This window comes from uncultured Arthrobacter sp., assembly GCF_947495145.1.
Taxonomy (GTDB): Bacteria; Actinomycetota; Actinomycetes; order Actinomycetales; family Micrococcaceae; genus Arthrobacter_D.
In genome coordinates this window covers 113483-170308 of record NZ_CANLXP010000003.1, presented here as the reverse complement: position 1 = coordinate 170308, position 56826 = coordinate 113483, and the positions used below count along the sequence as shown (strand labels likewise).

The 56826-nt window shown below is 63.1% G+C and carries 53 protein-coding genes, 7 tRNA genes and 1 riboswitch (2 of these 61 only partly in view); of the genes, 24 read left to right on the top strand and 36 right to left on the bottom strand.

The window, feature by feature from the left end; translation table 11 throughout:
* The 8 genes from Q0877_RS03595 to Q0877_RS03560 all read right to left on the bottom strand — a co-directional run.
* Positions 1-643 carry the 5' portion of a shikimate dehydrogenase gene (locus Q0877_RS03595; protein WP_299165756.1) on the bottom strand. Its footprint begins 254 nt before the window's first position, so the window shows 643 of its 897 coding nt (coding positions 1-643); it begins with the start codon at positions 641-643; its stop codon lies beyond the left edge, outside the window.
* Complete coding sequence (mltG, locus tag Q0877_RS03590; RefSeq protein ID WP_299165755.1) at positions 644-1867, bottom strand: endolytic transglycosylase MltG; 1224 nt, start codon at positions 1865-1867, stop codon at positions 644-646.
* Positions 1864-2442: a Holliday junction resolvase RuvX gene (gene ruvX / locus Q0877_RS03585; RefSeq protein ID WP_299165754.1), complete on the bottom strand. Its 579-nt coding sequence runs from the start codon at positions 2440-2442 to the stop codon at positions 1864-1866. The genes mltG and ruvX overlap by 4 nt, the downstream gene beginning before the upstream one ends.
* Positions 2443-2459: 17 nt before the next feature.
* Complete coding sequence (gene alaS, locus Q0877_RS03580; protein WP_299165753.1) at positions 2460-5138, bottom strand: alanine--tRNA ligase; 2679 nt, start codon at positions 5136-5138, stop codon at positions 2460-2462.
* A gap of 68 nt (positions 5139-5206) precedes the next feature.
* On the bottom strand, positions 5207-5434 hold the full coding sequence (locus tag Q0877_RS03575) for a hypothetical protein (protein ID WP_299165752.1): 228 nt from the start codon (positions 5432-5434) through the stop codon (positions 5207-5209).
* Between the two features lie 48 nt (positions 5435-5482).
* Positions 5483-5857, bottom strand: a complete 375-nt coding sequence (locus Q0877_RS03570; protein WP_299165751.1) for a DUF948 domain-containing protein — start codon at positions 5855-5857, stop codon at positions 5483-5485.
* 152 nt (positions 5858-6009) lie between these two features.
* Positions 6010-6636 carry a 30S ribosomal protein S4 gene (gene rpsD / locus Q0877_RS03565; RefSeq protein ID WP_299165750.1) on the bottom strand — a complete coding sequence of 209 codons (627 nt, stop codon included), beginning with the start codon at positions 6634-6636 and terminating at the stop codon, positions 6010-6012.
* 231 nt (positions 6637-6867) lie between these two features.
* Entirely contained in the window at positions 6868-8334 is a 1467-nt protein-coding gene (locus tag Q0877_RS03560) for a replication-associated recombination protein A (protein ID WP_299165749.1), read from the bottom strand.
* Positions 8335-8393: 59 nt separating this feature from the next.
* On the opposite strand from Q0877_RS03560, the gene Q0877_RS03555 reads away from it, so the two are divergent.
* Complete coding sequence (locus Q0877_RS03555; RefSeq protein ID WP_299165748.1) at positions 8394-9071, top strand: acVLRF1 family peptidyl-tRNA hydrolase; 678 nt, start codon at positions 8394-8396, stop codon at positions 9069-9071.
* Between the two features lie 25 nt (positions 9072-9096).
* On the opposite strand, the gene rpe is transcribed toward Q0877_RS03555, so the two are convergent.
* From rpe to Q0877_RS03530, 5 genes are all read right to left on the bottom strand, one after another.
* Positions 9097-9750, bottom strand: a complete 654-nt coding sequence (gene rpe, locus Q0877_RS03550) for a ribulose-phosphate 3-epimerase (RefSeq protein WP_299165747.1) — start codon at positions 9748-9750, stop codon at positions 9097-9099.
* A 36-nt stretch (positions 9751-9786) separates the two neighbouring features.
* Positions 9787-11286: an RsmB/NOP family class I SAM-dependent RNA methyltransferase gene (locus Q0877_RS03545; protein WP_299165746.1), complete on the bottom strand. Its 1500-nt coding sequence runs from the start codon at positions 11284-11286 to the stop codon at positions 9787-9789.
* Positions 11283-12200 (bottom strand): methionyl-tRNA formyltransferase, encoded by a 918-nt coding sequence (fmt, locus tag Q0877_RS03540; protein WP_299165745.1) that lies wholly within the window; start codon positions 12198-12200, stop codon positions 11283-11285. Before fmt ends, Q0877_RS03545 begins: the two co-directional genes overlap by 4 nt.
* The gene (gene def / locus Q0877_RS03535) at positions 12197-12805 is read right to left on the bottom strand and encodes a peptide deformylase (protein WP_299165744.1); all 609 of its coding nucleotides are present in this window, start codon (positions 12803-12805) and stop codon (positions 12197-12199) included. The genes fmt and def overlap by 4 nt, the downstream gene beginning before the upstream one ends.
* Before the next feature lie 179 nt (positions 12806-12984).
* Complete coding sequence (locus Q0877_RS03530; protein ID WP_299165743.1) at positions 12985-13920, bottom strand: cytochrome; 936 nt, start codon at positions 13918-13920, stop codon at positions 12985-12987.
* Between the two features lie 202 nt (positions 13921-14122).
* Between Q0877_RS03530 and Q0877_RS03525 the strand changes: the two genes are divergently transcribed.
* The 4 genes from Q0877_RS03525 (at position 14123) to Q0877_RS03510 (ending at position 14522) form a co-directional block, all read left to right on the top strand.
* Positions 14123-14196: transfer RNA gene (locus tag Q0877_RS03525), tRNA-Gly, on the top strand.
* A gap of 54 nt (positions 14197-14250) precedes the next feature.
* Positions 14251-14324 (top strand) — tRNA-Cys (locus tag Q0877_RS03520).
* A gap of 21 nt (positions 14325-14345) precedes the next feature.
* A tRNA-Val gene (locus tag Q0877_RS03515) sits at positions 14346-14417 on the top strand.
* Between the two features lie 31 nt (positions 14418-14448).
* Positions 14449-14522, top strand: a tRNA-Gly gene (locus Q0877_RS03510).
* A gap of 82 nt (positions 14523-14604) precedes the next feature.
* Here the strand turns inward: Q0877_RS03510 and Q0877_RS03505 are convergent.
* Together Q0877_RS03505 and zapE are read right to left on the bottom strand one after the other, a co-directional pair.
* The gene (locus Q0877_RS03505; protein ID WP_299165741.1) at positions 14605-14919 is read right to left on the bottom strand and encodes a multidrug efflux SMR transporter; all 315 of its coding nucleotides are present in this window, start codon (positions 14917-14919) and stop codon (positions 14605-14607) included.
* Positions 14920-14933: 14 nt separating this feature from the next.
* Positions 14934-14996, bottom strand: a riboswitch (guanidine-III (ykkC-III) riboswitch).
* A gap of 402 nt (positions 14997-15398) precedes the next feature.
* The gene (zapE, locus tag Q0877_RS03500; protein ID WP_299165740.1) at positions 15399-16433 is read right to left on the bottom strand and encodes a cell division protein ZapE; all 1035 of its coding nucleotides are present in this window, start codon (positions 16431-16433) and stop codon (positions 15399-15401) included.
* Positions 16434-16657: 224 nt separating this feature from the next.
* On the opposite strand from zapE, the gene Q0877_RS03495 reads away from it, so the two are divergent.
* Positions 16658-17569 carry a sulfurtransferase gene (locus Q0877_RS03495; protein ID WP_299165738.1) on the top strand — a complete coding sequence of 304 codons (912 nt, stop codon included), beginning with the start codon at positions 16658-16660 and terminating at the stop codon, positions 17567-17569.
* A gap of 61 nt (positions 17570-17630) precedes the next feature.
* Complete coding sequence (locus Q0877_RS03490) at positions 17631-18077, top strand: SufE family protein (protein WP_299165737.1); 447 nt, start codon at positions 17631-17633, stop codon at positions 18075-18077.
* On the opposite strand, the gene Q0877_RS03485 is transcribed toward Q0877_RS03490, so the two are convergent.
* Positions 18063-19304 (bottom strand): S9 family peptidase, encoded by a 1242-nt coding sequence (locus Q0877_RS03485; RefSeq protein WP_299165736.1) that lies wholly within the window; start codon positions 19302-19304, stop codon positions 18063-18065. The two genes, Q0877_RS03490 and Q0877_RS03485, sit on opposite strands and share 15 nt — an antisense overlap.
* A 115-nt stretch (positions 19305-19419) precedes the next feature.
* Between Q0877_RS03485 and Q0877_RS03480 the strand changes: the two genes are divergently transcribed.
* The 9 genes from Q0877_RS03480 (at position 19420) to Q0877_RS03440 (ending at position 29289) form a co-directional block, all read left to right on the top strand.
* Positions 19420-19908, top strand: coding sequence for a hypothetical protein (locus tag Q0877_RS03480; protein ID WP_299165735.1), 489 nt, complete (start codon positions 19420-19422; stop codon positions 19906-19908).
* 14 nt (positions 19909-19922) lie between these two features.
* The gene (gene msrB / locus Q0877_RS03475) at positions 19923-20357 is read left to right on the top strand and encodes a peptide-methionine (R)-S-oxide reductase MsrB (protein WP_299165734.1); all 435 of its coding nucleotides are present in this window, start codon (positions 19923-19925) and stop codon (positions 20355-20357) included.
* A gap of 194 nt (positions 20358-20551) precedes the next feature.
* Entirely contained in the window at positions 20552-21916 is a 1365-nt protein-coding gene (locus Q0877_RS03470; protein WP_299165892.1) for a DUF6421 family protein, read from the top strand.
* Positions 21913-22635: an SDR family oxidoreductase gene (locus Q0877_RS03465; RefSeq protein ID WP_299165732.1), complete on the top strand. Its 723-nt coding sequence runs from the start codon at positions 21913-21915 to the stop codon at positions 22633-22635. The genes Q0877_RS03470 and Q0877_RS03465 overlap by 4 nt, the downstream gene beginning before the upstream one ends.
* A 37-nt stretch (positions 22636-22672) precedes the next feature.
* Positions 22673-23746 (top strand): low specificity L-threonine aldolase, encoded by a 1074-nt coding sequence (locus tag Q0877_RS03460; protein WP_299165731.1) that lies wholly within the window; start codon positions 22673-22675, stop codon positions 23744-23746.
* Positions 23747-23833: 87 nt separating this feature from the next.
* The gene (locus tag Q0877_RS03455; RefSeq protein ID WP_299165730.1) at positions 23834-24475 is read left to right on the top strand and encodes a DUF3000 domain-containing protein; all 642 of its coding nucleotides are present in this window, start codon (positions 23834-23836) and stop codon (positions 24473-24475) included.
* An 84-nt stretch (positions 24476-24559) separates the two neighbouring features.
* Positions 24560-25855 (top strand): ribonuclease D, encoded by a 1296-nt coding sequence (locus Q0877_RS03450; RefSeq protein WP_299165729.1) that lies wholly within the window; start codon positions 24560-24562, stop codon positions 25853-25855.
* Positions 25856-25933: 78 nt separating this feature from the next.
* Positions 25934-27181 (top strand): acetyl-CoA C-acyltransferase, encoded by a 1248-nt coding sequence (locus Q0877_RS03445; RefSeq protein WP_299165728.1) that lies wholly within the window; start codon positions 25934-25936, stop codon positions 27179-27181.
* Positions 27178-29289: a 3-hydroxyacyl-CoA dehydrogenase NAD-binding domain-containing protein gene (locus tag Q0877_RS03440; protein ID WP_299165727.1), complete on the top strand. Its 2112-nt coding sequence runs from the start codon at positions 27178-27180 to the stop codon at positions 29287-29289. The genes Q0877_RS03445 and Q0877_RS03440 overlap by 4 nt, the downstream gene beginning before the upstream one ends.
* Before the next feature lie 27 nt (positions 29290-29316).
* On the opposite strand, the gene Q0877_RS03435 is transcribed toward Q0877_RS03440, so the two are convergent.
* The 6 genes from Q0877_RS03435 to Q0877_RS03410 all read right to left on the bottom strand — a co-directional run bounded on the left by Q0877_RS03435 (position 29317) and on the right by Q0877_RS03410 (position 37061).
* A complete protein-coding gene (locus tag Q0877_RS03435; RefSeq protein ID WP_299165726.1) occupies positions 29317-30279 on the bottom strand; it encodes an aldo/keto reductase in 963 nt (320 codons plus the stop codon).
* Between the two features lie 44 nt (positions 30280-30323).
* Positions 30324-30740 carry a nucleoside-diphosphate kinase gene (gene ndk / locus Q0877_RS03430; RefSeq protein ID WP_299165725.1) on the bottom strand — a complete coding sequence of 139 codons (417 nt, stop codon included), beginning with the start codon at positions 30738-30740 and terminating at the stop codon, positions 30324-30326.
* A 61-nt stretch (positions 30741-30801) separates the two neighbouring features.
* Positions 30802-31260 (bottom strand): DUF4233 domain-containing protein, encoded by a 459-nt coding sequence (locus Q0877_RS03425; protein WP_299165724.1) that lies wholly within the window; start codon positions 31258-31260, stop codon positions 30802-30804.
* 10 nt (positions 31261-31270) lie between these two features.
* On the bottom strand, positions 31271-32671 hold the full coding sequence (locus Q0877_RS03420; RefSeq protein WP_299165723.1) for a folylpolyglutamate synthase/dihydrofolate synthase family protein: 1401 nt from the start codon (positions 32669-32671) through the stop codon (positions 31271-31273).
* Entirely contained in the window at positions 32668-35976 is a 3309-nt protein-coding gene (ileS, locus tag Q0877_RS03415; RefSeq protein WP_299165722.1) for an isoleucine--tRNA ligase, read from the bottom strand. The genes Q0877_RS03420 and ileS overlap by 4 nt, the downstream gene beginning before the upstream one ends.
* A gap of 329 nt (positions 35977-36305) precedes the next feature.
* Positions 36306-37061, bottom strand: coding sequence for an SDR family oxidoreductase (locus Q0877_RS03410; protein ID WP_299165721.1), 756 nt, complete (start codon positions 37059-37061; stop codon positions 36306-36308).
* Between the two features lie 66 nt (positions 37062-37127).
* On the opposite strand from Q0877_RS03410, the gene valS reads away from it, so the two are divergent.
* On the top strand, positions 37128-39764 hold the full coding sequence (valS, locus tag Q0877_RS03405) for a valine--tRNA ligase (RefSeq protein WP_299165720.1): 2637 nt from the start codon (positions 37128-37130) through the stop codon (positions 39762-39764).
* Positions 39765-39836: 72 nt separating this feature from the next.
* Here valS and Q0877_RS03400 read toward each other — a convergent pair whose 3' ends face one another.
* The 6 genes from Q0877_RS03400 to Q0877_RS03375 form a co-directional block, all read right to left on the bottom strand.
* Entirely contained in the window at positions 39837-40457 is a 621-nt protein-coding gene (locus Q0877_RS03400) for a DsbA family protein (RefSeq protein ID WP_299165719.1), read from the bottom strand.
* Positions 40458-40479: 22 nt separating this feature from the next.
* Positions 40480-41772 (bottom strand): ATP-dependent Clp protease ATP-binding subunit ClpX, encoded by a 1293-nt coding sequence (gene clpX, locus Q0877_RS03395; protein ID WP_299165717.1) that lies wholly within the window; start codon positions 41770-41772, stop codon positions 40480-40482.
* Positions 41773-41958: 186 nt separating this feature from the next.
* On the bottom strand, positions 41959-42633 hold the full coding sequence (locus tag Q0877_RS03390; protein WP_299165716.1) for an ATP-dependent Clp protease proteolytic subunit: 675 nt from the start codon (positions 42631-42633) through the stop codon (positions 41959-41961).
* A 45-nt stretch (positions 42634-42678) separates the two neighbouring features.
* Positions 42679-43275 (bottom strand): ATP-dependent Clp protease proteolytic subunit, encoded by a 597-nt coding sequence (locus tag Q0877_RS03385; RefSeq protein WP_299165890.1) that lies wholly within the window; start codon positions 43273-43275, stop codon positions 42679-42681.
* 196 nt (positions 43276-43471) lie between these two features.
* Positions 43472-44899 (bottom strand): trigger factor, encoded by a 1428-nt coding sequence (gene tig, locus Q0877_RS03380; RefSeq protein WP_299165714.1) that lies wholly within the window; start codon positions 44897-44899, stop codon positions 43472-43474.
* Positions 44900-45009: 110 nt separating this feature from the next.
* Positions 45010-45083, bottom strand: a tRNA-Pro gene (locus tag Q0877_RS03375).
* A 144-nt stretch (positions 45084-45227) separates the two neighbouring features.
* Between Q0877_RS03375 and Q0877_RS03370 the strand changes: the two genes are divergently transcribed.
* A tRNA-Gly gene (locus Q0877_RS03370) sits at positions 45228-45301 on the top strand.
* A gap of 46 nt (positions 45302-45347) precedes the next feature.
* On the opposite strand, the gene Q0877_RS03365 is transcribed toward Q0877_RS03370, so the two are convergent.
* Both Q0877_RS03365 and Q0877_RS03360 read right to left on the bottom strand, forming a co-directional pair.
* Positions 45348-46247, bottom strand: a complete 900-nt coding sequence (locus Q0877_RS03365; protein WP_299165713.1) for an Fpg/Nei family DNA glycosylase — start codon at positions 46245-46247, stop codon at positions 45348-45350.
* Positions 46247-46720, bottom strand: coding sequence for a ribose-5-phosphate isomerase (locus Q0877_RS03360; protein WP_299165712.1), 474 nt, complete (start codon positions 46718-46720; stop codon positions 46247-46249). Before Q0877_RS03360 ends, Q0877_RS03365 begins: the two co-directional genes overlap by 1 nt.
* A 169-nt stretch (positions 46721-46889) precedes the next feature.
* Between Q0877_RS03360 and pepN the strand changes: the two genes are divergently transcribed.
* The 4 genes from pepN (at position 46890) to Q0877_RS03340 (ending at position 51271) form a co-directional block, all read left to right on the top strand.
* Positions 46890-49442 carry an aminopeptidase N gene (gene pepN / locus Q0877_RS03355; RefSeq protein ID WP_299165711.1) on the top strand — a complete coding sequence of 851 codons (2553 nt, stop codon included), beginning with the start codon at positions 46890-46892 and terminating at the stop codon, positions 49440-49442.
* 78 nt (positions 49443-49520) lie between these two features.
* A complete protein-coding gene (locus Q0877_RS03350) occupies positions 49521-50042 on the top strand; it encodes an OsmC family protein (RefSeq protein WP_299165710.1) in 522 nt (173 codons plus the stop codon).
* Between the two features lie 142 nt (positions 50043-50184).
* Positions 50185-50808 (top strand): mechanosensitive ion channel family protein, encoded by a 624-nt coding sequence (locus Q0877_RS03345; RefSeq protein ID WP_299165709.1) that lies wholly within the window; start codon positions 50185-50187, stop codon positions 50806-50808.
* Positions 50798-51271, top strand: coding sequence for a globin (locus Q0877_RS03340; protein ID WP_299165708.1), 474 nt, complete (start codon positions 50798-50800; stop codon positions 51269-51271). Before Q0877_RS03345 ends, Q0877_RS03340 begins: the two co-directional genes overlap by 11 nt.
* On the opposite strand, the gene Q0877_RS03335 is transcribed toward Q0877_RS03340, so the two are convergent.
* Positions 51268-51939, bottom strand: coding sequence for a hypothetical protein (locus Q0877_RS03335; RefSeq protein ID WP_299165707.1), 672 nt, complete (start codon positions 51937-51939; stop codon positions 51268-51270). The two genes, Q0877_RS03340 and Q0877_RS03335, sit on opposite strands and share 4 nt — an antisense overlap.
* 215 nt (positions 51940-52154) lie before the next feature.
* Here Q0877_RS03335 and Q0877_RS03330 point away from each other — a divergent pair, with 215 nt between their 5' ends.
* Positions 52155-53111: an acyl-CoA thioesterase II gene (locus Q0877_RS03330; RefSeq protein WP_299165706.1), complete on the top strand. Its 957-nt coding sequence runs from the start codon at positions 52155-52157 to the stop codon at positions 53109-53111.
* Between the two features lie 79 nt (positions 53112-53190).
* On the opposite strand, the gene ettA is transcribed toward Q0877_RS03330, so the two are convergent.
* From ettA to Q0877_RS03315, 3 genes are all read right to left on the bottom strand, one after another.
* Positions 53191-54873, bottom strand: a complete 1683-nt coding sequence (ettA, locus tag Q0877_RS03325; protein ID WP_299165705.1) for an energy-dependent translational throttle protein EttA — start codon at positions 54871-54873, stop codon at positions 53191-53193.
* A gap of 70 nt (positions 54874-54943) precedes the next feature.
* Positions 54944-55477 (bottom strand): DUF6993 domain-containing protein, encoded by a 534-nt coding sequence (locus tag Q0877_RS03320; RefSeq protein ID WP_299165704.1) that lies wholly within the window; start codon positions 55475-55477, stop codon positions 54944-54946.
* 35 nt (positions 55478-55512) lie between these two features.
* A complete protein-coding gene (locus Q0877_RS03315) occupies positions 55513-56082 on the bottom strand; it encodes a single-stranded DNA-binding protein (protein WP_299165703.1) in 570 nt (189 codons plus the stop codon).
* A 184-nt stretch (positions 56083-56266) separates the two neighbouring features.
* On the opposite strand from Q0877_RS03315, the gene Q0877_RS03310 reads away from it, so the two are divergent.
* Positions 56267-56342: transfer RNA gene (locus Q0877_RS03310), tRNA-Arg, on the top strand.
* A gap of 5 nt (positions 56343-56347) precedes the next feature.
* On the opposite strand, the gene Q0877_RS03305 is transcribed toward Q0877_RS03310, so the two are convergent.
* Both Q0877_RS03305 and mptB read right to left on the bottom strand, forming a co-directional pair.
* Positions 56348-56755, bottom strand: coding sequence for a DUF3224 domain-containing protein (locus Q0877_RS03305; RefSeq protein ID WP_299165702.1), 408 nt, complete (start codon positions 56753-56755; stop codon positions 56348-56350).
* A gap of 52 nt (positions 56756-56807) precedes the next feature.
* Positions 56808-56826 carry the end of a polyprenol phosphomannose-dependent alpha 1,6 mannosyltransferase MptB gene (gene mptB, locus Q0877_RS03300; protein ID WP_299165701.1) on the bottom strand. 1496 nt of this gene lie beyond the right edge of the window, so the window shows 19 of its 1515 coding nt (coding positions 1497-1515); its start codon lies off the right edge, out of view; the stop codon is at positions 56808-56810.

Here is a 56826-nt window from a genome sequence, read left to right as displayed (position 1 = left end):
GTGCAGCGGCCAACTCATCCGCTCCATGGGGCGGCAGCGTGGAGATGACCAGCTCAGATGTGCTGCAGAGTTCTGCAGCAGCAGTGAACCCGCTGAGGTGCACTGCCATGCCGAACCGGCTGCCCAGTGCAGCCAGCGGCTCAGCCTTGAGTGGTGACCTGACGCAAATGTCTACCTGCTCGACTCCCATTCGAGCCAACGCGGCAACTGCCGCTGCGGCCGTTCCGCCGCCGCCGAGCACTAGGGCCCGCTCCGGAGAACCTGCACCTGCGTGCTCGACGGCACGGATGATCCCCTCGACGTCGGTGTTGTAGCCGATCAAACGTCGTCGCGAGCCTGCGCCGGCAGCAAGTACGGTGTTGATCACGCCCAGTTCAGCGACGTCGGGACCGACCTCATCCATGTACGTCAACACGGCAGCCTTATGCGGCATGGTGACTGAGAGGCCGCGCCACTCAGGCACAGTACGAAGCTCAGCCAGCAGATCATCCAGGGCGCCGGGCGCGGCGTCGATGGCCGTGTAACTGCAGTCAAACCCCAGGTAGGCGTACGCCGCGCCATGCAGCGCGGGTGATTTGGAATGCGCTATGGGATGACCAATGACGCCGGCCCTGAACGGGGCCGGCGTCCGGTCGGGGACCACCTATTCACACCTTCCGGCGTTGTCTGCGCACCATTCCTGATATTCCTGGACGTACCGGGCGTGTTCGGCGAGGGTTTCGGAGAACTTGGTCTCGCCGGTATCGAGGTTGACGGTCACCCAGTAGAAGTAGGGAACATCGGCCGGGTTGACTGCCGCCTCGATTGCCTCGGCGCTCGGGGAGCCGATGGGGCCGACAGGCAAACCAGGATTCGCGTAGGTGTTGTACGGGTTCGAAGTATCAGCCTTTTCCTCTGGCGTCAGGTTGTAGCTCTTGCGGTCGAGCCCGTAGGTCACAGTTGCATCGGACTGGATCAGGCCGTTTGTCTCGGTGTTGTCCGGACCGAGCCTGTTCAAGATCGCTCCGGCAACCTGCGCGTAATCCGCCTGACCTGCTTCGGCCTGCACGATGCTCGCAATGGTGAGGATGCGGTACTGCTCAGCCGGATCGGTCACACCAGCGTCTTCGAGAGCCGCCTTGGTGTTGTCGACCATCTGCTGAATCACCTCAGTGGCCGTGACATCAAGATCGAAGCGGTACTCACCCGGATAGAGATAACCCTCCAGGCTGGGTGACTGTTCAGGAATGCCGAACTGCGTTGGATCCTCGGCTAATGCCTCAAATTCTTCGCGCGGAATTCCTGTCGATTCGGCCAGGACGTCGAACACTTCGTTCTGTCTCAGGTCACGGGCGACGGCGGCGTAATACACCTTGGAATCCGCGTCAGCCAGCAGCGCTTTGGCTGCTTCCTCCGAGCTCATCTGGTACTTCATCTCGTAGTCACCGGGCTGGATTACTCTTCCGTCCGCGACGGCTGCGAACGCATTGAGGAATTCGTCCGAACTGGCAACGATGTCCTGCTGTTCGAGGCCGTTGCCTACGACCAGTGCCCCCGCACCGGCTTCAACCGTAAACGTAACCGATCCGGTTCCCGGCCCTGCGTAATCCGTGACTTCACCAACGCCAATGAGGTTCCGAAGGAACATGGCGGCAGCAACCACTACACCGACGAAACCGAGCACAACGATCAACATGATGATCGTCCTGCGTCTGCGCTGCCGCTGCCGCGCTTTCGAGGGCCGCCGGTTGCGGCGGGATGGAAGGTCCGCCTCGAAAAACTGCTCCACTGGTTCAGGATGTCCGGGGTGGTGTTCCTCGAAGTAGTCGTCCGGGTGCTGCTCAGCTCCGTGATCGGCTGCCGGGAAAGGAGGATGGCGATGACTCATTGCTCCTCTTTCCTCCCACTGTAAGTTTGCGAAATGTCTAACTCCTCGGATGAGGCCGACGGCGGTTGGTCGAAACTTTGCCGCCGATGCTGAACGACCGGCTCCCCCACATCCCGCTCGAGCTTGCGTTGCATATCGATGGCATGTTGGAGGATCTCCACGGCTGCCACCTGATCTACCACCTTACGGTGTTCCCGACTGTTCAAGCCAGCCTGCCGCAGCGACCTATGGGCTGAAACAGACGTAAGTCGCTCGTCAATCAGCCGCACGGGCACATCCAGTCCTGCAACTGACAACTCGTCCGCAAGTAGCGCGGCGTAGTCCCGTGCCATGGCCGTGGACGCCGATTCAGTTCCGCTCAGGTTACGGGGCAAGCCAACAAATACTTCAACGGCTGCCAGCTCCTCAATGTTCCGGAGCAGCAGGCGCAGGTCCCGATTCTTCCGGGTGTCACGGTTCAGTGTGCGGACCGGGGTCGCGATCAACCCGTCCCTGTCACTGGCCGCAACCCCCACGCGCACCATGCCGACGTCGACGCCGATCTTGACGCCGCGAGGGTATTCTCCGGATGCCACGGTGGGAGAAGCTCCTGCTACCGGCCCGCTACGGCGGCGCGGATGGACTCCAGCGCCGTCGGAACCTTCGCCGGATCGGATCCGCCGCCCTGAGCCATGTCGTCCTTGCCGCCGCCACCGCCGCCGAGAATGCCTGCCGCGGTGCGCACCAGCGCACCCGCCTTGACCCCTGCTGCGCGGGCTTCGTCGTTGGTAACGACGAGAACTACCGGGCGGTCCTTGCTCACTCCCGCCACAGCAACCACCGAGGCGCCCGAAGCGAGCCGCCCCCGCAGGTCAAGGGCCAGATTGCGGAGGTCATCAGCGCTGCCGACAGTGCCGGCGTCGTGAGTGATCAACCGGATGCCATCAATGTCCACGGCCGTATTGAGGAGGGCAGCAGCAGCGTTCGACAGCTGTTCCTTCCGCAAACGCTCGAGTTCCTTCTCGGCCGTCTTGAGCCGGTTCAGGGTTGCGCCGAGGCGTTCGGGCAACTGCGGGGACGGCACCTTCAGCATCTCCGACAACTCGGTGACGAGCGCGCGCTCAGCAGCAGCGTGCCGGAACGCGTCCATGCCGACAAGGGCTTCGACGCGGCGGTTGCCGGATCCCACGGACTGATCGCCGAGAAGCGTGAGGGTACCGATCAGCGACGTCGACTCGACGTGGGTGCCGCCGCACAGCTCCCGGGACCACTCACCATCAATTTCCACGACGCGCACCCGGTCCCCGTAAGCCTCTCCGAAGAGCGCCGTGGCACCGAGGGCCTTGGCTTCATCGAGGCCCATGACCTTCGTTTCGACGGTGTGGTTGCTGCGGATGGCGAGATTCGAGACTTCCTCGATTTCCGACCTGGCCGCTGAACTGATGCCCTCGCCCCAGGAGAAATCGAACCGCAGGTAGCCCGCCTTGTTGAACGAACCGCGCTGGAGAGCTTCAGGGCCGAGGACCTGATGAAGGGCGGCATGGACAATGTGCGTTCCCGAGTGCGCCTGCTCCCCGGCGGAACGGCGCTGCCGGTCGACGGCAGCGGTCACCGGGGAATCCTGGGTTATTTCCCCCTCGCGCACCAGAGCGCGGTGGACGCTGAGTCCCTTGATCGGCCTCTGGACATCGGTCACCTCGACAGTGAACCCGTTCCCGGTGATCAATCCGACGTCGGCCGCTTGTCCGCCTGCTTCCGCGTAGAAGGGAGTGCGGTCAAGGATCAGCTCGATCTCCTCGCCCTGGCGGGCTGCGGGAACGGCTGCACCGTTGCTGATGATGCCGCGCACCACAGCCTCGCTGGTCAACTCGTCATAACCGGTGAAGAGGGTTTCGCCCGTCGCCAGGAGCTCGTTGAACACCGTCATGTCGGCGTGCCCGGCCTTCTTGCCGCGCGCGTCCGCCTGGGCCCGCTGGCGCTGCTCGAGCATCAACGCCCGGAACCCCTCTGCGTCTACTTTCACGCCGGCTTCCTCAGCCATCTCGAGCGTGAGGTCGATGGGGAATCCGTAAGTATCGTGCAGGCTGAACGCGTCTTCGCCGGACAGGTTCCGGCCCGCGCTCTTCGACTCGCGGACGGCTTCCCCGAGGCGGGCAGTTCCGGATGCGATGGTGCGCAGGAACGCCTTCTCTTCCGCGTAAGCAATGCGGCTGATGCGCTCGAAATCCTGCTCCACCTCGGGGTAGACGCCCTTCATGGCGTCCCGCGAAACCGGGAGGAGATCGGGAAGGCACGCCCTTTCAACCCCCAGCAGGCGCATGGCGCGCACGGCGCGGCGGATCAGCCGACGCAGGACATAGCCCCGGCCTTCGTTGGACGGCGTCACGCCGTCAGTGATGAGCATCAGCGCCGAGCGGACGTGGTCGGCGACGACGCGCATGCGCACGTCGTCCTGGTGGTGCGGATCCTCATCGGACTCCGCGCTGGTGTATTCGCGGCCTGACAGCTCAGCGGCCTTGTCCAGGACGGGGCGGACCTGGTCGGTCTCATACATGTTCTCGACGCCCTGCAGCACCATCGCCAGGCGCTCCAGGCCGAGTCCGGTGTCGATGTTCTTCTTCGGAAGCTCACCGGCGATGTCGAAATCTTCCTTGCTGCGCACGGCCGAAAGCCGGTACTGCATGAACACGAGGTTCCAGATCTCGATGTAGCGGTCTTCGTCAGCCTCCGGTCCGCCGTCCTTACCGTATTCGGGCCCACGGTCGTAGAAGATCTCGGAGCAGGGACCGCCGGGTCCCGGCTGGCCGGTATTCCAGTAGTTGTCATTCTTGCCCATCTTCTGAATGCGTTCGGCCGGGAAGCCAACCTCGTCGCGCCAGATAGCCAAAGCTTCGTCGTCGTCCTGGTACACCGTGACCCACAGCCGTTCCGCGGCCAGCCCGAACCCGCCGTCCTCCAGGCTGGAGGTCAGGAGCTCCCAGGCCATGCGGATGGCGTTCTGCTTGAAGTAGTCGCCGAAGGAAAAGTTTCCGCACATCTGGAAAAAGGTGCCGTGCCGCGCGGTTTTGCCCACTTCTTCGATATCGGCCGTCCGGATGCACTTCTGGATGCTCGTGGCCCGGCTGTACGGCGGCACCTCGCGTGCAGTCAGGTACGGAATGAACGGAACCATGCCGGCGACGGTGAACAGCAGCGACGGGTCGCTGGACACCAGGGAGGCCGACGGCACTCGGGTGTGCCCCTGGCCTTCGAAGTAGTCAAGCCAGCGACGGGCGATCTCTTGGGACTTCATGGGGTTCCTTCGGTGTTGCGCGCGGACAGTGCGCAGCGGCGATGTTGGGTGGAATACGCGATCGGGGCTTAGGAGCGGCGCTCGGAATCGATACCGAGGGCGGTGCGCAAATCTGTCTCGCGCTCCTGCATCCCCTGACGGAACACGTCGGCGAAGTCCGCGACGCTGTCCGTCAGCTGCGCGACCGCCCGGCTCAGTCCCTCAGGACCGACCGCCGACTTCATCGCAGATACTTTACGTACCGCTACGACACCGATGGCGGCTCCTGCCGCAAGCCAGAAAACCCTCTTGATCATCAAGAATTCCTCGTCTGTTGTGCGTCCGTCTTGTGGATCGGCAATGAATCAGCGACTACGACGGCGGGAAGCCGGCTTACGCCTTGAGGCGAGTGCGTTGCGCACGCCGTAGGAGAAGGCTGCCACCTTAATCAGCGGGGATCCGACCGTCGCGGCGAACAGCGAAGACAGCGCGGAAATGTTTGCGGAAGCATCAGAGACGTTGGAGGTGATTCCGTCAACGTTCTTCAACTGTTGGTGGGTTGTGGACACGGTGCTCGTGACCTCGTCGATGAGCGGCGTAGTGCCCTCACTGACCGAGCGGATGGCCTGGCGGAGTTCATCGAAGACCTTGCCCAGCTTCCACACCGGAATAGCCAGTAAAGCGACCAGGACTGCAAAGACTCCGGCGGCAATCAGCCCGGCGATATCTCCACCTGACATTCGTGAACAACTCCTTAGCCTTGGCGCATGGCGGACGAGTGCCCGCGATTCCCCTATGTACCTTACCTACTCAAGAGCCCGCGGCGTGCGCCGCGGGCTCTTGAGTAGGTGATGTTCAGTTGTGCTGCTGAAACGCCGAAATCGGCGCTGGATCAGCGGGCGTAGTATTCCACCACAAGCTGCTCTTCGCAGGTCACGGGGACCTCTGAGCGCTTGGGGCGGCGCACCAGGCGTGCCTGGAGCTTCTCAAGCTGTACGTCGAGGTACCCGGGAACAGCCGGGAGCACGTCGCGGTGTGCGCCTGCAGCGGCAACCTGCAGCGGAACCATGGTTTCGCTGCGGTTGTGCACGTGGATGAGCTGGCCTTCGCTGACGCGGAAGGACGGGCGGTCAACGCGGGCGCCGTCAACCATGATGTGGCGGTGAACCACGAGCTGGCGGGCCTGGGCGATGGTGCGCGCGAATCCGGCACGAAGCACGAGTGCGTCGAGACGCATTTCGAGCAGCTCAATCAGGTTTTCACCGGTCAGGCCGGCGGTACGGCGGGCTTCTTCGAAGACGCGGGTCATCTGGGCTTCGCGGATACCGTACTGGGCGCGCAGACGCTGCTTCTCGCGCAGGCGTACGGCGTAGTCGCTGTCCTGCTTGCGGCGGGAACGGCCGTGCTGACCGGGTGCGTACGGGCGACGCTCGAGGTACTTCTCAGCCTTGGGAGTAAGAGCAATGCCGAGGGCACGCGAAATGCGAACCTTGCGGCGGGCACGTGTGTTGTTAGCCACGTTTACCTTTCACTGTTTTGCGGCGAAGCAGTTCACAGCGGCGATCAGCCTGTGAACTCTTTCTAGTGTCGCTGGCCTCCACGTTCGGAGAGCCGGAAGGGGCCGCTTTCCGGTACTACAGTCCGCGGGTCCTCACTGTGCCACTGCCTTCCCTTGGCCGAATACATCGGACATGGGCGGCGGGCATGAATGAGCCGCGACTTGCCAGTCAACGCACTATCCTAGCAGTGCTTAGCTCTTCCGGATAATGGCGCGAAGCTTTTCGAGCCGCGCGGCGACTGTCCGTTCGGCCCCCCGGTCGGTGGGACGGTAGTAGTCGGTGCCCACAAGGTCATCCGGTGCGTACTGTTGGCCGGCGATTCCGTGCGGTTCATCGTGCGAATAGACGTACCCTTTTCCGTGCCCCAGTTGCCGGGCGCCGGGATAGTGCGCATCACGGAGATGCGCGGGTATGCCCTGCCCCTTGCCTGCCCGCACATCGGCAATGGCGCGATTGATTCCGTTGTAGGCCGCATTGGACTTCGGCGACGTGGCAATGTGCACCACTGCCTCCGCGAGGATGATGCGGCCCTCCGGCATGCCGATCAGTTGGACCGCCTGTGCCGCTGCAACTGCCGTCTGCAGCGCAGTGGGGTCTGCCATGCCAACATCTTCCGCGGCCGAGATCATCAGTCTGCGCGCCACAAAGCGGGGATCTTCACCGGATTCGAGCATCCGGGCCAGATAATGCAGTGCCGCATCGACATCGGAGCCGCGTAGTGACTTGATGAACGCGCTGACCACGTCATAGTGCTGGTCTCCAGCGCGGTCGTAGCGCAAGGCAGCGACGTCAACGGCTTTCTCTGCGTGCTGCAGGGTGATGCGTACTGGTCCAGGCTGGGCTCCGTCGCTGCCCGGCGCTATACCCTCTTCCTCGTCCCCATCCTCGACCGCTGCCGGTTCCGACAGTGCAGAGTGTGCAACGCCGGCAGCGGCCTCTAGCGCAGTCAGTCCCCGGCGGGCGTCCCCGGCGGCGAGCCGAACCAGGTGCGCCAGCGCATCCTCGTCGAGCACGACCTCTCCCCCCAGGCCGCGCGGGTCCGCCACCGCGCGCGCCAGCAGCGAAGCGATGTCCTGTTCGGTGAGCGGCTGCAATGTCTGCAGGAGAGAACGCGACAGCAGCGGGGACACCACCGAAAAGGACGGGTTCTCCGTGGTGGCAGCAATGAGCACCACCCAACCGTTCTCAACGCCCGGCAAGAGTGCATCCTGCTGCGCCTTATTGAACCGGTGGATCTCATCAAGGAACAACACCGTGGTAATGCGGTGAAGGTCGCGGTTGGACAGCGCTTCGTCCATCACCCGGCGGACGTCCTTGACGCCTGCGGTTATTGCGGACAGTTCCACAAACTTGCGGCCCGGGCCCCGTGCGATGACGTGGGCCAGGGTTGTTTTTCCTGTTCCCGGTGGGCCCCAGAGGATGACGGACGTCGGAGCACCTGTCCGAACGGCAGGCTCACCCCCGGCCAGGGTCCGCAGCGGCGAACCCACTCCCAGGAGGTGCTGCTGCCCGACCACTTCGTCAACCGTCCGCGGACGCATGCGCACCGGCAGTGGGCTGCGGGGCCGGTTCCGCTCCGTTCCCGGGGCAGTAGCCGGATCGTCATGCCCATCGGAGTCGTCATGCCCATCGGAGTCAAGGCTGAATAGGTCGTTCACAGTGCCAAGGCTACTGTGAACCTCTGACACTCAATGCCCAGGGCCGGGAGGAAAGCACAGTGCAGGACAACCGGTCGGTACTTGTCCCGCCAGAGCGCCTTGCGGGCTGGGTGCAGCGCTTCGGCGACCGCAACGGAGCCTTTTCCGCAGAGCAGCCGGCCGGCGCACCCGGCGTCCTCATCCTGCGGGCAGCAAATGGCTGCACGGCCGAGATCACAACTCCCCTCGCTGCTTTCGGCCAGCATCAAACTGCCGGCGAATCGGTGTCCTGCGAGCCCCGACGCGCGGTGAAGGAGTTGATTCGGCAGGCCTCCGTTCCCGTAACCGTGGGGCTGCTCCTGATCCGGCGCGGCGGATATGGCGTCGGCCTTGCCAGGAAAGGCACGCTCATCGCCTCGAAGAACGGCACGCGCTATGTCCAGTCCCGAACGGCAGCAGGTGGCTGGTCGCAGCAGCGGTTCGCCCGGCGAAGGGCGAATCAGGCGGACGCGCTGGTCGAAACGGCGGCCGAGAGGGCGGCGGCTCTGTTTGCCGAGCGGGCCCCGGACTGCCTGCAGCCCGGCGGGGACGCCAAGCTGTTCTCGGAATGCGTGGCGCACGTCAAACTGGCGCCCTATCGCGTGCTCCCCCGTCTGCCGCTCCTGCCGGTCCCTGACCCGCGCCAGAACGTGCTGCGCCAGGCGGCGGCCGACGCTCGCGCTCTGCGAATCAGCCTCACCGGTATACCCGCAGGGTAGCTGCAGCCCACCTCGTGGGCCTGATTCAGGACGCTGCCCGCCGGAGGGCGGTAATGGCCGCAGTGGGATCGTCGGCGCCGTAGACGGAAGACCCTGCAACGAACACAGTTGCGCCGGCCTCGGCTGCACGGACAATAGTTTCCTCGGTGATACCGCCGTCAACCTGGATGGCGACGGGAAGATCAGCGCCGCGGACAGCTTCTGCTGCCCGCCGAATCTTCGGGAGCATCACGTCAAGGAAGGACTGCCCGCCGAACCCCGGCTCTACGGTCATGATCAGCAGCATGTCCAGCTCGCCGAGCATGTCCAGATAAGGCTCGACGGCGGTGACAGGACGAAGAGCCATGCCCGCCCGCGCGCCACCTGAGCGCAGTTCGCGGGCCAAACGGATGGGGGCCTGAGCCGCTTCTGCATGGAACGTCACGGAGGCGACGCCCACAGCTGCGTACTCGGGCGCCCAGCGGTCGGCGTCGTCAATCATCAGGTGCACGTCCAGCGGTACGGGGCTCACCGCCTGAATGCGCTTCACCACAGGCAGCCCCAGCGTCAGGTTGGGAACGAAGCTGTTGTCCATCACGTCCACATGCACCGAGTCCGCCGAGGAGATGCGGTCCAGTTCGGACTGCAGGTTGACGAAGTCGGCGGACAGGATGCTCGGGTGGATACAGCAGGATCTCATGGACAACCTTTCATTGGGATGGCATTTTGGAAAACGCTAATCCGCCGCCCGGCGGATCAAAGCGAGGAACATTGCATCGGTGCCGTGAACGTGCGGCCACAGCTGTGCCGTCAGATCATGGCCGGCATTAAGGGAACCTGTCTTGCTCACCGAGTCGAGAACAGGGCCGGCGTCGATCAGCGAGAACCCTTCCCTGCCTCGCAGTGCATCCTGTACGACGGCGGTCGTTTCGGCGGGGTGCGGGGAACAGGTCACATACGCCACCACGCCTCCCGGGCGCAACGTGTCGAGCGCCTCCGAAAGCAGGGCGCGCTGGAGCGGCCCCAATTCTGCAAGGTCCGAGGGCTTGCGGCGCCATCTGGCCTCGGGGCGACGGCGAAGTGCACCGAGACCTGTGCACGGTGCGTCGACGAGGATGCGGTCAAACCCGTTCGGGTAGGCGCTCCCGATGGTGCGGCCGTCGCCCACCCGCACGCCCCAGACTGCCGGGTCCACCGCAGCAAGCGCCTGCCGGACCAGCGCTGCCCGATGTTCTGCTGGTTCGTTCGCCACGAGGCTGTGTCCACGCTGTGCTGCGATCGCGGCCAGCAGCGCCGCTTTGCCGCCGGGGCCCGCACATAGATCGAGCCATTGCTCACCGCCTTGTGCCGGACCGTCGAGCTCAACGGCCGCCAGCGCCCGTGCAACCAGCTGAGACCCGGCATCCTGCACCCTGACCCTGCCGGACCGGACGGATTCAAGCCGGCCGACGTCTCCAGCAGCGAACAATGCCGACCCCTCCACCAGCTCTCCTGGACGGGCTCCGGCCTCGATGGCTTCGTCCAGGGTCCCGAGACCCGGCAGCGCTACCAGATTGACGGTCGGCGCAGCATTGTCCGCCTCAAGCAGGTCATCAATCTCGGTTACCGGCCGCCCATGACCCACCAGACTCTGCCGCATGGTGCGCACAATCCATTCCGGGTGACTGTGCCGCAGCGAACTGACACGAATCGGATCCTCGACGCCCGCTGTCAACACCTCCAGCCACTCGACGAAGGAGCGGCGCGAAGCTTTCCTGAGCACCGCGTTGATGAGTGCGGAAGGTCCGGCGCCGATTACGGCTCGAGCAAGACCGACTGTTTGATCGAGCGCGGCGTGAGGCGGCACCCGCATTGCCATCAACTGGTGAACGCCGAGGCGCAGCGCGTCGAGGATAGCCGGATCAAGCTGCTCGAGCGGGCGGTCGACGCACCGCGCGAGGATGGCATCGTAGGTGCCTTGTCCGCGGAGCGCGCCGTAAGCCAGTTCGGTTGCAAAACCCGCGTCCTGACGGCCGAGTCGGTGCTTGCGGATACTGGTCGGCAGGACCAGGTTTGCGTAGGCGTCGTCGGCAGCAACCGCCCGAAGGACTTCGAAGGCGACCAGGCGGGCAGGATCCGCTCGCCGCGTCCGCTCTCCCGGCGCCGTAGCGGAGAATTTGCGGGTACCGGATCTGTTGCGCTCACGCCCCCGCTCGTTGCGCCGGCTTGATTCTCCCGGGCGATGTTCAGGCGTCATTCGAACACCAAATCCTCTCGGCGTGCGCCCCGGAACCACTCCGGGGCCGCGAGCATAGTGCGGCCGGCGGGCTGAACTTCAGTCAGTTGCACGGCATGTGAACCTGTCCCGACGAGCACCGCTCCCTCTCTTCCGACAAGTGCGCCCGGGGGTATCTCCAGAAGCTCGGGGCGAAGCTTTACGGTCCCGAGCTTCATGCGCTGCCCTCCAAGGATGGTCCATGCCCCGGGTTCCGGTGTTACGCCGCTGATCCGACGCTTGATGGCCAATGCCGGGTCAGTCCAACGAATTCTTCCGTCCGTGCTGGAAAGTTTCGGAGCCAGGGACACCTCACCCCGCTGCGGAACAGGGACAGCGCGCCCCTGCTCGAGCGCGGAGAAGGTTTGGGAAAGGAGGGCCGCACCGCTTTCAGAGAGGCGTTCGAGGAGCGCACCGCTTGTGTCCTCCTGGCGGACGGTCTCTGTCAGGGTTCCGAAAACCGGGCCGGTGTCCAGCCCTTCCTCGAGGAGGAAGGTCGATGCGCCAGTGATGTCGTCGCCGTTGATCAGCGCGTGCTGGACCGGCGCAGCTCCCCGCCATGCCGGCAGAAGCGAAAAATGCAGGTTGATCCAGCCGAACCGGGGCAGCTGGAGGGCAGCGGGCGGGACAAGACCGCCGTAGGCGACGATCGCAGCCGCGTCGAGGTCCAGCGCCGCCAGGCGAGCGATCACCGGCTGATCGATACGGTTTGCCTTGATGACTTGCAGTCCGGCATCGGCTGCTGCCTGTGCAACCGGGCTCGGTGTAAGCACTTTCTTCCGCCCGACAGGAGCATCTTCGCGGGTAAGGACGGCGACTACGCTATGTCCGGCGCGGCGAAGCTCGCTCAGCGACGGCACTGCTACCTGCGGCGTACCGGCAAACAACAGCCTCATGCGCCCGTTTCCCCGTGTTTCCCGTGCTCCCGGACGTGCTTTGTCAAGGAAGCGCCGATGCCGAATGCCGATCCAACCTTCGTCGAGCGCTTGGTAAGGGTTTCTGTAGTCAGGTCGCTGTACCGGGCGTGCCGAATTGCGCGCATGGCTGCACGGCGGTCCTCTCCCTCGAGCCGATCGATGTAGAGACGTCCGTTCAGGTGGTCTGTCTCATGCTGGAAGCAGCGAGCGAGCATCCCCGTGGCGTCGAGATGCACGGGATGACCCGCGACATCAAAACCCCGAAGCACCACCTCATCAGCGCGCGGAAGCGCGAAGCCGATCCCCGGGACGGAGAGACAGCCCTCGGAATCCCCGGTTTGGAGACCACCTGAAACGATCAGCTCCGGATTGACTACATGCCCCTCATCGCCGTCCATTGCGTAGGTGAAAACCCGCAGCCCTACCCCAACCTGCGGAGCGGCGAGACCTACGCCGTTGACGCTGTGCATGGTTTCGGCCATGTCATGCACCAGCCGCGCCAGATCCGGACCGTACTCGGTCACCTTCGCCGCGGGCGTCCGCAGTACGGGATCACCGATCATCCTGATACTCAGAACCGCCATCCGGTTGTGCGTCCTCACCTGTTGGTCTTGGAAAATTGCGCCTTGGAAATCCGGCTGATGCCCGACTTCCCCCGAGAGCTGCAGCGCGGGTGGCAGCTTTCAGGATGCTTGGTCAATTGTAGGACGGGCCGGACGCCTCAGCGGTCGTCGAGTACACGCCTGCTCGGCTCGGGACTGGGTTATCCGCGGTTGGCGTCCGCGGGCAGGCGCGGAGCGTCGTCCGGAGCCGCCGAGCTTGCCGCCCGGGAGGCGGCAGGCTCGTCATCATCCGCGCGCGGCGGCGGCGGCACCGCCAGCAGGGGGCGACCGGCGTCGGCTGCATTGCCACCCGCTTCCCACGCGCGGCGGAGGGCACAGAACTTATGCCAATGCTCCTTGAGGACTTCCGGATTGGCTCGATGCGCACGCACCTCGGTCTGGCCGATAGCCACGCCGAGCAGGATGGGATTGTCTGAGTACTTCCACGGTTCCCAGGTACCGGCATGCGGGTCGACCAGCGACTCCTGAGCCTTCATACCGGCTACCAGCTGCATGACTACCTTCTCATCAAGCGGTTTCACCATCCCGTCGCGGTCCGTGGCACGGGTCTTGAAATCGAGAATGCAGAGCCGCCCGCCGATTGTCGCCACGAGATCAAGGGTGCCCGCATAGCCGAGTTCGGCATTCCAGACCGTGATCTCGGGGGCGATCGGTTTCACCTGATAGAGGTCCCACCATTCGTCGAAGCGGGCAGCAAAGGCCTCCTCACCCTGCTGGGCGAGGTCTGTGCGCGCCTCATCGAGCCGGTGCGACCGCCCGAGGTCACGTAACGCCACCTGCTCGCAGTAGTAATGAACCCGCGTTCCGCGCCGCGCGGCATCATTCCGGTATCGCTCGGCTGCTTTCGAAGCGTCCTTGATCACAGCTCGCATCTCGCTTGCATTGCCAAGCGAGGAGGCAAGACGCGGGTCCTGTGCGACGGCGCTGGCAGCCATATACCCGAACCAACCGTCCAGCGAAGAGTTCTGCGCCTGCGAAATCACGGTGGTGATCGAAGGAACCAGTGGTGGCTCCGAAACGGATCTGGAATACATGCGCCCGCGCTCTGTGGAACGGGCAAGGAGCGGCTCGGTCATGGTTTAAGTGTGTCATCCCCGTCTGACAGTTCGGCACCGGCGACCTAATGAGCGCGGTATACCGCATGAATGCGGGCTCCCGAACGAGGCGCTCCGACGATCCCCCAATTGGACGAACCCCTGTTCCTCCGATATTGTTTTTACTCGTTGGAAAGACGCCGAGCCGGTGGTACACGCTCACTGGAACACGGCGATTTTCTCTGCGGACGTAGCTCAGCTGGCTAGAGCACCACCTTGCCAAGGTGGATGTCGCGGGTTCGAATCCCGTCGTCCGCTCGCAAGTCACTGTATTCGCCGGCTTCAGTCGGTGATCCTGCTTCGGTGGGTCATGGTGGGGTGGCCGAGAGGCGAGGCAGCGGCCTGCAAAGCCGTATACGCGGGTTCGAATCCCGTCCCCACCTCCATACGGTGATATTGCAAGACCTGGGCGATTGGCGCAGCGGTAGCGCGCTTCCCTGACACGGAAGAGGTCACTGGTTCGATCCCAGTATCGCCCACGCAAGGCGCCTCCATGGGAGGCGCCTTTTCGCGGACGTAGCTCAGCTGGCTAGAGCACCACCTTGCCAAGGTGGATGTCGCGGGTTCGAATCCCGTCGTCCGCTCTCAGCTGCCAAAGCGACAGGCTCCGCCCCTGAAGGGACGGAGCCTGTTCTTTCTTCCTCGCGACCCACGCCGGCGCTTCGCTTAGTGCAGCACTTTCAGCCCGATGACGCATCCCACTATTCCGAGCACCAGCAGGACCTTCAGCACGGATGCTGCCTCACCGTCGAAAAGCATGGCATAGGTGACGGTCAGCGCGGCTCCGATCCCTACCCATACGGCATACGACGTTCCGGTGGGTAATGTCCGCATGGCCCAGGCGAGACCTGCCATGCTCAGCACCAATCCAACGCCGAACACCACCGTGGGCCAGAGTTTGGTGAATCCCTCGGACTTCCCGAGTGCTGTAGCCCACACGGCCTCGAGCACTCCGGACACAACCAGCACTATCCACGCCATGGTCGATTGCTCCTCCAGCGCCGTCTTGTCGCTCGCCGGGTACGGCGCACCTCGTCCGGGTGCCAGCTTGGCCCGCCTAGGCTTTCACACTGCTTAGCCGGCGGCAAGGTGAATCACGCTCAGGGCGAAAGCTCAAACCCTTGGCCGACGGATGTCGGTTCCCTATGATTGTTGGTGCGGTGGAACAACGGGTTCCACAGGAAAGAAGGGAGGTGCCTGTGTCTGTATCAGACGGGCTCAAAGGCAGGGCTGGAGAGTTGAAGGACAAGGCAGCAGGAATGGGCATCAACGCGGGAAAGATCGTTTCCGTGTAGCCCAAGGGCCTCCTCGATGGTCGATTCGTTGACAGTCAGGACGGCAACTTGCCGCCCGCTCCTCAGCCTTTCGGCCCGCACAGCCTTTAGCACGACAAGGAGGCGCCGACCCTGCCGAGAGGCAGCGTCGGCGCCTTTGTTGTGCTGCCCGCTGCGGCCGCGGGTTCAGGCCGGCGATTCGGATCCCTGACGGGCAAGCGCCGTCAGGCGCGAAACTGCGCGGTAGTACTTCTTCATGTGCCCGCCCGTCATCATTTCCTCTGTGAAGAGGTCGCTCAGCGGAGCACCGCTGGCCAGGATCGGCACATCCCGGTCATAGAGTCGGTCGGCCAGTACAACGAACCGCAAGGCGACAGCCTGTTCCGTGATGGTTTGAACCTCGTGCCACGCAACGGCGTCGATGCCGTCGATGAGCTGCCGGTATCGGCTCGGGTGGACGCCGGCCAGGTGCTTCACGAGGTCACCGAAGTGGTCTTCGGCCACGGTGACGTCGTCCGGAAAATGTCGGGCCTGTCGGCGCACCTGCTGCTCCGACAGGGGCGCCGGAGCAGCAGGCAGCCCGCGATGCCGGTAGTCCTCGCCGTCAATGCGGATGACATCGAACTGGTCCGCGAGAACCTGTATCTCCCGCTGGAAATCGACAGCTGCGAACCTGCCCTCCCCGAGCGAGCCGGGAAGCGTGTTGGAGGTGGCGGCAAGCTTGACACCGGCGTCGGCGAGTTCCCGCATGAGCCGCGACATCAGCACGGTATCGCCCGGGTCGTCCAACTCGAACTCGTCGATGCAGACGAGTTGATAGGTGCTCAAGGCCTCGACCGTATGCCTGAAGGACAGGGCGCCCACAAGGTTTGTGTACTCAACGAAGGTGCCGAAGGCTTTTTTTCCGGAGGTAGCGTGCCAGAGTGAGGCAAGCAGGTGCGTCTTGCCGACACCGAAGCCGCCGTCCATGTAGACGCCTGCCCTGCCCTGTTCCCGCTTCCCGCCGAAAAACCTGCGAAGCCCGCTCGGCTCGGGCGTGTTGACGGTGGAGGCAAAGGCACGAAGCTCCTTCACCGCCGCGGCCTGCGAAGGCTGCTGCGGATCGGGGCGGTAGGAATCGAACGAGACAGTCCCGAAACGCTGCGACGGGAAAAAACCGTCCAGCAGTTCGTCCACCGAAACCCGGGGCGATCGTTGGGTCAGATGCTCAATGGTTGCCACAGATGGTTGCGTCTTTCGTCGGCGATCGAGGGAGCAGGCCCTCAGCAGGCGTGCTAGGAAAGGATACGCCAGCGCCCCTGTCCTCCCGCACCGCATCATCGGCTCTGCAGGGCCACTTCGAGAATCAATATGGCGTTGCGTGACCTGGCCCGGAAGCAATCGCCAGTGCCCGTGGTTACGCTAGACAGGAAAGAGTAATTGTCTATGCAGGAAGGCTCCAACGGATGAGCGTTGCAACAGATTCCAACGAGAAGTTCGCCCAGTATGCCCACCCCGAGCGCCTGGTATCCACGCAGTGGCTTGGAGACAATCTGGGTACGCCCGGGCTCGTGGTTGTCGAGTCTGACGAGGACGTTCTTCTTCACGAGACAGGGCACATCGAAGGCGCCGTCAAGATCGACTGGCACACGGACCTGAATGATGAGGTCACTCGCGACTATGTCGACGGTGAAGGATTTGCCCGCCTCATGGAAGCCAAGGGCATCTCACGCGACACCACGGTGGTGATTTATGGCGACAAGTCGAACTGGTGGGCGGCCTACGCACTCTGGGTTTTCACCCTGTTCGGACACGAGGACGTTCGGCTGCTCGATGGTGGCCGCGATAAGTGGATTGCCGAGGGCCGTCCGCTCACCACCGACGCGCCGCTTCCCGACGTAACCGAATACCCGGTGGTCGAACGCAATGACGCTCCCATCCGTGCCTACCTGACGGATGTTCTCGATCACTTCGGGAATCCGCTGATCGATGTCCGCTCCGCTGATGAGTACACCGGTGCGCGCACGCACATGCCCGCCTACCCGGAAGAAGGAGCGCTGCGCGGAGGGCACATTCCGTCGGCGGTTTCGGTGCCGTGGGCCCGCGCGGCAGCTGAGGATGGCACTTTCCGGACCCGGGAAGAACTCGACGCGATCTACCGCGGCGAGGCAGGATTGAGTGAGGGGGACGACGTCGTTGCCTACTGCCGCATCGGTGAACGTTCCAGCCATACCTGGTTTGTTCTGCAGCACCTGCTGGGCTTTGAGAATGTGCGCAACTACGACGGCTCCTGGACCGAATGGGGCAATGTAGTAAGGGTACCGATTGTGAAAGGCGCAGAACCCGGCATTGCACCGGTGCCGGCCGGACGCCGCTAGGCACCTCCAGCATGAAGAAGCCGCCCCGGGCACCCGCCCGGGGCAAGTGTGAGGAATGACAGTGGAGACAACAGAATTACCCGAACAGCTCGCCGAAATTGTGGACGATTTCCAGGCTCTGTCTGAACCGGACCGGCTTCAGCTCCTCCTCGAGTTTTCACGGGGGCTGCCTCCACTGCCGGAGCATCTCCTGGATCATCCGGAACTGCTCGAGCAGGTCGTCGAGTGCCAGAGCCCGCTGTTCCTCACGGTTGACATTGCCGACGACGCCGCGAAGTCTGTGTCCCTCTTCTTCTCGGCGCCTCCCGAAGCTCCCACTACGCGCGGATTTGCCGGGGTTCTTCAGGAAGGCCTGGACGGGCTGCCCGCAGCACAGATCCTCGCCGTGCCCGACGACGTACCCGAACGCCTCGGCCTCACCCGCGCGATCACTCCGCTCCGCATGCGCGGCATGGCTGCAATGCTCGGGCGGATCAAGCGCAAGATTCGGGAATCAGGGGCCGCTTAGTAGGCGCTTCGGCTCCACGCGATCGAAGACCTTGAGCCGGAGCCAGTCGGCGGTAACACTATGCCAGCGCTCAGGATCCACATTCCATTCCTTCGTATGCCGTGCGCGGTAGAACCGCTCGAAGGTAACGAAAACAGGATTGCGTTCAGCCAATTCGGCGGATGGTCCCACCGGAACAAATTCGTCGTCCTCGCTGTGAAGGATCAGGACGGGAACAGTCAATTGGTCGGCCCGTGTTACCCAGTCCATGCTCTTGAGGTCCACCGGAGTGGACAGTCCGGTCACAAGACGCCCGAAACTATTTGAGATGAGCCACTGCCCCAGCCTGCCGGCCGGTGCAGGAATGCGATTCAGCTCTGCCTGGTGGGTAAGAACGTCCATCCAGTCGATAACCGGACCGTCGAGCACCAGCGCCCGGATCTTCGTGCGATACCGGGACGAGTCTGCCGCCTGCAGGCAGATCGCACCTCCCATCGACCAGCCGAACAGCACTACATCGTGTGCTCCGGATCTGAACGCGTACTCCATCGCCGCTTCGATGTCCTGCCATTCGGTCATGCCCAGCCCGTACCTGCCGTCGGCAGCGAAGGGTGCCTCGCCATCGTTCCGATAGGACACCAGCAAGCTGGTCATCCCGACTTCCCGGGCCGTGCGCACTGCCCGCAACCCCTCAGAGCGCTGCACTCCCCTGCCATGAACCATGATCGCCCAGGTGGCAGAGGGCGATTCCGCGCGCACCAGCCAGGCAGGGGCGGTACCGCCGGCAACCGGTACGTCAACGGGTTCATCGGCGAAGCCAAGGGCCGAGGGAATGGGGTAGACGGCGCCGCTCCACCAGCCACGGACCGCCGAGCGGAGATCCCCCGAGTAGACGGTCTCCACCGTGCGCTGCACGGTTCCCTCCCTGGGAACGAACGAACGGATCGAGCCGATTCGTGCGTGCCCGCGGCCCTCGTCAAAGTAGAGACTGTAGATGCCTTCGACAGTCGTGTCCTCATTCGCCGGCAGGATTACCTCCATGCCTTCACCTGTCTGGACCACCGCCAGGATTTCGAGGTTCTCTTCACGTTTCCGCGGCGTGACCACCTCTTTCGCGAAGTGGGCAGCCAAAGCCGATGTGGCGCCCGCGATCACTGAACTGGCGGCCGCGCCGGCCCCGAGGCCGAGTGCTGCCCAACGAAACCATGACTGACGGTCCGCAACGGCCGGTGGAGAGCTGAGAGGCATGATCCCATTCTTGCCCACGCAAGCGGTAGCGAAGCGAACGGTCAGGCGCCCTGGAGTGTCGTTCGCCTGTCTAGGTGCCAGACGTGCCGGGGTTCAGAGGGTCTAGGGTTGGCACATGGAGGAAACGATCGTTGTACTTGCTGAGGTACCGCTGACTGACGCGGATGCCGCTCATCTGTCCGCCCTTGTTGACGGCGGGAACTCGACGTACACGGTGGTGATACCGGAAGACCGCCACACCAACGTGCTCGGGGAATTCCTCCACCACCTGAGCCTGCTGGAATTCACCGAGGCTTTTCAGGGACTTTCCCACCGCCCGAGCGATGAGGAAGTCCGGGTTTCTGCCGACCAGGCCCTGCAAAGCTCGCTCGATGCCTTGAGAGGGGCCGGCCTAAAAGCCGATGGCCTCACTGCCCCGGGCAGCGCCGTCGACATGATGGTCAACACCGTGAGGGAACGCGGCGCACGGCAGGCGGTGGTGATCACTCGTCCCCATGCGGTAGCTGACACCCTTCACAGAGATTGGGCCAATCGCGCACAGGACAAGCTGGGGATCCCGGTACTGCACTTGTATTCGGGTTCGGGATTTATCGGCGACTCCTAGGCGTTGAAGCAATCATGAGCACACCAGAATCGGCATCGCAGATCGACAAAACTCCTATTGAGAAGACTGACGAGGAATGGCGTCGGGAACTGACGCCCGAAGAGTACTACGTGCTGCGCCAGTCAGGCACGGAGCGGCCTTTCACCGGTGAGTACCATGACACCCACGCGAAGGGTATGTACCAGTGCCGGGCGTGCGGGCACGAGCTGTTCACCAGCAACGAGAAGTTCGATTCGCACTGCGGATGGCCTTCTTTCTGGGCGCCGCTGGCCGAAGACAGGGTGCGGTACATCAAGGACCGCACACTCGGCATGGAACGGGTCGAGGTTCGTTGCGCCCGCTGCGATTCCCACCTCGGTCATGTCTTCGAGGGCGAGGGTTATGGCACTCCGACCGATCAGCGCTACTGCATCAACTCGGTATCCATGAGGCTTGTCCCGAAGGACTGAAGCCCACCGCTTCCCGCTCCTGCGTTCCGGTGAGGAACCATCAAGACTGCTGGTCCTAGCCATCCCTGGCTCTGGATCTGAGCATTAGGATCGCTTAAGAAGTGGTCCTCTGAGGATCAGAAGTGCTGTCCTGTTGTTACGCTCGCCTCAAGAGACAACCCACACCACCTTGAGGAGGAATCGTGACTCAGACCCTGGACGCCGATCAGCGCCGGACATGCACCGATTATCCCGGGAAGCTTCCCGGATGGACGGCACTCAAAACCGCGGCGGGCGCACTGCAGGCGCTTCAGGCGAAGGACGGATCGGTCGCCGACCCTGACGAGGTTGGTTCAGCAGGTGCCCACGTTGACACCATCGTCCGGTCAATCCGCGAACTTGCTCCCCTCTTTCCGCATGATGCCGAATACCACGAAGCACTTATCCGGAATTTCCAGCAGTGGAAGACTGCAGGCATGGGAGTGCCGGATTTCCTCGATTCCCTTACGGCGTTTCAACCGCAGCGCGATCGCGTCGATGGGCGGCGCCACCTTGTCGTCTTCCCGATGTACACGCAGAACGGCAGTACCAACCGCTTCGTCGAAGCAGTGCTGATCGAAGTCTTGTGGCCCGACTTCATTGCTGAGCTTGAGGCCGGGGACTACTCGAACAAGCTATTCGTTCCCATCCGGTTCCTCGACTTCACTCCGGGCTACGACACAAACTCCGCCGTATTGTTCCCGGAGACCGTCGCGGTACGACAGACGCCGCAGTTCACCTGGGGAGCGATCTTTGCTGACCGCGAAGCGGCCCGCTTCCGTCGTGTCGTCACCGCAGCGGCGGAGATCACACGCCTTGAACTCCCGGACGAAGCCCGGGAACTTGTCGAGGATCAGCAGTTGGCCGAAGAAACCTTCGTCATGTGGGACCTCATTCATGACCGCACCCACATGCGCGGCGACCTCCCCTTCGACCCCTTCATGATCAAGCAGCGCATGCCGTACTTCCTTTACTCACTCGAAGAACTGCGGTGCGACCTCACCGCTTTCCGTGAGTCGGTGCGAATAGCGGCCGACGACGACGCTTCCGACGACGCTCGCCGGCATGCCCGCCTTGTTCAGTACGCGGTCATCTTCGACCGCATCTTCCGCTTCGCGATCACCGGCAGCCGCGTCCGCAATTACGACGGCCTCGGCGGGCAGCTGCTCTTCGCATGGCTTCACCAGAACCATGTCCTGCACTGGACCGACACGACACTCTCCATCGACTGGGAAGAAGTTCCCGGCGTCGTCATTGCGCTCGGCGAGAAGATCCAACAGCTTTACTGGCGGTCAATCGACCGGCCGAAGATCGCTCACTGGCTTGCAGCCTACGAGTTGGTCTCGGAAACGGTGACCCCCCATCCTGCGTCAACCTGGGCCAAGGGTCCGGACGCCCTCCCGCTCGACGGTCCGCCGCGCGGGCTCACCGACGCAGTGCTCGATGACGAATTTCCGTTGTCGATGTTCTTCGAGGCATTGGACAAGAAGATGAAGGCCGTCATCGAATCGACCGCGGGTATCACCGGAGCCACTGCATGAGCGGATCCCCGGGGCTTTCGGGCCTGAACGTGCTTGTCGCGGGAGCCACAAGCCAGGCGGGCATTGCGGCTGCCGAGGCCTTCAGCTCGGCCGGCGCGCGAGTCATCGCAATCGGGTCGAACTCCGGACGCCTCGAAAGCTCCCTCGGGCATCTTCAGTCGGTGGAGCGTCGAACCTGCGATCTCACGGATTTTGCTGCCGTCCAGGCCCTGTCCCGGGAACTGCGCGCCGGTGGGACGAACGTGGATGGCCTGATCCATCTTGTGGGCGGCTGGCGTGGCGGCTCGGGAGTAGCGGAGCAGTCAGACGAGGACTATGACTTCCTCCACCGCTCCGTTCTCACCACCCTCCGCAACACTACGAGGGCCTTCGTCGGCGATCTGAGCCGGTCCCCGCGCGGCAGGATCGCAATCGTCTCGTCGAAGGCGGTGGATGAGCCTGCCGCCGGCAGCGCATCCTATGCCGCAATCAAGGCTGCAGCTGAAACCTGGGTGCGCGCGGTCGCGCAGGAATTCAACAAGACACCGGACGGGCAGGCACGTGCTGCAGCTTCCGTAGTTGTGGTCAAGGCGCTCCTCGATGAGAAGATGCGTGCCGAAAGCCCTGAACGACGGTTCCCGGGCTATACGCACGTTCGCGACCTTGCCGTGATGATGACCGGTCTCTTCGAGCGCGATGCGGCCACCATCAACGGCCAGCGGCTTGACCTCACTTCCTGACACCTTCCTTGGGATTTTGATACGAGATACTGGACCAGTGACTGACACCATTTCCGCACCTGCCCGTCTCCACGATCCCCATGTCCGCGGTTTCGCGTCGGACAACTATTCGGGCGTCCACCCCGAAGTTCTTGCTGCGCTGGCCGCCGCCAATGAGGGCCACCAGGTCGCCTATGGCGAGGACGTGTACACCCATCGGCTTTCGGAGCTGATGCAGGAGCATTTCGGGGAGGAGACCAGGGCGTACCCCGTGTTCAATGGAACCGGCGCCAACGTACTCGGCCTCCAGTCGCTTCTGCCCCGCTGGGGTGCGGTCATCTGTGCCAAGACCGCGCACATCAATGTGGACGAGAACGGTGCTCCGGAGCGGATCGGCGGGATGAAGCTTCTGGCTGTGCCCACACCTGACGGAAAGCTGACCCCCGAGCTCATCGATCAGGAGGCCTGGGGCTGGGGCGATGAGCACCGGGCACAACCACTTGCCGTGTCGATTACGCAGACCACTGAATTGGGGACGCTCTACACTCCGGAGGAGATCCGCGCGATCGCCGACCACGTGCATGCCCGGGGTATGCACCTCCATATGGACGGAGCCCGTATCGCCAATGCAGCGGCTGCGCTCGACGTTCCGCTGCGTGCGTTTACCCGCGACGCCGGCGTGGACATCCTCTCTTTCGGGGGAACCAAGAACGGGCTCATGTTCGGTGAATGCGTGGTTGTCCTGAACCCTGCTGCCGCTACGGGCCTGGACTACCTCCGGAAGATGAACATGCAGCTCGCATCCAAGATGCGGTTCGTTTCCGCGCAGCTGGTGGCACTGCTTGAGGACGGCCTGTGGCTGCGCTCGGCGACGCATGCCAACGCGATGGCCGCCCGGCTCACCGCGGCCGTATCAGAAATCGAGGGAGTTCGGCTCACGCAGCCAACGGCAGCGAACGCGGTTTTCGCCATCCTCCCCCGTGGTGCGGCCGACCGTGTGCGCGAACAGTTCCGGTTTTACGACTGGGACCAGGCAACCGGAGAAGTGCGGTGGATGTGTACCTTCGACACGACTCCCGAGGACGTCGACGCGTTTGCGGAAGCTATCCGGCGCGAGGTCGGAGCCTCCTGATCCAGCCCTCGCGCCTGCACAGTACCGCAATGCCCGGCTATACGGCGTGGCTGCCCGGTCCAGGGGTCGGTTGGGGTTTAACCTGCGATGGTGAGTGCAATTGGTGACCTCTCGCAGGTTCCCCCTGAATTTCTGGATGCCCTGGCCGGCCTGCGGCAGGCCCGGTCCCGTGCTGAGCTTCGCCTCGACGAAATCCCGGCTCCCTCCCGGCTTGCGCCGTACGCAGTAGCGCTTGGAGCCGAAGTCCTGCAGGGCGCCCAGCCCGGCCCTCTTCCTCTTCATGGCCCTGCACGCGCGGCGTTTCAGCAGGACCACTCCGAGGAGCTCGCCACCGGCCGGTTCATACTTCTGTATGATCCGGAGGGCTCCGAAGTGTGGGACGGCACGTTTCGCATAGTGACGTACATCAGGGCGCAACTTGAGCCGGACATGGGCAACGACGCCCTCCTCGGATCCGTAGCGTGGACCTGGCTGGTCGAAGCGCTGCACAACCACGATGCCGGGTATAGGTCTGCAGGCGGCACGGCAACACGCATCCTGTCCGAAAGCTACGGCTCACTTGCCGACCGCGTGGACACCATCGATATCGAACTGCGCGCATCCTGGACCCCTGATTCCGACAGCGTCCAGAAGCATCTGGAGGCCTGGGGGGACATGGTCTGTACCTTCGCCGGCCTGCCACCGCTTCCAGAGGGTGTTGCGGCTCTGCCGAACCGACGCCGGAATTAGCGCCATCGCTTCCAGCCGCCGCTCTTCGCGCACGCGCCGCAACCAGCCGGACGTGCCGGACCGCCCGGTTAGACTGGCATCATCATGACAGTGCACTCAGAGCCTGAAAGCCGCACCGCAATCGACGGCGCACCCTCTCAAGGCTCTACCGTTGCCCTTCCGCTCCTTGACGAACCACGGGACGGGGTTCCCTTCGTCATCGACACGCCCGCCGGACTGGAGCGGGCCGCCCGTGCACTCGCGGCCGGGACGGGACCGGCCGGAGTAGATGCTGAACGGGCCTCCGGTTTCCGGTACGGACAGCGGGCGTTCCTTGTACAGATCCGACGCGAGGGCGCGGGAACGTGGCTGATCGATCCCGAGCCCTTCCCGGACCTCCGCATCATCAACGAAGCCCTGTCGGGAGTTGAATGGATCCTGCACGCGGCCACGCAGGATTTACCGTGCCTGTCGGAACTCGGGATGTGGCCGGACAAACTGTTCGACACCGAGCTCGGTGCCCGGATCGCCGGATTCCCTCGTGTCGGGCTGGCCGCTGTCATAGAACACCTGCTTGGTTTCACCCTCGCGAAGGAACATTCCGCAGCGGACTGGTCGCAGCGACCCCTGCCTGAACCCTGGCTCCGGTACGCAGCCCTCGATGTAGAGGTGTTGGTGGAGCTCCGCAACCGTTTGGCTGAAGTGCTTGATGTGGACGGCAAGCTCCGGTTCGCCGAGGAGGAGTTCGAGTACATCCGATCCAGCCCGCCCGCGGCCCCGAAATCCGACCCATGGCGGCGAACATCCGGCGTCCACCAGATTCGCGACCGGCGGCAACTGGCCGCTGTCCGCGAACTGTGGCAGGAGCGGGAGTCGCTGGCGCAGAAGCGCGACGTCGCTCCCGGCCGCCTGATTCCCGATGCCGCAATTGTGGCGGCGTCAACAGCAATGCCCCAGACGGTTCCCCAGCTGCTGTCCGTCAACGGATTTCATGGCAGGGCGGCGCAGCGTGAGGCGCCACGGTGGCTTCGCTGCATTTCGGAGGCGCGGGCAACCCGGAATCTGCCCGAACTCCAGTTACCCACCAACGCGCCGCCGCCGCCCCGCGTCTGGCCGGAGAAGGATCCTGCGGCGGCCGCACGGCTACAGACCGCGAAGCCTCGAATTGCCGCAGTGGCCGAGAAGCTCAACACGCCGATGGAGAACCTCCTGACCCCCGACTATCTGCGTCGACTGGCTTGGCGGCCGCCGGCACCGATCGACCTGGATTCAATTTCTGCAGCGCTGGCCGGCCTCGGTGCCCGCCGCTGGCAGATCGAGCACGTGGCAGCGGTACTCACGGTCGCGTTCCTCGACCCGGATCCGCTGCAGCCCAAGCAGCAGAAGCAGCCACCGCAATAAAACGCCCGGCCTGTTGCGCCCTCATGTTACTGGCGAGTAACATGAGGGCCGAATCCGAATACTCAACGAGGAGCGATTGTGCCCACACCAGCCACAGCAGCGCGGCAACAAATCAGGGACGTCGTCTTCGTGGACGGCGTCAGGACACCCTTCGGCAAGGCCGGAGACAAGGGGATACACGCGGGTACACGGGCCGACGACCTGATCGTCAAGTGCATCCGTGAGCTGATGCGGCGCAATCCGTCCCTCCCCCCGGAGCGGATCGACGACGTCGCCATTGCGGCCACAACACAGACCGGCGATCAGGGGCTGACCATCGGACGAACCGCGGCGCTGCTGTCGGGCCTGCCCCGAACGGTTCCGGGGTTCGCCATCGACCGGATGTGCGCAGGCGCCATGACCGCCGTGACAACCACCGCCTCCGGAATCGCATTCGGTGCGTATGACGTTGTGGTGGCCGGCGGCGTCGAACATATGGGCCACCATCCAATGGGCTCCGGCACTGATCCGAATCCGCGTTTCCTTGCCGAACGCCTCGTTGATCCTGCCGCCCTCAACATGGGAAATACTGCAGAGAACCTGCACGACCGTTTCCCAGCCATTACGAAAGAGCGCGCTGACTCCTATGCCGTCGCCAGCCAGGCGAAGCTAGCTGCAGCATACGGCCGCAAGCAGATCCAACCGGATCTGGTCCCTGTTGCAGGCCGGAAGCCAGGGTCAGGCTGGACTGTGAACCAGCAGGACGAACCCCCGCGCCCGGGCACTACCATCGAGGATCTCGCGACGCTCCGTACGCCGTTCCGACCGCATGGTCGGGTCACCGCGGGCAACGCTGCCGGGCTGAATGACGGTGCCACAGCAGCACTGCTCGCTTCTGCAGACGCAGCCGCCGAACTGGGTCTTCCCACAAAAATGCGTCTCGTTGCCTACGCTTTCGCCGGCGTCGAGCCGGAGGTCATGGGTATCGGGCCTGTGCCGGCCACCGAGAAGGCCCTGCGCCAGGCCGGCCTGACAATCGACGATATCGGCTTGTTCGAAATCAACGAGGCCTTCGCGGTCCAGGTCCTGTCCTTCCTTGACCACTTCGGCATTGCTGACGATGACCCGCGTGTCAACCGCTACGGTGGAGCGATTGCCGTAGGCCACCCTCTGGCCTCCTCGGGCGTGCGCCTCATGACACAGCTGGCTCGTCAGTTCGAAGAAGATCCACAGGTCCGGTACGGCATCACGACCATGTGCGTAGGGCTGGGGATGGGCGGAACCGTCATCTGGGAGAATCCGCACCACGCAGACTATTCAGGAAACACCACGGAGGACGCAGCATGAGTTTCGAACGCTTCGAGGGGCTGGCCGCGCTTGTTCCGGATGAGGTGATCACGCACTCGCTTGTGGAGGACGTCCCGCTTCCCGGCGGCCGCGGAGCAATGGCCCTCATCACCCTCGACAACGGGCTGGACCATAGCCGGCCCACCACCCTGGGGCCAGCCACGCTAATCGAGTTCGGCCGTACCCTTGAGAACCTCAAAGACCGCGCGCGGTCGGGTGAGATCTCCGCTGTCGCACTGACCGGAAAGCCATACTTCCTTGCCGCGGGCGCGGACCTCTCCACAGTGAAGTCACTGAAAGCTGCGGAACAGGGACGTCTGATGGCCGAACTCGGTCACACGGCGTATAACCTCCTCGGTTCCCTCGGCGTTCCCAGCTTCGCATTCATCAACGGTGTGGCCCTCGGCGGCGGACTTGAGATCGCACTCGCCGCGGATTACCGGACGGTCTCCTCCAGCGCGAGCGGGATAGGACTACCAGAGGCCTTCATCGGCCTGGTTCCCGGGTGGGGAGGCGTGTACCGGCTTCCGCGGCTGACCGGCCCCCTCGCGGCCGTGAAGGTCATGATCGAAAATCCGCTCAGCAACAACCGCACCCTTGATGGCCGGTCTGCTTACGAAGCAGGTATTGCCGACGCTCTCTTCGAACCGGCCGATTTCCTTGAGCGGTCAGTCAGGTGGGCGGCGGATGTTCTGGAGGACTCCTCGGACGTTCGAGACCGCCGCGCAGCGCTATCACAGTACGACGACGGTGAGTGGGAAGCCGCCGCCGCGGCCGGGCGGGCATTCATTGAAGCGAAAACGTCCAATGCCGCACCTGCGCCGGGGAAAGTTGTGGATCTTTTCGAGGCTGCCCGGACCCGGACCCGGGCGGAGTCTGCCGCGGCGGAATGTGAGGCCCTGACTGAACTGATGCTAACGCCCCAGTTCCATGACACGGTTTACGCGTTCCTGGATCTCGTCCAGAAGCGGGCCAAGCGCCCGGCCGGCGCACCTGACAAATCGCTTGCCCGCCCCGTGACCAAGGTGGGAGTGGTGGGCGCGGGCCTGATGGCCAGCCAACTCGCGCTCCTTTTCGCGCGGCAGCTGAGCGTTCCCGTAGTTCTCACCGACATCGATCAGGCGCGCGTCGACAAGGGCGTCGGCTGGGTCCACACCGAAATCGACAGGATGCTGGGTAAGAAGCGGCTGTCCCCGGACAAGGCGAACCGCATCAAAGCCCTCGTGACCGGCTCCGTCTCGAAAGATGCTTTTGCCGACGCTGACTTCGTGATCGAGGCAGTCTTCGAAGAACTGAGCGTCAAAAAGTCGGTCTTCGCAGAGGTTGAACAGGTGGTCTCCCCCGAGTGCGTTCTGGCGACGAATACCTCGTCGCTCTCCGTAGCTGCAATGGCTGAGGATCTGCTGCACCCGGAACGCGCCGTCGGCTTCCACTTCTTCAACCCGGTCGCCGCCATGCCCCTGCTGGAAATAGTGAAGGCCCCGCGAACTGCAGATGAGGTCCTGGCGACAGCGTTTGCCGTCGGCAAGCAACTCAAGAAGAACGCGGTGCTTGTCAAGGACGCGCCGGCATTTGTGGTGAACCGGATTTTGGGACGCATGTTCGGCGAGATCACCGCGGCATTCGACGAAGGAACCGATGCCGCCACGGCAGATCGGGCGCTGCGGTCCTTGGGTTTGCCCATGACACCCTTCAAGCTGCTCGCACTGGTGGGCCTGCCGGTCGGTCAGCACGTACAGGAGTCTCTACACAGCGCCTTCGGGGATCGCTTCTACCTTTCGAAGAACCAGCAGATCCTGATCGACGCGGGCAAGAAGGGACTGTGGGAACAGGACGACGCCGGCACGGACGTGGTGCCCGAAGCCACCCTGGCGCTGCTCAGCTTCGGCTCTTCGCCGTCCTCAATTGAAGAGGTTCTGCGGCGTACGCAGGACGCTCTCGCGGATGAAATCGGCCGCATGCTCACGGAGGGCGTCGTCGCGGCACCCGAGGATATTGACCTGTGCATGATCCTCGGCGCAGGGTGGCCGATGCATCTCGGGGGCATTACCCCCTACCTGGACAGGGTTGGCGCTTCAGCTCGCGTCAACGGGAACACCTTCCACTGAACCGCCTGAATTCATCGCCGGGCGGGTCTATGGCCGGGCGGGAAAGATGTGATCAAGTTCCGCAAGGTCTGCCTCCGAGGGAATCCACCGGGCGGCTTCGGCGTTCTGCCTGACCTGCTCCGGCTTCGTCGCTCCAGCGATGACGCTGGCCACGGTCGGACGGCTGGCGAGCCACGAGAACGCAACATCCAACTCCGTCAGGGAGCGTGCGCGGGCGTAGGCGCTGAAGTCCGCAAGCTGTTCCCAGTTCGCATTGTCGAGCAGATTGGTTCGGGAGTGCGTCAAACGGCTTCCGGCTGGTGCGTGGCCGGCGGCGTACTTTCCGGTGAGCAGCCCGTTTGCCAGCGGGAAGTACGGCAAAAGGCCCAGGCCGTAGGACTGCGCTGCCGGGACAACCTCGCGCTCGACTGCGCGTTCCAGGAGGTTGTAGTGGTTCTGCGCTGAGATGAAGCGTGTTGAACCCAGCTGGCGGGCGACGTACTCCGCCTCCGCCACCTGCCAGCCGGCGAAGTTCGAGTGCCCGATGTACCGCACCTTCCCGCTCTGCACCAGCTGGTCCAGCGCTGCGAGAGTCTCGTCGATCGGCGTCGCCGGATCGGGAGCATGGTATTGATACAGGTCAATCCAGTCGGTGTTCAGCCGCTTCAGCGAGGATTCAACCGCCTTCACGATGTAGCGCCGCGACCCGCGCGCGCCCCAGTCAGGGCCGTTGACTCCTTTGAGGTCCAGCCCAAACTTGGTGGCCACCACTACGTCGTCGCGGTTCTTTCCCAGCGACCGCCCGAGAAGTTCCTCGCTGACACCGGGAGAGCGACCATAGGAGTCCGCGACATCGAACAGCGTGATTCCTGCGTCCAGCGCCGCACTCACGACTGCAGCGGCACCCCGCTGCGATTCCGAAGCGGTTCCGGGCCGGCCCAGGTTGTTGCACCCCAGACCGATCACCGAAACGCTCAAACCTGATGTGCCGAGTCTGCGATATTCAGTCATTGCCCAAGGCTATCAACCCGGCGCCGGAGTTCAGCCCGGCAGGGTCAGCTGAACCAGATCGAAATTTCCTTCTCGGCCGATTCGGCCGAGTCTGACCCGTGTACGAGGTTCTGCTGAACCTTCAATCCCCAGTCCCGGCCGAAGTCGCCGCGAATTGTTCCGGGTGCCGCCGTCGTCGGCTCCGTTGTCCCTGCCAGCGACCGGAAGCCCTCGATGACCCGTTCGCCCTCGAATACGGCAGCGACCACCGGTCCGCTCAGCATGAATTCGACCAGCGGCTCGTAGAAGGGCTTGCCCACATGCTCGGCATAGTGCGCTTCCAGGATTTCCCTGGTGGCGTTCACCATCTTGAGGTCTACAAGCCTGTAGCCCTTCGCCTCAACGCGGGAGAGGATTGTTCCGCTCAGTCCGCGGGCGACGCCGTCGGGCTTGACCAGTATCAGGGTCCGCTCAGTACTCATATTGTTCCTTTCGATTACGCTCTGTTCGGCCGGTAACCGGCCGGGTCCATCGTCGACTCTACTAAAGCGTCTGCCCGCCGTTGTTCCCCTCGGGCCGGTTTGCCTGCTCCCACTCAGCCTGCTCACGATCGCGCTGCGCATTCTCCCGGTCCAAGCGTCCGCCGGTGCGGATCCCGTACAGCCACGTAGCAGCGAAAAGAACACCAACGAGAAACATCATCGGTTCAGCAATCCCGGTGGCGATAATCAACACCTGTAGCACCCAGCCGAGCAGAATGCCATACGGCTTCGTCAGGAGCGCACAGGACGCGATGAGCACGGCACTCAGAGTGAGTCCGATGCCGAGGATCAGGCCTACCGGGATGGTGTCGGAGCGCAGGCCGAACACTACGAGCGTCGCGAACAGCACGACGAAGGCTTCGAGCAGGAGCACCGTCGACGCGAACATCACCTTGACCGAGCGCCGCTTCTTCGGCATGCCCGGACGCCACTCGCGTTGGGCCTTTGTCTGGCGAGCCATCTGCGACCCCTTACTTGCCCAGGAGTGTGCGGGCTTCGCCCACCACGGTGATTGACCCGGTTACCAGGACGCCGCCTCCGCCGAGCTCGCTGCCTTCTTCAGCAGTCAGCACGGCCCATTCAAGGGCATCGTCCAGTCGCTCGGCAACATGGATGCGATTCTCTGCGAAGCCTGCGCTCAGCGCCAGCCTGCGCAGGTCCTCTGCGGGAATGGAGCGAGGCGAGGTTGACTGGGTCAGGCATACGTCCTCGAGCACCCCGCCGAGTTCCTCGTGCAATTCGCTGAGGATTCCTCCGGCATCCTTGTCCTTGAGGACACCGATGACGAGAACGAGCTTGGTGAACTCAAAGGCCTCGTTGATTGCTTTCGCCGATGCACGGGCGCCTGCGGCGTTGTGAGCCGCATCCACCAGAATGCTGGGGGCCGTCCGTACCAGCTCCAACCGTCCCGGCGACGTGACCGCGCCTAATCCATCGCGGACGACATCGCTACTCAGTTCCCGGGAACCGCCGCCGAGGAATGCCTCGACCGCCGCGATGGCCACTGCCGCGTTCTGCGCCTGGTGCTCACCATGAAGGGGTAAAAGCAAGTCCTCGTAGCGGCCTGCCATTCCTGCCACGGTGAGCTGCTGCCCTCCGACGGCGATCCGCCGGTCTTCCACGCCGAATTCCACTCCCTCGAAGCGGAACTCGACGCCGGTTTCACGCGCCTTCTCCAGGAGCACCTGCGCCGCATCTGCAGGCTGGGCAGCGCTGACGAGGAACCCGCCCGGCTTGATGATCCCCGCCTTTTCAATCGCGATGTCGCCGGGGGTATCCCCGAGAAGCTCGGTGTGGTCGAGAGAAATCGGCGTGACGACCGATACAACGCCGTCACCGACGTTGGTGGCGTCCGTGATGCCTCCAAGTCCCACTTCGATAACCGCCACGTCCACGGGCTCATCAGCGAAGATAGCGAAGGCCAGAATGGTCACGCATTCAAAGTAGGTCAGCTGCGGTTCACCGGCGGCATCAAGCTCGGAGTCGACGATCTGCAGATACGGCCGGATCTCATCCCAGACGCGCACAAACGTCTCATCCGCGACGGGTTCACCGTCGATACTGATCCGCTCGGTCACCCGCGCAAGGTGCGGACTGGTGTAGCGGCCGGTGCGCAGGTCATGTGCGCGCAGCAGCCCTTCGATCATGCGGGCTGTGGAGGTCTTTCCGTTCGTGCCGGTGATGTGAATGATCGGCACTGCCCGGTTCGGCTCGCCGAGGATCTCCATTGCCCGGAAAAGCGGCGCCATACGGGGCTGCATCTTGCTTTCGGGCGCACGGCTCAGCAACTCGGCGTACACGCTCTCAACCGAGAACCGGTCGATGCCCTCCCCGCTTCCGGGTACGCTGTCAGCGTTCATATCAGCGTTCATGCCTGCCGCTCCACCTTCACTGACACTCCGTTTGCCGGCGCGGATACCGTGGCAACAAGTTCCAGTTCATCGGTCAATGTTTCCTGCTTCACCAGCTCAGCGTGCATTTCCAGGGCAGAGAGCGTCTCTGCGTCGGACTCCACAGTAGTGATAACGCGGTCACTGATGTGGAGATCAGCATCCCGGCGTGCCTGCTGGATGGAACGGATGACATCGCGGGCAGTGCCTTCCGCCGCAAGTTCAGGCGTGACGAAGGTGTTGAGGACAAGGAAACCACCGCCCGGCAGCACCGTCACTGCGGTGCTCACGCCGTCGTCGTCGTTTCTGTCTACTACCGTCTCCAGCGTGTATTCGCCCGGCTCCAACACCAGGCCGCCGGCGGTGACGGCGCCGGCGTCGTCCAACGACCAGTCGCCCGCCTTGGCGGCTTTGATCGCGGCCTGGACGTTCTTGCCCAGCCGCGGACCGGCGGCGCGCGCATTGACAACCAGCTTTTGCGAGATCCCGAACTCCTCAGGCGAGACATCCGCGGAGTCGATCAGCCGGACGGACTTGATGTTCAGCTCATCCGCGATGACAGCGCGGTACTGGCCCTCAAGCTCCCCGGCCTGCGGCGCAACGACCGTCAATTCCGCCAGCGGCAGTCGCACGCGGAGGTTTGCGGCCTTCCGCAGGCTGGAGCCAGTGGAGCAGATCTGCCGGGTCCGCTCCATCCGCTCGACCAGTTCCGGTGCAGCAGCGAACGACGACGGCGCCGCCCAGTCGGTCAGGTGCACTGAGCGGCCGCCGGTCAGGCCGCGCCAGATCTCCTCCGTGACCAGCGGCAACAGTGGAGCCGCCACCCGGCTGACCGCTTCAAGGCAGGTATAAAGGACGTCGAAGGCGTCGGTGTCCTCGTCGAAGAACCGCTGCCGACCCCGGCGCACGTACCAGTTGGTCAAGGTGTCCAGGTAGCGTCGCAGCGACTCGCAAGCGTCGCTGATGTTGAACGCATCGAGGGAAGCCGTCATATCCTCCACCAGGTTTCCGGTGTAGGCGAGGATATAGCGGTCCAGCGGATCTGCCAGGAATTCAGCCGTCTCGGCAGTTACAGTCTTGGCCTCGTATCCTGCGCCGCCGGCGGCGGCGTTGGTGTACAGCCGGAAGAAATGCCAGACGTTCCAGAGCGGCAGGATGACCTGCCGGACGCCGTCGCGGATTCCCTGCTCCGTGACGATGAGATTGCCGCCGCGGAGGATGGGCGAGGCCATCAGGAACCAGCGCATGGCATCCGAGCCGTCGCGGTCGAGGACCTCGGAGACGTCCGGGTAGTTCTGCAGGCTCTTGGACATCTTCTGACCGTCCGAGCCAAGCACGATCCCATGGCTGATGACATTCCTGAACGTCGGCCGGTCGAACAGGGCAGTCGCCAGGATGTGCAGCGTGTAGAACCAGCCGCGGGTCTGGCCGATGTACTCGACGATGAAATCAGCAGGATTATGGGACTCGAACCAGTCCTGGTTCTGCATCGGATAGTGCACCTGGGCGTACGGCATGGACCCTGAGTCGAACCAGACGTCGAGCACATCCGCCACGCGGCGCATGGTCGACCGGCCTTCTTCGGGAGTACGCGGGTCGTCCGGGTTGGGACGGGTCAGCTCGTCGATGAAGGGCCGGTGCAGGTCAACCTCGCCGGCCGCGTTGCGAGGCAGGCGCCCGAAGTCACTCTCGATTTCCGCGAGTGATCCGTAAACGTCTGTGCGGGGGTAGTTCGGATCATCCGACACCCACACCGGGATGGGGCTGCCCCAGTAGCGGTTGCGGCTGATCGACCAGTCCCGTGCATTCTCCAGCCACTTGCCGAACTGGCCGTCCTTGACGTTGTCCGGGATCCAGTTGATCTGCTGGTTGAGCTCGACCATGCGGTCCTTGATCTTGGTGACCTCAACGAACCAGGAGGAGACCGCGCGGTAGATCAGCGGATTGCGGCAGCGCCAGCAGTGCGGGTAGCTGTGGACGTAACTTGCCTGGCGTACCAGGCGACCGGCGTCACGCAGCACGCGGGTGATGGTTTTGTTCGCTTCGAAGACCTGGACCCCGACGATGTCCGACAGCGGCCCGTTCTCGAAGGTCCGAAGGAAGCGGGCGCCCTCATCGACCGAGAGGATCACCTGGATCCCTGCGTCCTCACAGATCTTCTGATCCTCTTCGCCGTAGGCAGGCGACTGGTGCACGATGCCGGTACCGTCCGTCGTCGTGACGTAGTCCGCAACGAGGAAGCGGAAGGCATTGCGGTAGCCGCCCCGTTCGGGATCGACTAGGTAATCCCAGAGCGGTTCGTACTCGAGGCCGCCGAGCTCGGTTCCGCGGTGTGTTCCGACGACGGCTGCACGTGCCTCCTCAGCGGACGCGTAGCCGAAGTCTTTCGCATAGCCTGACAGGAGCTCCTCCGCGATGAGGAAGCGGCGCCCTTCGAAAGTACCGGCGCCTGGTACCAGCGCGTAGTGGATATCCGGGCCGACGGCGAGAGCCGCATTGGTGGGCAGCGTCCAGGGCGTGGTGGTCCAGGCAAGCGCCTCGACGCCGGCCAGCTCCTGCGACAGGGCCGACTCTCCGGCCAGGATCGGGAACGTCACGGTGACGGTCTGATCCTGGCGGTCCTGGTAGACGTCGTCGTCCATACGCAGCTCGTGGTTGGACAGCGGAGTCTCGTCCTTCCAGCAGTACGGAAGCACCCGGTAACCGTTGTACGTCAGACCCTTGGAGTGCAGGGTCTTGAAGGCCCAGAGCACCGACTCCATGTAATCGACGTTCAGGGTCTTGTAATCGTTCTCGAAATCGACCCAGCGGGCCTGGCGGGTGACGTAGTCCCGCCACTCCCCCGCATACTTCATGACCGAGGCACGGCATGCATCGTTGAACTTGTCGATGCCCATGGCTTCGATCTGCTTCTTGTCGCTCATACCGAGCTGCTTCATGGCCTCCAGTTCGGCGGGAAGTCCATGGGTATCCCAACCGAATCGGCGCTCAACGCGGCGGCCGCGCTGCGTCTGGTAGCGGCCCACGAGGTCCTTGGCATAGCCGGTCAGCAGATGCCCGTAATGGGGCAGTCCGTTGGCGAAAGGGGGTCCGTCGTAGAAGACGAACTCGTTCGAGCCGTGCTGGCCACCGGACAAGTCAGCGCCGCGCTGGTCAATGGAGGCCTGGAAGGTGCCGTCCTGGTCCCAGTATGCGAGAACGCGTTCCTCCAGCTCGGGGAACTTCGGTGAGGCCGAGCCGGAGACAGCCGGATCTGCGGCTGAGGCCTTGGGATAGATCTGTGACATGTGGTGTGTCCTGAAGCTGGCGAGGATGCGGCGGGCAAGATTCATCAATCTGCAAGGACGAACTTTCCGCCGGGACCGAAGCCCCGGTGAGCAATCCGCGGTACCACCTCGCTTGCCTGCACTCCTCCTCCCTGAGTGGAAGGAACAGCACAAGCCGCTTCATGTCCGCTGTGACGGGCTTACCCGTCCGGTTCTACTCACCGGCGGAATTTCTTCCGCGGGATTTCTTCCGGAAGCTCACCGGTGATGGCCGGGTCGTAGCTGATCGCTCAATTCTAACGGTCGATGTCGGACTTAGCGAACTTCCCGAATCGGAAAGCCGCGCCGCGTCAGCTGCTGCGGATTACCTTGTGCGCAGCCGCCTGCGCCACGGGCCGTACAACAATCTCGTCGAGGTTCACATGGTGCGGCACTGAAACCGCGTAGGCGACAACATCAGCGACGTCGTCCGCTGTAAGCGGCTTTTCGACGCCCGCATACACCTTCTCTGCCGCCGCTTCGTTCCCGAGCCGGTTCAGGGAGAACTCCTCCGTATGGACCATGCCGGGAAGGACCTCAATCACGCGCACGTTGTTCTCTACCTCCTCGAGGCGCAGCGCCCGCGTGAGCGCTCGCTGGGCCGCCTTGGCGGCGTTGTAGCCGGCGCCGCCCTCGTACGCGACCAGCGCCGCCGTCGAGGTCAGGTTCAGCACCGTGCCATCCCCATGCTTCCGCAGCATCGGCAAGAAGGCACGAATCAGCTTCATGGTGCCGAGAACGTTCGCCTCATACATCCACGCCCAGTCATCGGTGCAGGCGTCCGCCACCCAGTCGGTCCCGCGCGCGCCGCCGGCAATGTTCACCAGGGTGTCGATGCCGCCCGCTTCGGTGACGTCGCGCACCAGACGGGCAACGCCGTCGTCGTCGGTGATGTCCAGTGCCACCGGCACCGCGCCGGTCGCCTCGCCCAGCCGGTCCAACCGATCCTGGCGTCGGGCCACGGCCCAGACCTTCCAGCCGTCTGCAGCCAACCTGCGCACTGTCGCTTCACCGATACCGGAGCTTGCACCGGTTACAACTGCAGCCCTGCCCTGTCCAGAAGTCATTGACCCAAACTAGCCCACCGCGGAGCTCGATGCAGTCACAGACAGCCAGCATGAAACAATTGGTCCATGGCACACATCAACGAGGGTACAGACACGCCCACAACGGCCCCCATCAACGTTCCCGACAAGCCCGCGCTCGAGGGTCTCGAAGCCGCCCTGAACGAGCGCTGGCGCGCCGAGGGAACGTACACCTTCAATCCCGAGACGTCGCGTGAAGCCGTCTACTCGATCGACACGCCGCCGCCGACAGCGTCCGGTTCACTGCATGTGGGCCACGTCTTCTCCTACACGCAGACCGACGTGATGGCGCGCTACCAGCGTATGACCGGCAAGAACGTTTTCTATCCGATGGGCTGGGATGACAACGGCCTGCCCACCGAACGGCGCGTGCAGAACTACTACGGCGTGCGATGTGACCCATCCGTGCCGTACAACGCCGACTACCGTCCACCCGCCCAACCCGCAAAGAACCAACGCGATTTCGACGTCGTCTCCCGCCGCAACTTCATCGAGCTCTGCGAGGAGCTCGCGGTCGAGGATGAAAAGGTTTTCGAGAATCTCTTCCTGTCCCTCGGTCTGTCCGTGGATTGGAATCTGACCTACCGCACGATCGACTCAACTTCCCGTGCAGTGTCGCAGCGGGCTTTCCTCGCGAATCTCAAGCAGGGCGATGCCTACCTCGCTGAAGCGCCCACGCTGTGGGATGTAACGTTCCGGACGGCTGTTGCGCAGGCGGAGTTGGAAGACCGGGAGGTGCCCGGCGCGTACTTCCGCTACCCCTTTGCGGCGGCCGACGGCACCCGGATCCACATCGAGACCACCCGTCCCGAGCTGCTCGCTGCCTGCGTGGCGCTCGTGGCGCACCCGGACGATGAGCGATACCAGCCGTACTTCGGCACGACGGTCACCTCTCCCCTCTTCGGGGTGGAGGTCGAGGTCAGGGCACATCCGCTGGCCAAGCCGGACAAGGGCGCCGGCATCGCCATGGTCTGTACCTTCGGCGACCTGACCGACGTCACCTGGTGGCGGGAACTGGAACTGCCCACCAGAGCAATCGTCGGCCGGGACGGCCGCATCCTCGCGGATACCCCGGACTGGATTACGACGACGGCGGGCCGGGAAAACTATGCCCGCATCGCCGGCAAAACGGTCTTTTCCGCAAAGGAGGCCGTCGCGGAGCTGCTTGCGGATGCGGATCTGCTGGACGGAGAACCAAAGAAGATCACCCACCCGGTGAACTTCTTCGAGAAGGGCGACAAGCCGCTCGAGGTCGTGACGAGCCGCCAGTGGTACATCCGCAACGGCGGCCGCGACGCCGACCGCCGTGAACGCCTCATTGCACGCGGCCGCGAGATCGACTTCCACCCCTCCTTCATGCGCAGCCGCTATGAGAACTGGATCGAGGGCCTCAATGGAGACTGGCTGATTTCCCGCCAGCGGTTCTTCGGCGTGCCTTTCCCCGTCTGGTATGCCCTCGATGAAAACGGAACGCCCGACTACGAGAACCCGATCCTGCCCTCGGACGACATGCTGCCCGTGGACCCTGCGGCGGAACCGGCTCCGGGCTTCGACGAAGCACAGCGCGACCACCCCGGCGGCTTCATGGGTGACCCGGACGTGCTTGACACCTGGGCGACTTCCTCCCTCTCGCCGCAGATCATCGGCGGCTGGTCGCGTGATGAGGACCTTTTCGCCAAGGTGTACCCGTTTGACCTGCGCCCGCAGGGACACGACATCATCCGTACCTGGATGTTCTCTTCGGTGGTTCGCGCCGACTCGCTGCTTGACTCGGCTCCGTGGAAGCACGCGGCCATTTCGGGCTGGATTCTGGATCCCGACCGCAAGAAGATGTCCAAGTCCAAGGGCAATGTCGTGGTTCCCACGGATGCGCTGGAGCAGTTCGGCTCGGACGCCGTCCGCTACTGGGCAGCGTCGGCCAAGCTTGGTGCGGACACCGCCTATGAGATCGCACAGATGAAGATCGGCCGCCGGCTCGCCATCAAGTTGTTGAACGCATCCAAATTTGTTCTCAACCTGGGCGCCACTGAAGCGGACATCATTTCGGTCGACGCGGGAACGGTCACCAATCCGCTCGACCGTTCCCTCCTGGCGTCCCTCGATGAGGTCGTTCAGCAGGCAACGGCTGCCTTCGAGAAGTACGACTACGCGCGGGCCCTTCAGCTCACTGAGACGTTCTTCTGGTCGTTCACCGACGACTACGTCGAACTCATCAAGGACCGTGCCTATGGAAGTGCCGGCGAAGCGGAGAAGGCATCGGTCCTCGCCGCACTCGCGACGAGCCTCGATCGGCTGCTTCGGCTCTTCGCCCCCGTCCTGCCCTTTGCCACGGAGGAGGTCTGGGGCTGGTGGAGGCAAGGATCGGTGCATCGCGCGGCATGGCCGGCCTCGGGAGCGCTTACCTCCGCCGCCTTGAACGCGGACACCGGCATGCTGGCCACCGTCGGCGCAGCATTGGGTGGGCTGCGGAAGGCGAAGTCGGAGGCCAAGGTCAAGCAGCGTACCCAGGTGCTCGCAGCCGTCATCCACGGTTCCGAGGCGCAGGTGCGGCAGCTTGAAGCTGCGCGCTTTGACCTGAGTGCGGCAGGCAATGCCGCCGGACTTGAGCTACGCGTCCACGATGGCGATCTCACGGTCAGCGATGTTCGTCTGGCGCCGCCGGAAGAGCCCGTCAACCCGTCCTGACCCAGCACCAGAAAGAACCCCTCCAGCATCACGCTGGAGGGGTTCCCTTTGTGCTGACCGTTTGTGTTCGCCCTACTCGAACGACGGACTGGAAGTACGGGACCGCTTCAGCTCGAAGAACTCGGGGAAACCGGCCATCATCACTGCTCCGTCGAAGATGCGGCCGGCTTCTTCCCCGCGGGGAATGCGGGTGAGGACCGGCCCGAAGAAGGCGGTGCCGTCGAATGCCACGACGGGGGTACCGACTTCGTCGCCAACCCTGTCGATGCCATCCTGGTGCGACGCCCGCAACTGCTCGTCATATTCATCACTGGTGGCGTATTCAGCAAGAGAAGCGGGCAGCCCGGTCTCCTGAAGAGCCTCGCGGATGACTGCGGCGTAATCATCGTTTCCGCCGTTGTGAATGCGCATGCCCATCGCGTCATAAAGCTTCTTGATGTTCTGGGGGCCGTGCAGTTCAGCGGCCGCGATGATAACGCGGACCGGAGCCCATGCCTGCTTCATGCCCTCCTTGTACTCCTCGGGCAGATCCCTACCCTCGTTGAGGACAGACAAGCTCATCACGTGCCACTCGACCGAAACGTCCCGTACCTTTTCGACCTCTCCCATCCAGCGGGAGGTGATCCAGGCGAACGGGCACACCGGGTCAAACCAGAAGTCGGCCTTCTTCTCGGATTTTTTGGCAGCAGTCATGGACACAACTCCTTGGTTCCGGCTACGCAGACTTGTTGCGGCGCTTGGCCACGACGTCGTGCGAGATCAGGGTAGGCTCGGCGGTCTTGTCGACGACAGCGGCGCTGATGACCACTGTTGCGATGTCTTCGCGGCTCGGCAGATCGAACATCACAGGCAGGAGGACCTCCTCCATGATTGCGCGGAGGCCGCGAGCCCCGGTTCCTCGCTCAAGAGCCTGGTCGGCGATCGCTTCCAGAGCCTGCGGCTCGAACAGAAGCTCCACGCCGTCCAGCGCAAACATCTTCTGATACTGCTTGATCAGGGCATTCTTGGGTTCGGTGAGAATTTGCATCAGGGCCGGACGATCCAAATGCGTGACGGTGGTGATTACCGGGAGGCGTCCGATGAACTCGGGGATCAACCCGAACTTGAGCAGGTCCTCGGGCATGACGTCGCCATAACTGACTTCCTCATTCTTGAGGGAACTCAGCGGCGCACCGAAACCGATGCCCTTGCGCCCGGCGCGTGATCCGATGATTTCTTCCAACCCCGCGAAGGCGCCGGCAACAATGAAGAGTACGTTCGTCGTGTCGATCTGGATGAATTCCTGGTGGGGATGTTTCCGTCCGCCCTGCGGCGGTACGGATGCAACCGTTCCCTCAAGGATTTTCAGCAGCGCCTGCTGAACTCCCTCACCTGACACATCACGCGTGATTGAAGGATTCTCGCTCTTGCGCGAAATCTTGTCGATCTCGTCGATGTAGATAATTCCCTGCTCGGCCTTCTTGACGTCATAGTCTGCGGCCTGAATAAGTTTCAGCAGAATGTTCTCAACATCCTCGCCTACGTAGCCTGCCTCGGTGAGCGCGGTGGCATCGGCGACGGCGAACGGCACGTTGAGCCGGCGGGCGAGCGTCTGGGCAAGGTAGGTCTTTCCGCAACCGGTGGGGCCGATCAGGAGGATGTTCGACTTGGCGATTTCGACGTCCTCTGCTGGCGAGGCATCCGACAGGTTGGCCGAAGCACGCGGCGAGTGACCGGACTGTATCCGCTTGTAGTGGTTGTAGACCGCCACAGCCAGCGAACGCTTGGCCGGCTCCTGCCCGATTACATACTCCTGCAGGAAATCGAAGATCTCACGGGGCTTGGGCAGCTCGAAGGTACCGAGGTCAGCGACTTCCGAGAGCTCTTCCTCGATGATCTCGTTGCACAGTTCAATGCATTCGTCGCAAATATAAACGCCCGGGCCCGCAATGAGCTTCCGGACCTGCTTTTGGCTTTTGCCACAGAAAGAGCACTTCAGTAGATCGGTGCTCTCACCAATGCGAGCCATGTGTCAGTCCCCTAACGTGGTCCTGGAGTATTTCGCCTAAGTCTTCGACCGTTGTCAGCTGCTGCAATGGGACGGTCTCCGTGCGTCGACTAGGTTCCACTCTAGGCCACTTGGTGGCCCGATTCAGCAATATAGCGCCCGTGGTCTCCCACAATTGCGAGGGACCACGGGCACTTACGGCACTAGCTACGGCTTGTTGATTTTCGGCGGTGTGATCTTCCGCGAGGTGAGTACTTCATCGACGAGACCGTAAGCCTTGGCATCCTCGGCCGTCAGAATCTTGTCCCGCTCAATGTCGATATTCACCTGTTCGGAGGTCTTCCCGCTGTGCAGCGCCAGCGTGTCTTCAAGCCAGGCACGCATACGCATGACTTCGTTGGCTTGAATCTCGAGGTCCGAAGCCTGCCCGCCCTGCCCACCGCCGAGCGCGGGCTGGTGAATGAGCACGCGGGCGTTGGGAAGGGCAAGGCGCTTGCCGGGCGCACCCGCTGCGAGCAGCACGGCGGCCGCGCTGGCCGCCTGGCCCAGGCAAACCGTCTGAATTTCGGGACGGATGAACTGCATTGTGTCGTAAATGGCCGTCATGGCCGTGAAGGACCCGCCGGGCGAATTGATGTAGAGCGTAATGTCCCGCTCAGGATCAGTGGACTCGAGGACAAGGAGTTGCGCCATCACATCGTCAGCGGAGGCGTCGTCCACCTGGACACCCAGGAAGATAATGCGATCCTCGAACAGTTTGGTGTACGGATCCTGGCGCTTGAACCCGTAGGGCGTGCGCTCCTCGAACTGGGGAAGAACGTAGCGGTTGCTTGGCAGCTGGGCAGCCCGGCCGCCGGCTGCGGCGGAGAAATCGTGGTTCATGGTGCCTCCTGTGTGGCAGGTCAGTGAAAGTGGGCTGTGTGCGGGTCAGTCGCGCTTGGTTCCGCCGCCGCCGGAGACGGATCCAGCGTGGGCCGAAATCTTGTCGAAGAACCCATATTCAAGGGCATCCTGGGCGGTGAACCACTTGTCGCGGTCATTGTCCTTGAGGATGGTCTCAACCGTCTGACCCGTCTGTTCAGCGGTGAGCTCGGCCATGACCCTCTTCATGTGCAGAATCAGCTCGGCCTGAATCTTGATGTCTGAAGCGGTACCACCGATTCCGCCTGAGGGCTGGTGCATCAGGATACGGGCGTGCGGAGTAGCGTAACGCTTCCCCTTGGTTCCGGAGGAAAGGAGGAACTGGCCCATCGAAGCGGCAAGCCCGGTGGCGACGGTGACGACATCATTCGGGATGAACTGCATGGTGTCGTAGATGGCCATGCCCGCAGTGACCGAACCTCCGGGGGAATTGATGTAGAGGAAGATGTCCTTCTCGGGATCCTCCGCAGAGAGCAGGAGCAGCTGCGAGCAGATCGCGTTGGCGTTCTCGTCGCGTACCTCGGAGCCGAGCCAGATGATGCGCTCCCTCAGGAGGCGGTTGTAAATGTAGTCGTCGCGGCTGGCAGGATCAACAGTTGCCATGGTCGGTGTGGTGGATTCGGGTGCCATTGCTGATTGACCTCTCACTCAGGTTTTTCTCTCACTGGACACTAACCTTTTTGGTTGATGTTTTGCTCCCGCGCCGTCAGCTGTTCGCTTACGGCGTTAGGAGGCAGGGAGGGTTAACAGCAGATGCCGCCAGCACATGGCTGACGGCATCTACTCAAGCGTTCGGAAATTACGCCTTCGGGGACTCCGCGTCCTCGTTTGCGGTGTCCGCGGCGGGTGCCTCCGACTCGACGACCGCGCCATCGGAGGTTTCGCCGGCTGCATCTTCGACCGGTGAGCCGGCCTCCGGCTGCTCCGATTCGCCTGCAGGCCGCACGAAGTCCGAGAGGTCCACCGTGTCACCGTTTGTGTCGGTCACGACGGCGAGCTCAAGGACCTTCGCCAGGGCCTTGCGCCGGCGTACTTCCCCAACGATCATCGGGACCTGGCCGCTCTGGTCGAGCATCTGCGCGAACTGATTGGGCTCCATGCCGTACTGGCTGGCAGAGGTCACGATGTAGTCGATCAGCTCGTTCTGGCTGACGCCGATTTCTTCCTTCTCAGCTACTGAGTCGAGGACGATCTCGTTACGGAACGCCTGCGCCGTGTTTTCGCGAACCTCGGCGCGGTGCTCCTCTGTGTCGTGATCGGCACCGGCTGAGTGGCTGGTCTCGGAGTTGAAGTGCTGCTCGAGCTGGTCTTCGATGACTGACTCAGGCACAGGAACCTCAACGAGCTCCAGGAGCTTCTCGAGCACCTTGTCGCGGGCTTCCACCCCTTGCTCCACGAGCTTGTCCTCGGCGGAGCGCTTGGCCAGGTCGGCACGCAGTTCGTCGATGGTGTCGAACTCACTTGCCAGCTGTGCAAAATCATCATTGGCATCCGGGAGTTCGCGCTCCTTCACTGCCTTCACTTCGACAGTCACCTCGGCTGCCTTGCCCGTGTGCTCGCCGCCGGCGAGGGTGGTCTCGAAGGTGGAGGACTCACCGGCGCTCAGACCGGTCACTGCTTCGTCCATGCCTTCGAGCATGGTGGCGGAGCCCACCTGGTACGAGATGTCCGCGGCGGAGTCCACTTCCTCACCGTCGATTTTCGCCGTGAGGTCAAGAGTCAGGAAATCACCGTCGGTCGAGGGACGGTCTACTTCCTTGAGCGTGCCGAACCGCCCGCGCAGTTCATCCAGCGCCTTCACGATGTCTTCGTCGCTCGCCTTGGCGGCCTCGACAGTTACCTCAAGACCGGAGTACTCGGGAAGTTCAATCTCAGGACGAACATCAAGCTCAACCGTGAAGAGAAGCTGGCCGTCCTGCGCCGAGGGGTCCGGAACCTCGGTGATCTCTACCTCGGGCCTGCTCAGCGGACGGATTTTCGTCTCCTGCACAGCGTCCTGGTAAAAGCCGTTCAGACCCTCGTTGATTGCTGTCTCGATGACGTAGCCGCGTCCGACGCGCTGATCAATCAGCTTGTTGGGAACCTTGCCCTTGCGGAAACCCGGAACCTGCACCTGGGTGGCGATGGTCTTGTAGGCAGCTTCGATGTTCGGCTTGAGTTCCTCGAAAGGGACCTCCACGTTGAGCTTCACTCGCGTGGGAGTGAGGTTTTCGACAGCGCTCTTCACAGCCTAGTTCTCCTGAATGATAGGGATCGGTTCTGCACCGGGCATACGTATCCCGCGAAGGATCATGTCTGCACCGTTTGATACAGGTTTCTGCACCGTTGAACACAGAGTCGGGGTGACAGGAGTTGAACCTGCGACTTCCTGCTCCCAAAGCAGGCGCTCTACCAAGCTGAGCTACACCCCGTTTGAGTGCAGAGGCAAGTCTACGAAAGAAACGGCAAGGTTGCACATTTTGAGAATTCGACGCCCTTATGGTGTAGTTATATGCGTTCCAGCCCGACCTGGAATCGCGCAGCTTTCACCGCGATTCAGTCTTCCGGCGGGTCTCGGGGATGTAGCTTAATGGTAAAGCCTCAGTCTTCCAAACTGATTACGCGGGTTCGATTCCCGTCATCCCCTCCACGTTCTTCCCGGACCGCCCCTTTTTGGACAGTCGTCCACGCCTGAATCAGTCAGCCTGACAGTACGGACACCAGTACAGCTTCCGAGCACCCATCTCAGCCATGGCCACCGGCGTGCCACAGATCCGACATTCGAGGCCAGTCCTTTTGTACACATAGTGCGCATCCTCCGCCGGCACAGCGGAGGAGCTCCCGGAGCCGGGAGACCGGTGCTGCGGCGTCGTCGTAACAATGCGCCCGGCACGCACGCCGTCGTTCATCAGGAGGACGAGGTCTTCCCACAGTGCCAGCGCCGTAACCTCCCCGAGCGCCACGCCCGGAAGCCATGGATGCACCCGACGCCGGAAGAGCACCTCGGCGCGATAGACGTTGCCGACGCCTGCGATCACTGCCTGATTCATCAGCGAAAGACCTACAGCGGTCCGGGTACGCCTTACGCGCGCAACGAATCGGGCAGGATCGGAGTCCGGGTTCAGCGGGTCCGGTCCGAGTTTGGCTATGATCGCGTCGCGCTCCGCCTGGGTGATGATCTCGCAGGCTGTCGGACCGCGCAGGTCCGCCCAACCATGCTTCGATACCAGCCGGACACGGACCGCCCCCACCGGAGCCGGTGGGCCGCCGTAGGAGGAGCCGCCGTCGTCGTCGTTCGGGGTTTCCCTCTCCCCTACCCGCCTCGGCGCACCGATACTGGATGCGCCACGGAACCGGCTGTCTCCGCCGAAGCTCCACGCCCCGTATAGGCCAAGATGGACGCGCATGACCAGATCATTGTCGAACTCCAGAAACAACTGTTTGCCGTGCGCCCGGGCGCCGGTCAGAACTGAGCCGTCAATACGTCCGGCACCCTCCAAGAAGCGGCCCTGGGGACTGCTCGCTTTCAGCGTTTCACCGGTGAACACCGAAGTGAACTGCCGGGCAAGCCGGTGGATGGAGTGGCCCTCAGGCACTACGGGAGAATTTCGCCGGTTGTCTCGTAAACGGCAATCTTGCTGATTCGCCGTACGTGCCGCTCTGCACCGCTGAAGGACTCCTCGAGAAAGGCCTCCACAATGGCGGTGGCCTCTTCGAGCGAATGCTGGCGTCCGCCAAGCGCTACGACATTGGCGTCGTTGTGTTCCCGGGCAAGCCGGGCTGTGTCGAGGTTCCAGGCCAGCGCTGCGCGTACGCCACGGACCTTGTTCGCTGCGATCTGCTCCCCGTTGCCCGACCCGCCAAGGACGATGCCGAGCGCCTCAACGCCAGAAAGCTGATCGTCGACGACCGCCAGGGCTGCGTTGATGCAGAAGGCAGGGTAGTCGTCCTCGGCATCGTAATCGGATGGGCCGTGGTCGATCAGTTCATATCCCTTCGCGCTGAGGTGCGCGACGAGGTGCGCACTGAGCTCCATGCCGGCGTGGTCGGTTGCAATATGAACGCGCATGTCGGATCCGTTCCAGAGAGATTTATTCGTCCGGTCCAGAGTACTTCGCCGGCCGGCGGGGCGACGCCGCGGAAATGGTGAAGGTACACGGTTCTGCGTAAGGTGGATCACACCGCGTCACCGCGCGGTAAGTCCACTCCCCACTTCCGGAGGCATCACCTTGCCAGGTATGAACCTGACGCGGGACGAAGCACGCCAACGCGCGGCCATAGTCAGCGTCCACAGCTACGCCATCAACCTCGATCTGACCCGCGGCGATTCCATCTTCAGATCAACCACAGTGGTGTCTTTCGACGCCGAGCAAGGTTCGTCAACGTTCATCGACGCCGTCACGGCCGCGGTCCACCGCGTGACACTGAACGGGCTGGACCTTGATGTCGAGGAGGTCTCCGATGGCGTACGGATCCGCCTGGACAACCTTGCCGCGTCCAACGAACTGGTTGTCGATGCGGACATGCTCTACATGAACACCGGCGAGGGCCTGCACCGTTTCGTCGATCCGGTAGACAACGAGGTCTACCTGTATACCCAGTTCGAAGTTCCTGATTCCCGCCGCGTTTTCGCCGTCTTTGAGCAGCCGGATCTGAAGGCGACCTTCCGATTCACTGTGACAGCGCCGTCGCACTGGGATGTCATCTCCAACTCCCCCACGCCTGAGCCTGTGGAAGCCGGTTCAGCGGACGACGGCGGTGCACGCTCCACGTGGGCCTTCGAACCGACGCCCGTCCTGTCCTCGTACGTCACCGCCCTGATCGCGGGCCCGTACCAGGCTGTGCGCAGCGAGCTCACGAGCTCTGACGGCCGCACGGTCCCGCTGGGCGTCTTCGCACGCAAGTCACTTATGCAGCACCTGGACGCCGAGAACGTCTTCGAATTGACCCGCCAGGGCTTCGAGTTCTTCGAGGCGCAGTTCGGCACGCCCTATCCCTTCGAGAAATATGACCAACTGTTCGTACCCGAGTTCAATGCCGGCGCAATGGAGAATGCCGGGGCGGTGACCTTCCTCGAGAGCTACGTGTTCCGCTCCCGCGTCACCGAGGCCACCGTGGAGCGCCGGGCCATCACCATCCTGCACGAACTCGCGCACATGTGGTTCGGCGACCTGGTAACGATGCGGTGGTGGAACGATCTCTGGCTGAATGAATCCTTCGCCGAGTTCATGTCCACCCTTGCCTCCGCGGAGGCAACGAAGTTCACGCAATCGTGGACCACCTTCGCGTCCCTCGAAAAGGCCTGGGCCTACCGCCAGGACCAGCTGCCCTCAACACATCCCATCGTCGCTCCGATCAATGACCTGGAGGATGTGCAGGTCAACTTCGACGGCATCACCTATGCCAAGGGCGCCTCAGTGCTCAAACAGCTGGTGGCGTGGGTAGGCCAGGACAAGTTCATGCAGGGAGTGCGCGAATATTTCGGCAAACATGCCTGGTCCAACACAGAGCTCTCCGACCTGCTCGTCGAGCTTGAGAAGGCGAGCGGCCGCGACCTCAAGGAGTGGTCGGCCGAGTGGCTGGAAACAGCCGGCGTGAACACCCTCCGTCCGGAAATCGCTTACGACGACGACGGCCGCATCACCTCTTTCGCGGTTCTCCAGTCCGCCGTCGCGGACTATCCGACCATTCGGTCCCACCGGTTGGCGATCGGTTTCTACAACCTGACGGTGCAAGGCCAGCTCGAGCGGTCCCACCGGGTAGAGCTTGATGTCGCAGGAGTTCGCACTGACGTCCAGGAGCTCATCGGGCTGCAGAGGCCTGACCTGGTGCTTCTCAACGACGACGATCTGGCGTACGCGAAGATCCGTCTCGACGACCGGTCGCTGCGAACCGCCACCCGCCACCTCAAGGATTTCGCTGAGTCCCTTCCCCGCACGCTGGTGTGGGCCTCTGCCTGGGACGCCGCACGGGACGGAGAGACGCCCGCACGCAACTACGTCGAGCTGATTCTGCAGAACATCGCCTCGGAATCCGACTCCTCGGTGGTCCTGGTACTCCTGCGGCAGCTGGCAACTACGTTGACGTTCTATGTGAACCCCGATGACCGGCAGGCGATGGAGATAGCGGCGGCCGACAGCCTCTGGGAATTGGCAGCAGCAGCCGGCGCCGCCTCGGACTCGCAGCTGCAGTTCGTCAAGGCGTTCGCTGCGCACGCGCAGACCGATGCACAGCTGGATACCGTCGAGGGAATCCTCGACGGTTCCGGCACACCACAGGGCCTTACGGTCGATGCCGACCTGCGGTGGGAGCTGCTGACAAGTCTCGTGGTCGGCGGGCGCAGGACGGGGGAAGACATCGACGCAGAGCTCGAGCGGGATGCCACCGCCACGGGTGCCCTCGCTGCCGCCCAGGCGAAGGCCGCCATTCCGACCGCTGCAGCGAAGGAAGAGGCCTGGGAGGCCATCGTTGAGCGCTCGGACATGCCCAACGCCGCACAGCGCTCTGCCATCGCCGGGTTCACCCGCGTGCATGACGCAGCCCTGTTGGAGCCTTTCGCCGGGAAGTACTTCGCATCTGCGAAGGATGTGTGGGCGAACCGCACCCATGAGATTGCCCAGCAGATCATCGTTGGCCTCTACCCGTCGCGCCTGACTACGCAGTCGACACTTGATGCCACCGACGAATTCCTGGCCACATTGGATTCGGATTCGGCGTCCCTCCGCCGGCTCACGCTGGAGAACCGCGACGGCGTGGCACGGGCTCTACGCGCGCAGGCCGCCGACAGGTAACGGACCTTCGCGCTACCCAATCCGATGGTTCGGAAACCGCACCTGCGGTTTGCGAACCATCGGGTGTATTTTGTGCCTATGAACCTCTCCGAGCACTCCTATCTGGTACGGGTCGTATGGACGGGAAACCGTGGTGAGGGCACCTCCTCCTACCGTTCCTACACCCGTGATCACGACGTTTCCTCAGCGGGTGTGCCGGTCATCCTCGGATCAGCAGACCCGACTTTCCACGGCAATCCTGAACGCTGGAATCCGGAACAGCTTCTCCTGGCCGCCCTCTCGCAGTGCCACATGCTGTCCTACCTGCACATGGCTGTGAAGAACGGCGTCATTGTGACCGCCTACGAAGATGCAGCCGAAGGCACCATGCGGCTCAATCCCGACGGCAGCGGGGAGTTCACCGGCGTGACGCTCAAGCCCCGCGTGACCATTACGGACAGCACGGCCAAGCACACGGCCCAATCGATTCACGCGGACGCTGCTGCCGCCTGTTTCATTGGCAGGTCGGTGAATTTTCCCGTCCTGCATGAGCCCGTTGTAGTGGTTGGCGGGAAGGCGGGCCCGCTGACCGAGCCTCCGCGCGAAAAGACTCCAGCCTGATCAGCTCCCCGCAGCCCGCGGTGAGGGAATGGCGGGGCTGGAACGGCGCATGCACAGTCGTCAAGCCTGCAACGGTAATCTTGACCTGCCCCAATGCGCCGATTGACGCCGCCCGGGCGCAGACCAATGAAAGGTGTCCCCCATGCAGTTCCTTGACCAGCTCGGTTACGGCGGCAACATCCTCGCCGCCGCGCTGATCCTGCTGGCCGCGCTCATACTCTGGCTCATCCTGCGGATGTTGATCAACCGCATGGTCTCCCGCGTGCAAAACGGGTATGAGATGTTCAGGAAGCCGCACTTCCGGTGGGCTCAACCGGTGCTCCGCACGCTCGATCACAAGCGGCGCATGCAGCGCGCTGAAACTATCGGCGCGCTCCTGCGCAGCACGACGGCGGTTACCATCGCGATCATCGCGCTGATGACCGCGATCGAGCAGCTGGGAGTCAATATCGGTCCGATTCTCGCGAGCGTGGGGATCGTCGGTATTGCCATCGGTTTCGGAGCCCGCGAAGTGATCCGGGATGCCTTCCTTGGATTCTTCATCACCATCGAGGATCAGTACGGCATCGGCGATGTTATCGAAGTGGGGGACACAGTCGGAGTTGTGCAGTCGGTTGGGCTGCGGATCACCCGAATGGTGGATGAGAACGGTGCGATCTGGTACATCCGCAACGGTGACATCATGAAGGTAGGCAACAGGTCCCAGGGGAATTACGTCCCGCCCGCAACTGACGAGGAAAAGGCGGAAAAAGCCAATGAGCAGTGAAACACCGGGCCCCATCCCCATTCCATCCCGGTTCGGTGAACCAATCGCCCGGTTGACGCCGGTGGGGCCGCGGTTCGATCAGCCGTCCTATACCGACAACTTCTATGAAGCTGTCGGCGGACACGAAACCTTCGTCCGCCTGGTCGATGTGTTCTACGACGGGGTGGCATCGGATGAACTCCTGCGTCCCATGTACCCGGAGGAGGATCTGGGCCCGGCCAAAGAGCGGCTCCTGCTCTTCCTGGAACAGTACTGGGGCGGTCCGAAGACCTACGGCGAAACCCGGGGCCACCCGCGTCTGCGGATGCGACACCAGCCGTTCCAGGTGACTCCCGCCGCCCGCGACCGCTGGCTGACGCACATGCGGGATGCCGTCGACTCCCTCGAGCTCTCTCCCCTGCACGAGGCAACGCTGTGGGACTATCTGGAGCGGGCGGCACATTCCATGGTGAACTCCGCTTAGAGAACAGCAGCCTGACGGACAAGAACGTGTCCGTTGCCTGTGCTGAGCCGTGCCCACCGGCCGTTGGTGAATACTCCGACCTGCGCTCCCGGAGCCAGGAAACCGAGTGCGAATGCGCCGAAAGCCGCACCGGCCGGTAGCTCCACCGGCGCTTCCTGGACCGGTCGGCCCCAGATTATTCCGCGGGCGTTATTGACGGCAATCGCTCCCGTGGACTGCGGCACCGACTCGGCGACTTCCTTGATTCCTTCGGAAGCAGCAGCGAGCAACAGGTCCGCCGGCATGGAACCCTTCGATGCCCAACCCGACCGTGGCGGCAGCACTCCTGCCCAGATTTCGGTGACTGTCGATGGCGGTACCGGCAGGACGACGTCGTTATCTCCCATCCGGGCGAGACGGTCCGACACAGCGGCAAGCGCCACGGTTGTGTCCAATTGCGCCGGCTCACTCAGCGGCATGGTGCGCAGCCCGAGGACCGTCGGCGTCGCTTCGCCGAGGATGCGGGGGGCGAGGATGCAGACATACGCCGCAAGTACTCCGCCAGTGGCTTGCAGCCTCACCGCACCGTCCTGGGCAGCGCGGGCGCGCCCCACATACGTGCGCAGGTCGAGCATTACCTGCGGTTCAGCCAAAGTCAGTTCACGGGAGATGGTGGAGGGTTGGGACATGGTGCAATCCTCTCACTCGCGCGCCGGACGCTTCTATTCGCGTAACCTTCGACTGCCTGCCAACCCCCGCGATAGCGGCAGGCAGCGGCACAGCCGGTTGAGGCGGCAGGCCGCGCGGTCTAGTGTCGGTCATGGCTCCACTGACCTCAGATCTCCGGATGCACCGGGAGCCGCAAGGGCACACATGCCGCGTATTGAAGGAGCCAACCATCACCATGTCCGCCGACCCCGTGCAGGATCCCACCGCCGCCCTCGTCAGCCTGCTCGACCTGGATAGCGCCGCCGGGGCCGAGACAGACGAGGAAATCTTCGTAGCGACGCCGGTGAAGCAGCCCGGCAAACGGGTATTCGGAGGGCAGGTGCTCGCCCAGGCTCTGATCGCCGCGATCCGAACCGTCGAATCGGTGCGCTACGTGCATTCGATGCACGGCTACTTCCTTCGTGCCGGGGATGCGGACCTCCCGATCACTTTCGGGGTACAGCGGCTGCGGGACGGCCGTTCATTCTCAGCAAGGCGGGTGCACGCCTACCAGAACGGCGTACCCATCCTGTCCATGATCGCTTCCTTCCAGCAGCCCGACGACGGGATTACCCACCAGGAAGCTATGCCCGAGGACATACCGCAGCCGGAGTCGCTTCCCTCAACGGCGGATCTTCTGGGCGGGTTCGACCATCCGGTGGCGAAGGCGTGGGCGTACGACCGTCCGTTCGATATCCGCCATATCGATTCCCCCCTCTATGTCGAGAACACAGGGTCCGATGAGCCGGTCAACGCCGTCTGGATGAAGACTTTCGGCTCAATGCCGGCAGATCCGGCAATGCACCAGGCTGCGCTCGCGTACGCGAGCGACTACACCCTGCTCGAATCGATTCTGCGCCCGCACGGACTCACCTGGATCCATCCGGGCATGAGCGTGGCAAGTCTCGACCACGCAATGTGGTGGCATCGTCCGGTACGGGTGGACGAATGGTTGCTGTACGTCCAGGCTTCCCCCAGCGCCTCGGGCGCGCGCGGGCTGGCGCTCGGGAAGATCTATAACCGGACCGGCGACCTTGTTGCCACTGTTGCGCAGGAAGGGATGATCCGGGTTCCGGACGACGCCGGCAGCCGCCTCAAGGGTGCAGTGCAGAGAAAGCTGATGGACCAGAAGATGCGTCGCTGGAAGAACTGAAATCCGCGCCGGAACGAACTGAGGGAACGTGCTCGATGCACGTTCCCTCAGTTCACGGCTTACCCTGGCGCGCTGAGTATCAGTCGCGGGTAAGGCGCCGGTGGGTCACACGGTGGGGCTTTGCTGCATCGGGGCCGAGCCGCTCAACCTTGTTCTCCTCATAGGCCTCGAAGTTGCCCTCGAACCAGTACCAGTTCGCCGGGTCTTCCTCAGTGCCTTCATAGGAGAGGATATGGGTGGCTACCCGATCGAGGAACCAGCGGTCGTGCGAAACCACAACTGCGCAACCGGGGAACTCAAGCAGCGCGTTCTCGAGACTGGAGAGAGTTTCGACGTCCAGGTCGTTGGTGGGCTCATCGAGGAGAAGCAGGTTGCCGCCCTGCTTCAAAGTCAATGCGAGATTCAGGCGGTTGCGTTCACCGCCTGAAAGAACTCCGGCCTTCTTCTGCTGGTCCGGTCCCTTGAATCCGAACGCTGAGACGTAAGCACGGGAGGGCATTTCGACCTGGCCGACCTGGATGTAATCGAGACCGTCTGATACCACTTCCCACAGGGACTTGTTGGGATCGATTCCGCCGCGGGACTGGTCAACGTAGGAGATCTTGACCGACTCGCCGATCCTCAACTCGCCGTCGTCCAGCGGCTCCATGCCGACAATCGTCTTGAAGAGCGTGGTCTTTCCGACGCCGTTGGGGCCGATGACACCGACAATTCCGTTTCGGGGCAGCGAGAATGACAAGCCGTCGATCAGGATGCGGTCGTCATAACCTTTGCGGAGGTCGTGTGCCTCGATGACCTGGCTGCCGAGGCGCGGGCCCGGCGGGATCTGGATCTCCTCGAAGTCAAGCTTCCTGGTTCGCTCGGCTTCGGATGCCATTTCCTCGTAACGGGCGAGGCGCGCTTTCGACTTGGTCTGGCGGCCCTTGGCGTTTGAGCGCACCCATTCAAGCTCTTCGGTGAGTCGCTTGGAGAGTTTCTGATCCTTCTTGCCTTGAATCTCCAGCCGGGCGCGCTTCTTCTCCAGATACGTGGAGTAGTTGCCCTCGTAGGGATACAGATGCCCACGGTCTACCTCCGCGATCCACTCGGCGACGTGGTCGAGGAAATAACGGTCGTGGGTTACGGCGAGGACTGCACCGGGATACGCGGACAGGTGCTGCTCCAGCCAGAGCACACTTTCGGCATCGAGGTGGTTTGTCGGTTCATCCAGCAGCAACAGGTCCGGCTTCTGAAGCAGCAGCTTGCACAGAGCAACACGGCGCCGCTCACCGCCGGAAAGGATCGATACGTCAGCCTCCGGCGGCGGGCAGCGCAGCGCGTCCATCGCCTGCTCCAGCTGTGAGTCGATATCCCACGCATCGGCAGCGTCGATCGCTTCCTGCAGCTTGCCCATCTCATCGAGCAGCCGGTCGTAATCAGCGTCGGGGTCAGCCATCTCTTCGGAAATCTCGTTGAAGCGCTGGATCTTGCCGTAGATTTCCCCGACGCCCTCCTGCACGTTGCCGAGAACCGTTTTATCCTCGTTCAGGGGCGGTTCCTGAAGGAGGATCCCCACGGTGTAGCCCGGGCTGAGCCTTGCTTCCCCATTCGAGGGAGTGTCCAGACCAGCCATGATCTTCAGGATGGTGGACTTACCGGCACCGTTCGGGCCGACCACGCCGATCTTTGCGCCGGGGTAGAAGGACATGCTTACGTCGTCGAGAATTACTTTGTCGCCTACAGCCTTGCGGGCCTTGGTCATCGTGTAGATAAATTCCGCCATAGTGCAAGGCTAGTGCGTGGACGCCCCTAGAACATATTCGGCCGGTCCGCTGAACCGGCTGCGGCCCGCGCTATCTCTGGTCCCCGACGAAGCATTGGCCATCGGCGAGAACGGGAAGTTGTGTCACTGCTGCGATGCCATCGCGGACGTGACCGAAAATGCAGATATCCCCGACCGGCACGGCCGCGGTCATCGCGTCCACCTCCAGACCGGTTGGAGTGGTATCCACGGAAACCTCGACCGAGCCGGCATCGGCGCCCGCTGATTGAAACGCCGCCTTCAGCTCTTCTGACGCCGGCCTCGGGGTCTCTGCAGCCAGGGAATTCAGCGAGTCTTCAATAGCGGACGTGATCGCATCCGCTGCGGACGAATCGGGCGTCGCAGCAGGATCCGACTGCGCAGGCGGGACCGAAGGAACAGGCAAGTTAGCAGGTCCGGGACTTGGTGCTGCCGGTGCCCTCTCCGAGGCCGGAGGCCGACTTTCACCGGCTTCGGACCCGCAAGCGCTGACTGCCACCGCGATGCCTGCCGCGAGGGTACAGAAAAGCACCACCCGACGTGCCCGATCAACGTCCAGTTCCGCCCGCGCCCGCTGTTCCCGCATGATGTGATTCTGTCACGATGCTGTTGGACAGCCGCTTAGAAGGGCGCGGAGGCCAGTTCACCTTTCGCATCTACTTCCGCATCGGCTTCAGCATCACTCTCGGCATCGGACCGACTGTCCGGGTCTGACGACGCCTCAACAGCTGTTCCAGGTGCTCCATAACCCGGTGCCGAGATCTCACCAGTGGCGAAATTCACGCCATCGAAGCCGTCTTCCGCGCCCGCCTGCGCCGAGTCATTGCGGTCTGCACTCGATCTGCGGAAGCTGGCCGTGCCGAACAGGAGGTCATGGCCGGCCGAATCCGCGTCGATCTCCACGGTGGTCCCGCTTTTCCCTTCGTCATTGACCCAGGTCCGGACTCGAAGTTTGCCTGTGACAATCACGCGGTCACCCTTCTGCAGGCTGACTCCGGCGTTCGTTGCCAGGTGACGGAACATGGAGACCGAATACCAGTTGGTATCTCCGTCTACCCATGCGTTCACCTTCTTGTCGAAGTAGCGGTCGGAACTGCCCAACCTGAACTTTGTGATCGGCAGTGCGCTGCCGGTTACGGCGCATTTGACTTCGGTACCGACGAATCCACGAATAGTCACATAATTGCTCATCGTTCATCCCTTCAGGGTTCGAGGACCGACGCCGATGCGCCGGTTAGCTCCAGTGTCTGATGAGCAGAACATGGCGTGATCAGTGATCGCTGCTATGTGGGCAACCGCAATGCAATTTGTCCGCTGTGGAGGAGATGAAGCAGACTAAGTACCGCTAAAGTTATGTGGGCAGCGTGCCTGCCGAGCCCCCGTAGCTCAATGGATAGAGCAACGGCCTTCTAATCCGTAGGTTGCGCGTTCGAGTCGCGCCGGGGGCACCAATCACTTAGGGGAAAGTAACCCGCAGTTCGAGGTAGTGCTGGCCCGCAACATCCTGGGAGTACTCCGCGCGTCCGGCAATTCCCTCCAGTTCCTCCGTCCCGGATCCGGGAATGATGTGTCCTGAACTGGCCGCTGCGTTTCCCTCCGCCAGTCCCCAATGCTGGATGATCATGCTTCCGCGGCGCCCGAGCACATTTCCACTGAACACTTCGGACGCCACATAACCGGCTCCCCTGTTGTTACCGGCCATCAGCAGTTCAGCGACCGAGGATCCCTCGATGTCGCCCGCAAAATCTTTCGTGGCACGAACGCGGGTCAGTTCGCTGTCAACGCCTTCAACCGAGTAGGACTCAGGTTCCCAGTGTGAGATGTCGAATGCTGCCCGTACAACCTGTTCCTGCAGTTCGCTCATCCTCCCAGTATTGCGGCATCGCGCGACCTTCGCATGTTGCGCAGACGTCAACCTACGGGTTGAGAGCGGCG

Bases quoted from the DNA above. Each gene is read 5' to 3' on its own strand.
- mltG (WP_299165755.1), bottom strand. From the start codon at position 1,867: ATGAGTCATCGCCATCCTCCTTTCCCGGCAGCCGATCACGGAGCTGAG.
- alaS (WP_299165753.1), bottom strand. From the start codon at position 5,138: ATGAAGTCCCAAGAGATCGCCCGTCGCTGGCTTGACTACTTCGAAGGC.
- Q0877_RS03575 (WP_299165752.1), bottom strand. From the start codon at position 5,434: ATGATCAAGAGGGTTTTCTGGCTTGCGGCAGGAGCCGCCATCGGTGTC.
- Q0877_RS03570 (WP_299165751.1), bottom strand. From the start codon at position 5,857: ATGTCAGGTGGAGATATCGCCGGGCTGATTGCCGCCGGAGTCTTTGCA.
- rpe (WP_299165747.1), bottom strand. From the start codon at position 9,750: ATGAGATCCTGCTGTATCCACCCGAGCATCCTGTCCGCCGACTTCGTC.
- Q0877_RS03545 (WP_299165746.1), bottom strand. From the start codon at position 11,286: ATGACGCCTGAACATCGCCCGGGAGAATCAAGCCGGCGCAACGAGCGG.
- fmt (WP_299165745.1), bottom strand. From the start codon at position 12,200: ATGAGGCTGTTGTTTGCCGGTACGCCGCAGGTAGCAGTGCCGTCGCTG.
- def (WP_299165744.1), bottom strand. From the start codon at position 12,805: ATGGCGGTTCTGAGTATCAGGATGATCGGTGATCCCGTACTGCGGACG.
- Q0877_RS03530 (WP_299165743.1), bottom strand. From the start codon at position 13,920: ATGACCGAGCCGCTCCTTGCCCGTTCCACAGAGCGCGGGCGCATGTAT.
- Q0877_RS03505 (WP_299165741.1), bottom strand. From the start codon at position 14,919: ATGGCGTGGATAGTGCTGGTTGTGTCCGGAGTGCTCGAGGCCGTGTGG.
- Q0877_RS03495 (WP_299165738.1), top strand. From the start codon at position 16,658: ATGAGCGTTGCAACAGATTCCAACGAGAAGTTCGCCCAGTATGCCCAC.
- Q0877_RS03485 (WP_299165736.1), bottom strand. From the start codon at position 19,304: ATGCCTCTCAGCTCTCCACCGGCCGTTGCGGACCGTCAGTCATGGTTT.
- Q0877_RS03480 (WP_299165735.1), top strand. From the start codon at position 19,420: ATGGAGGAAACGATCGTTGTACTTGCTGAGGTACCGCTGACTGACGCG.
- msrB (WP_299165734.1), top strand. From the start codon at position 19,923: ATGAGCACACCAGAATCGGCATCGCAGATCGACAAAACTCCTATTGAG.
- Q0877_RS03465 (WP_299165732.1), top strand. From the start codon at position 21,913: ATGAGCGGATCCCCGGGGCTTTCGGGCCTGAACGTGCTTGTCGCGGGA.
- Q0877_RS03455 (WP_299165730.1), top strand. From the start codon at position 23,834: ATGGTGAGTGCAATTGGTGACCTCTCGCAGGTTCCCCCTGAATTTCTG.
- Q0877_RS03450 (WP_299165729.1), top strand. From the start codon at position 24,560: ATGACAGTGCACTCAGAGCCTGAAAGCCGCACCGCAATCGACGGCGCA.
- Q0877_RS03440 (WP_299165727.1), top strand. From the start codon at position 27,178: ATGAGTTTCGAACGCTTCGAGGGGCTGGCCGCGCTTGTTCCGGATGAG.
- Q0877_RS03435 (WP_299165726.1), bottom strand. From the start codon at position 30,279: ATGACTGAATATCGCAGACTCGGCACATCAGGTTTGAGCGTTTCGGTG.
- ndk (WP_299165725.1), bottom strand. From the start codon at position 30,740: ATGAGTACTGAGCGGACCCTGATACTGGTCAAGCCCGACGGCGTCGCC.
- Q0877_RS03425 (WP_299165724.1), bottom strand. From the start codon at position 31,260: ATGGCTCGCCAGACAAAGGCCCAACGCGAGTGGCGTCCGGGCATGCCG.
- Q0877_RS03420 (WP_299165723.1), bottom strand. From the start codon at position 32,671: ATGAACGCTGATATGAACGCTGACAGCGTACCCGGAAGCGGGGAGGGC.
- ileS (WP_299165722.1), bottom strand. From the start codon at position 35,976: ATGTCACAGATCTATCCCAAGGCCTCAGCCGCAGATCCGGCTGTCTCC.
- Q0877_RS03410 (WP_299165721.1), bottom strand. From the start codon at position 37,061: ATGACTTCTGGACAGGGCAGGGCTGCAGTTGTAACCGGTGCAAGCTCC.
- valS (WP_299165720.1), top strand. From the start codon at position 37,128: ATGGCACACATCAACGAGGGTACAGACACGCCCACAACGGCCCCCATC.
- Q0877_RS03400 (WP_299165719.1), bottom strand. From the start codon at position 40,457: ATGACTGCTGCCAAAAAATCCGAGAAGAAGGCCGACTTCTGGTTTGAC.
- clpX (WP_299165717.1), bottom strand. From the start codon at position 41,772: ATGGCTCGCATTGGTGAGAGCACCGATCTACTGAAGTGCTCTTTCTGT.
- Q0877_RS03390 (WP_299165716.1), bottom strand. From the start codon at position 42,633: ATGAACCACGATTTCTCCGCCGCAGCCGGCGGCCGGGCTGCCCAGCTG.
- Q0877_RS03385 (WP_299165890.1), bottom strand. From the start codon at position 43,275: ATGGCAACTGTTGATCCTGCCAGCCGCGACGACTACATTTACAACCGC.
- Q0877_RS03360 (WP_299165712.1), bottom strand. From the start codon at position 46,720: ATGCGCGTTCATATTGCAACCGACCACGCCGGCATGGAGCTCAGTGCG.
- pepN (WP_299165711.1), top strand. From the start codon at position 46,890: ATGAACCTGACGCGGGACGAAGCACGCCAACGCGCGGCCATAGTCAGC.
- Q0877_RS03350 (WP_299165710.1), top strand. From the start codon at position 49,521: ATGAACCTCTCCGAGCACTCCTATCTGGTACGGGTCGTATGGACGGGA.
- Q0877_RS03345 (WP_299165709.1), top strand. From the start codon at position 50,185: ATGCAGTTCCTTGACCAGCTCGGTTACGGCGGCAACATCCTCGCCGCC.
- Q0877_RS03340 (WP_299165708.1), top strand. From the start codon at position 50,798: ATGAGCAGTGAAACACCGGGCCCCATCCCCATTCCATCCCGGTTCGGT.
- Q0877_RS03335 (WP_299165707.1), bottom strand. From the start codon at position 51,939: ATGTCCCAACCCTCCACCATCTCCCGTGAACTGACTTTGGCTGAACCG.
- Q0877_RS03330 (WP_299165706.1), top strand. From the start codon at position 52,155: ATGTCCGCCGACCCCGTGCAGGATCCCACCGCCGCCCTCGTCAGCCTG.
- ettA (WP_299165705.1), bottom strand. From the start codon at position 54,873: ATGGCGGAATTTATCTACACGATGACCAAGGCCCGCAAGGCTGTAGGC.
- Q0877_RS03320 (WP_299165704.1), bottom strand. From the start codon at position 55,477: ATGCGGGAACAGCGGGCGCGGGCGGAACTGGACGTTGATCGGGCACGT.
- Q0877_RS03315 (WP_299165703.1), bottom strand. From the start codon at position 56,082: ATGAGCAATTATGTGACTATTCGTGGATTCGTCGGTACCGAAGTCAAA.
- Q0877_RS03305 (WP_299165702.1), bottom strand. From the start codon at position 56,755: ATGAGCGAACTGCAGGAACAGGTTGTACGGGCAGCATTCGACATCTCA.